The organism is Thiocystis violacea (assembly GCF_016583565.1).
GTDB classification, from domain to species: Bacteria; Pseudomonadota; Gammaproteobacteria; order Chromatiales; family Chromatiaceae; genus Thiorhodococcus; species Thiorhodococcus violaceus_A.
Genome location: NZ_NRRF01000004.1, coordinates 115,344 through 166,429, shown reverse-complemented (window position 1 = coordinate 166,429; position 51,086 = coordinate 115,344). Strand labels below are relative to the sequence as shown.

Genomic DNA, 51,086 nt, shown 5'->3' with positions numbered 1-51,086 from the left:
TTGTTTATTAAGGAATAATGTCCTCAAAAATGGTAAAATGTCATGTGCTTGAATCATGACAACCACTCAAGAGGCCACGATGAAGACGCCCACATCCCAGACGGCGCTGCCAAGTCTCACCAGCGGTTTCCTGAGCGAGACGCAGACCCTGGCGGATAACCTGTTCGCCGATCTGTGGCGCGACTTGGGGCTCTCGGCGCTGCTCACGAAGCTAGGCTTTCACAAACGCAGTGGCCTGGCGGCGGCGCAGATCGTCTATCTCCTGTTGATGTGGGTGTGGGTTGGGCGCGAGAGCATCGCCCTGTTCGCACGCCAGTCGCTGCGCCGTTTCACCGCGGCCAACAAGGACGCGCTCTATGATGTCCTGGCCCGCGAAGATCTCAATTGGCGCGCCTTTCATGGCGCGGTGGCGCTCAAGGTCTATCGCGCCGGTCGCTTCAAGGACAGCCGCCTGCGTGCCTACGTCTTGGACGACTCGGTGAAGACGCGCCGAGGTAAGCGCCTGGAAGGGGTCTCGCGGCACTTCGATCATCTCAGCGGACGCACCGTCAAAGGCCAGCAGATCCTCACGCTGGGCGTGGCCACGCAGGAGACGTTCCTGCCCCTGGATAGCGACATTTACATCAGCAGCAAAGGCGCACATCCGCTGAAGGCTGGCTTTCGTGATGGACGCAGCGTCGAGGCGCGTCGCTACGCCGACGCGCGGGATCGCACCAAGCCGCAGTTGGCCGCGGACATGCTGCGACGCGCGCAGCGCCAGGGATTGGATGCCGATGTGCTGTTGGCCGATGCCTGGTTCGGGACCAAGACCATGATCAAGACGGCGTTGGATCTCAACCTCACGGCGATCGTGCGGATGAAGAAAAACACGATGAAGTATCGCCTCACGACCTGGAAGGACGGGGCACAACACACCCAACTCTTGGACGCCCAAGGGCTGTACCGTCACAGCGTGCGCAAGCACTGGCAAACCCTCAAGGGCGTGCCCTATCAAGCCTATTGCCTGGATGTGGAGCTGAGCGTGGACAGCGACGGCGAGGTGGCGTGGATCCCGGTGCGTCTGCTCTTTGTCCGCGGCCTCAGCCAAGACGCTGACGGCCCCGCTGGGGCGAACCGTTGGGCACTGTTCCTGAGCACCGATCGCGCCCTCTCCCCGGCAACCATCTTGGAAACCTACGCCTTGCGCTGGAGCATTGAGGTCTACTTCAAGGAAGCCAAGCAGTATTTGGGCTTGCTCTGGGAGCAAACCGAGACCTTCGCCTCCCACGTGGCCTCGATTCACTTGACCGCCGTGCGCTATTGCCTGCTGGTGCTCGGACAACTGCAGGGCGCCGGGGGGCGCGTCTGCGAGGTCCGCGCCGCCATCGGCGAGCAGCTCACTCACCTGGATTTCGCCAAGCGACTGTGGGGGTTTTTTCGAGCATTGATCGCCGAGGCCGTCGACGGACTCCAGGAGACGCTCGGGGACGCCACCGCCGTGGTGATGAGCGCCATCGATGAGCAGGTGCAGCGCTTCTTTGTCCAGGCATTACAACTCGATGACTTCACCCTCCAGTTGGAGGGCGCAGAGCCTGATTCTATGGAGGCATGAGACCGTCACTATGGCGAATTTCAACTCCGAAACGTGAGATAGAGTTCTCAGCGGCCAAGCAGGTCCGAATGGAACATGGAAGACAGTGTTTTCCGAGGCTTCAGGCAAGCTCTCGAGGAAGCGCGACGGGCCAAGTCGATGTTTCGCCGCAGTCACGCGGATAACCGCTTCGAATTGGATCGGCGCGGTTCGTCCATCAGGTGTCGCCAACCTCGGCGATTCGCAAGGGGCCGGAGTGGCGTCTCTTATGGCATGCGCGCGGGGGTTGGTAGAGCCAATGGTGAGCACGGGGAGCGCCACCATGGCTCGCGGCTCGGGGTGCTGTCAGCACTCAGCAGGAATGAACGGGATCCTTCGAAGGCCATCAGCTCCACTCTCAATGAATGACCTAAGGAAGCGCCTCATGATCAATTGCAGGATCACCCGTTCGGTCGCGCTGCTGTTCGCAGCCGGCGTGGTCGGAATTCAGGCGCCCGTCCAGGCGGGCGGGTTCATGCTGCCGGAGACCTCGGTGGCGGGTATCGGCACCACCAATGCGATGGTCGCCAATCCCGAGGAGACCGGCGCCTTCAGCTATAACGCCGCGGCCATGGGCTTTCACGACAGCTCCAGCATCGCCTTGGGGGCGCTGCTGATCAGCCCCGACTTTTCGGTCGAGACGGCGAGCGGAACGCACGACAGCCAGGGCGCGGATTGGCTGGTCTTGCCCATGATCCAGGCCGCGCTCAAGGTCAACGAGCAATGGCGTCTCGGCTTTGGCATCAGCACGCCCTTCGGTCTGGAGACACGCTGGCGGGACGGCACCTTCCCCGCGGTGAGCGGGACCCGAACCCTGGCCGTGCCCGCGCCGCTGGACCCCCAGGTGCCGCTCGGGCACCCGACCACCAGCCAGCTCGAAGTGCTGGACTTCAGCCCGACGGCAACCTACCGGGTGAACGCGGACCTGAGCCTCTCGGCCGGCATGGACGTCTACTGGACCAAGACCGCGAAGCTCAATTCGACGGCGGGCTCGATGAGCGGCGACGGCACCGGGCTGGGCTTCAACCTCGGCGCCCTCTATCGCCATGGAGCCTGGAGCTTCGGTGCCTCTTACCGCTCCAGCTCGACCGTCGCGCTGAGCGGGGACTACGTCGCCTACAGCAGCACGCTCGTCTATCTGGGGCGCCAGGCGCCGAGCCAGAGGGCGGAGCTGGACTTCGATCTGCCTTGGCGGTTGCAGCTCGGGGCGCGCTATGCGGTGAACCCACGCATGGCGGTCGAGGTCGACGTGAACCGCACCGGCTGGAGCGCCTTCAATGATCTCAAGGCCACGGGGAACAACACCGGTGCGGTCATCTTCGCCGACCAGAACGATTGGGACGACGCCAATGCCTATCGGCTCGGCCTGACCTACCAGGTCCAGCCCCAGACCCAGCTGAGGTTCGGTTATACCTATGACGAGACCGGCCAGGGCGATGACCACTTCAGCGCCCGTGTGCCGGACAACGACCGGCACCTCTTCGGTCTTGGTCTCGCGCAATCGCTGGGTCAGGGCTACACCCTGGAGGCTGCCTACCTCTATGTGATGGCCGTGGATCGCGACTACCGCGGCAGCCGCGTCTATACCGGCTCAGACCTCAACGGCAGCACGGCGCTCAATGGCGACTACGCCATGGACGCCCACCTGATCGGCCTGCAGGTCACCAAGACCTTCTGAGGCGATGTGCGGGCAACAACAGCCCGCGCGATGCACCTTGTTCGCGGCGCCGAGGATCGGCGGGCGTGCCCATCGTCCCAGCGTCGAGCCTTGCGGGATGGGCACGTCCGCCCGGCGTCGAGGCCAAGGGCGAATCACCAGCGCTGACTCGGCCCATCCTGCCGAGCTGGCGGGTTTGCCTGGGTGTCAGGATGCGCCATCCGTCATGCCTGAGTCCCGCTGGTTCGACTCAGTCAGACATCTTCATCGAGGCCGGGTCGACTTCGCGCGGGTGCGGATCCTTCAGTGATGCCGATAGGCCGCGACCGGCGCCTGGAGGCGCATGTCTAAGCATGTCGAGGCTATCTGATCCCTGGCTTTGGGCGTAACCTGTCTTTGACCGAGCCCGTCATCGTTCCGATCGATGCCCTCCTGTTCAGGGGGTAGGGCCGGGCTGGGATGGTGAGCATGAAGGTGGTTCTGTTTCATGCCACGGCCTCGTGCCCCAGATGCGTGACTGCGATCACGACAGAGCCAGGGTGCCTTGGGCGAGCATGCTGCGATGCTGGTCTCGGCTCGCTTCCGTCTCTTTGACTCCTTCTCTCCATCATGACTGACATCTTTCTCGGCGTTCAGCCCATCTTCGATCGCGAGCGGCAGGTCGTGGCCTACGAGCTGCTCTTTCGCGACCAGCAAGGCGGTTTCGAAAGCAGCGGCGTCGACGGCGACTCGGCCAGCTCGCATGTCATTATCAACGCCTTCTCGGACATTGGCGCCGAGCGCCTGGGGCACGACAAGAAGCTGTTCCTGAATCTCACCGAAGGTCTGCTCGCCAGCGGTCTTGTCGAGACCCTCCCGCCCGATCGGGTCGTGTTGGAGATCCTGGAGAACGTGCGGATCACCCCGGAGCTGGTCGCCGTGGTCCAGAAGCTGGTGCACGCGGGATTCGAGATCGCGCTGGACGATTTCGTCTATCAGACCGAATGGGAGCCGCTGCTCAGGCTCAGTCACATCGTCAAGATCGACGTGCTGGGTGACGACGAAGATGCGATCCAGGCCAAGTTCGATTCCGTTGCCCAGCGCTTCCGGCCCAAGCTGCTGGCGGAGAAGGTCGAGAATCGCATCCAGTTCGTGCAGTGCCTCAACATGGGCTTCGATCTCTTTCAGGGGTATTACCTGGCCAGGCCGCACGTCATTTCCGGCAAGCGTCCTCAGGAGAACCGCTTGCAGATCCTGAAGATCCTGGCGCGTCTGCAGGATGACACCATTGGTCTGCAGGATGTCGAGCGCCTGATCAGTCAGGATGTGAGTCTCAGCTACCGGCTGCTGCGCTTCCTCGGCAGCGCGGGGATTTCGCAGGGGCGGCCCGTCCATACCCTGATGCAGGCCATCTCGCTCGTGGGACTGCGGACCATCCGCCAATGGGCGGCGCTCATCGCCCTCGGAAACCTGGGCTCGCACGGGCAGTACAGCTTCACGCGCGCCCTGACCTATGCACGCTTCTGCCAGATCGTGGGTGAGCACAATCTGCCCAAGGAGAAGGATGCCCTCTTTACCATTGGCCTCTTCGCCAATCTCGACGAGATCCTGGAAATCCCGCTGGCCTCGGCGTTGGAGCACCTGCCGCTCGACGCCGCGGTCAAGGGTGCCATTCTCAGGCATGAGGGGCCGCTCGGGCAGGTTCTGGCGAATGCCGTCCAATTCGAGTTGATCGATGAGCAGGGCACGCCGCCCCCGCCTGGGTTGGACCGGCAGCTTCTCTCCACCTATTTCCTCGAGGCCTTCGCTTGGGCGCAGGACGTCCAGTCTCAGATCTCCACGGCGACCCCCGCAAGCGCATGACGCTGGCTGCAGTCTGCCACGATAGCGGCAATGCCCCGTTGGTCACGGTGAGAACTGGTTCAAGTTTTGTCGTCATTCTGCCCGCTATAAAAACACCCTGAAATCGTTCGCGGCTCCGACCAGACTTACCGGTCTGGCGGTGGCTTGCGCATCAGACATTTGGTAGCTGAGCAGACGGCTTCCCTTTGAATGGGCGCCGATATTCGTCTTCGAGCAGAACCGTCGAGGAGCAGGCCGGAGCGGCTGGATGTGCTCTCGCGGCGGTGACCATGCGTTGCGAGGGATGATGCACATGGATCGGCTGGGACTGGGGCGATGCGCGGACGCTCGCCTGGAACACTCGATAACGGACTGGTGCGCGCCCATGGCAGGTGCGTCTCCACACCGCATCGCCGGCCTTGCCGGCGCAGACCCATGACCGGGTCCGGCGCTCCCGAGGGACCGGCCGACGCGCAGCCCGCGGCGCCCGTGACCGGCGGCCTGGATCTGCTCGGCGACCCCGTGCTCCTGCTCGATCAGATGCTCCAGCTCGCCCAGGTCGGCGGCTGGCGGCTCGACCTGGCCTCGGGCTCCGTCGAGCCGCGGGCCGCCTGGTGCCACCTTCACGACGTGTCGCCTGGGGATCTGACGCTGGAGTGCTGGCTGGGGCTCGTCCATGCGGAGGACCGCTCGGGTCTGCGGCGCGCCATCGATCAGACCCTTGCACAGGGCACGACGCTGTCGGCGCGTTATCGCCTGCCGCACCCCGAGGGCGGCGCGCCACGCAGTATCGAACTGATCGGCCGGGTCTGTCGCGATCAGGATGGGCGGACCGCGGCGCTGTTCGGCACGGCCTTGGACGTGACCGAGCGGGTGCGGATGGGGGAGGCGCTCAAGGACTCCAAGGAGCACCTGCGCCTGGCCCTGAGGCTCTCGCGGACCGGTGTCTGGGACTGGAATCCCGCGACCGGCCAGGTCCGCTGGTTCGAGGGGACGGAGGCGTTGTGGGGGCTGCCGCCCGGTGTCTTTCGCGGCACCCATGAGGACCTGGTCTCCATGATCCACCCCCAGGACCTGCTGGCCTGGAAGGCGGATGTCAGCGCCTGCGTGGAGCAAGGAACGGAGCACAATCTCGAATTCCGTATCATCTGGCCGGACGGCTCCGTCCGCTGGCTCGGATCCTATGGCAACGCGGTGCGTGACGCGGCGGGCAAGGCCGTCCGCGTCGCCGGCGTGGTGCGCGACATCACCCGGCTCAAGCAGGCCGAGGATGAGCAGTCCAGGTTTTTCAGCCTCTCGCTGCATCTCTTTCTCATCGCCGACGGGGCCGGCGCCATCCAGAGGATCAATCCGGCCTGGACCGAGATCCTGGGATACGGCAAGGACGCCCTGGTTGGGCGCTCTTTCTTCGATCTGCTTGCGCCGGCTGACGTCGAGGCGACCCGCGCCGAGTTCATGGCGGTGGCGGACGGGCGTGACAGCCGCTGCTTCGCGACCCGTATCCGGTGCGCGGATGGCCGCATTCGCACCCTCGTCTGGTCGGCGACCGGGCAGCCCGAGTCGGGCCTGGTCTATGCCACCGGGCAGGACATCACCGCGCGGCGCGAGAGCGAGACCCAGCTCCTGCATGCGGCGGTGCGCTACCGCGAGCTGATCGATCACATGAACGACGGCGTTTGGGTCTACCGCGCGCTCGATGGCGGTGAGGATTTCGCGCTGGTCTCGCTCAATCCGGCGGCGGCCGAGATCGCTGGCGTCCGCGCGGAGCAGGTGGAGGGCCACCGGGTGCGCGAGGTCTTTCCCGGCCTTGCCGGCAGCGGTGTCTTCGATGTGCTCAGGCGGGTCCATCGCACGGCGCGGGCGGAGGCGGTACCGATGGCCCGCTATGTGGACGCGCAGCGCGATCACTGGATCGAGGGCCACGTCTACAAGCTGCCGTGCGGCGATCTGGTCGGTGTCTTTGCCGATGTGACCCAGCGCAAGCTGGCCGAGCAGACGGTGCGGGATGCGCACGCGCGCCTGGAGTCCCTCGCCTACTACGACCAGCTCACCGGGCTGCCGAACCGTCGTCTGCTGCTCGATCGGCTCCAGCAGGCCATCGCGGTGGCCGAGCGCGAGCACTCCCACCTTGCGATCTGCTACCTGGATCTGGACGACTTCAAGCCCGTCAATGATCGCCTTGGTCACGAGGTCGGCGATGCCCTGCTGCGCGCGGTCGCCGAGCAGCTGGCCGCGAGCGTGCGGCCTGGCGACACCGTGGCGCGCTGGGGTGGTGACGAGTTCGCCCTGCTGCTCACCGATATCACCAATTTGGAGGTCTGCGCCCAGACGCTGGACCGGGTCCTGCGCAACCTCTCCGAGCGCAAGCTCATCGCGCCCCAGACAACGCCCATCTCCGCCAGCATCGGCGTCACGCTCTACCCGCGCGATCACTGCGATGCCGATACCCTGCTGCGTCATGCCGATCACGCCATGTATCTGGCCAAGCAGCGCGGCCGGAACAACTACCAGTTCTTCGACCCCGACGAAGACCGTCTGGTCGCCGCCAATCGGGCGCTGCTGCGCGGCATCGCCAAAGCGATCGACACCCATGAGCTGCGGCTCCTCTACCAGCCCATCGTCAACATGCGCACGGGTGCGGTCGAGGCCCTGGAGGCGTTGGTGCGGTGGCAGCATGCGCAGCGCGGCCTCCTCCCACCGACCGACTTCATCCCCTCCATCGAGGGGATCGAGCTGGCGCGCCGACTCGACCGTTGGGTGCTGCGGCAGGCCCTGGCCCAGCAGGCGCGTTGGATTGCCAGCGGATTGCGGCTGCGGCTCCTCATCAATCTCTCGGCGCACTCGCTCATGCGACCCGAACTCATGCAAGAGGTTTTGGCGCTGATCGGAGAGCATCCCGGGGTTCAGGCCAGGGACATCGCGTTCGAGATCACGGAGACGGCGGCCTTGGACGATCTGGAGGTCGTCAGCTCGGTCATTCGCCAGGCCGAGCTCCTCGGCATCGACTTCGCGCTGGACGACTTCGGCACTGGCTATTCGTCACTGACCTACTTTCGGCGTCTGCCTGCTCGGGTGCTCAAGATCGACCGCAGCTTCGTGCGCGACATGCTGAACAACCGGGAGGATCGGGATATCGTCGAGGGCGTCATCGGGCTCGCGCGGGCGTTCGGCCGGGAGGTCATCGCCGAGGGCGTGGAGAGTCTGGAGCACGGGCGTCTGCTCATGCAGCTGGGATGCGAGCGCGCCCAGGGCTATGGCATTGCGCACCCGATGCAGCCGAACGCGGTCCTCGATTGGGTGCGCGGCTATTCCCAGCCCGTCGCCTGGCGCTCGCCTGATCGGGATGAAGTGCCCGGTCCGGGAGACCAGCCGTGAATGCCGCCGGCCTGCCGTCGTCTTGGCTGTCGCTTGTGGCCTCGCGATCCCTTTCAGCTCGGATGGGGCAAGGTCCGTGCGCGTGGCTCAGCTCCAACCTCGGCACGGGGATGATGGGCGCGCCTGTCGATCCTCAGTGCCCCGAGCAGAGCGCATCGCACGGGCTCATCCCATCCCACGGGATCTTGATTGTCGGTCTGTTGTTGCCCGGAAATCGGCTCAGTTCGAGATGCTCAGACCCACCTTCGGACTGACGATGGCCTTCTGCATGCCGATACGCTTCTCGACGTTGATAAGGATGGGCGCTGAAATGTTCGCGTGCAGCCCAGGCTTGGCGTCGGGGTCCGGCGCGTCCTGCTTCCAGAGCATGAGCAACACCACCACCTCGTCCGACGTCTCGACCTCGATGAGTGCCTGCTCCTCGTCGGAGAGTTCCAGCTCGTAGGTCAAGGAATAGAACCTCGGATCCACCAGCGTAAAGCTGATTTCGGGAGCTTCGACCGACTCCATCCAGTAGACGCGTCCGGACTCGGTGTCCGAGTAGAGCACGCGGTAGCGGGTCAGATCCTCGAATCCGGGGAGACCGCGGGGAAAGGTCACCTCTTTCGAGGCGTCCGAGTCGGAGAGGATGTTGGTCTTCTCGGTCATGCTCCGGTCCTCTTTCGCTGCTGTTGGTGGGTCGAATCGGATGGTGAGTTGCATCGGATCGATGAGTCGAATCGGACGTGCGCGTCGAAAGGCTTGCTCGGGCCGAGCGCCTTGCCATCGCCGCACCTTGCGCCAGGGGGAGTATAGGAGGTGCGCCCCGCTTCGACCATGCCTGTCGTTCACGCCGCGTAACACGCCTTGGTCCTCTTGGGGCGCTTCGCGCATGGCATTGATTGGGCTCGTGAAATTTCTCCGCGGTCTTTTCTGCGCCGCCAGTCTGTGCATAATGGAGCGCGAACAGGGGGGATACGCGATGAATATGGAAACGCGCGGCGCTCAAGAGTCGCTTCCGAACGGTGTCATGTTGAACGCCTATCCGGACAGCATCGGCGGCAAGCTGTCCGATATCGTTGGTCTGCTCAAGCGCCCGGAACTGGAGAAGGCGTTCGCGCTCTTCTACATCCTGCCGACCTTCTTCAACAGCGATCTGGATCGCGGGTTCTCGGTCATCGACTACGACCACAATCCGGAGCTGGTGTCACCCGAGGATCTAGAGGAGCTGAACAGGCTCGAGATCCTGTTCAAGTTCGATCTCGTGCTCAATCACCTCTCCGTGCGCTCGCCGCAGTTTCAGGATCTCCTGCGTCACGGGGACGACTCCGAGTACCGCGACTTCTTCATCGACTGGAACGCCTTCTGGGCGGAGCATGGCGAGCCGACCGCGGACGGGCATCTCATGCCCAAGCCCGAGTATCTCGAGAAGCTCTTCATGCGCAAGCCGGGCGCGCCCATCCTCAAGGTGCGCTTCCCGGATGGCTCGGACCGCCCCTACTGGAATACCTTCTATCAAGAGGTTCGCTACCGCGAGGTCTCGCCCGAGGACTTCCTGAGGGTCGAGGGTCTGTCCGACGCGGATGCCGCCGTGCTTGCTGACATGGTCAATGCCGCCATCCGCGAGAAGGCTGACCTCAATGGACTGCAGCTCAATGGCTACGCGAGTCTCAAGGACTCTGTGATCGCGATCGTCGAGCAGAAGCGGGACTATCTCGGGCAGATGGACCTCAATGCCCGCTCCGAGAAGGTCTGGCGCTTCTATGACGAGACGCTGCGCAAGCTGAGCGAATATGGTGCCAAGATCATCCGGTTGGATGCCTTCGCCTACCTGCACAAAGAGCCGGGAGAAGCCAACTTCTTCAACCGCCCCGGCACCTGGGACTATCTCGACCGCCTGCGGGGCCTCGCCGAGAAGCATGGTCTCATCGTCTTTCCGGAGATCCATGCCGAGTACGGCTGCGGTCTGCACGAAGAGGTGGCCGAGAAGGGCTTTCCGATCTACGACTTCTTCTTCCCCGGTCTGGTCATCGACGCCATCGAGCGCGGCACCAACGCGCATCTGCTGCGCTGGATCCAAGAGATCCGCGAGAAGGGTCTCAAGACCATCAATATGCTTGGCTGTCACGATGGCATCCCCGTGCTTGACCTGAGTGGCAAGGAGATCGATGGGACGGCGAGGCCGGGTCTGCTGGACGAAGAGCAGATCGAGGCCGTGATGCGCCGCATCATCGCGCGTGGCGGCCGGGTCAAGAGCCTCTATGGCCCGGACGGCAAGAAGATCTCCTACTACCAGGTCAATGCGACCTTCTTCAGCGCCCTTGGCGAGGACGAGCGCAAGCTCCTGCTGGCGCGCGCCATCCAGCTCTTCATGCCGGGTATTCCTCAGGTCTGGTATCTGGACCTCTTCGCCGGCAAGAACGACTATGCCGCGGCGGACAATGGAGGGGCAGCTGGACACAAGGAAATCAATCGCACCAACCTGACGGTCGAACAGGCCGAGGCGAGCCTCCAAGCGTCGGTCGTCCGGCAGCAACTGACCTTGATCCGGCTTCGCAACACCTCACCAGCCTTCCAAGGCGTCTTGGAGATCGCTCAAACCGAGCCGCATCTGCTGGAGTTGCACTGGACCCGCGACGGTCATCGCGCGAGCCTGCGCGCGGACCTTTGCCAGCACAGCTTCAGTGTCGAGCACGCGAGCCCATCCGGTTTGGAACGTCGACATGCGTACCTCTGATCGAGGCCGATTCGATTCCGCCGCGCACCAGCCGTCTTCGATGATGGTCAGGTGCGCGCCATTGCCACTGGAGAATGAGCATGAAGATCCTCGCGACCGACCTGGACAGGACGTTACTGCCGAACGGCCACTGGGAGAGCGATCCAGGCGCGATCGATCGCTTCAACGATCTGACGCACACGCAGGGCGTCACCGTCGTCTACGTCACCGGCCGCAATCTGGCGCTCGTGGAGCGGGCCATCGCCGAGTTCGGCGTGCGGCGCCCGGATTACCTGATCGGTGACGTCGGAACCTCGATCCGCCGGCTGCAGCAAGGCGCCTGGGTGCTCGACGAGGGCTGGGTCGCGCATGTGCGCGGGACCAGTCCGCGCTGGGACGCCGAGGCGGTTCGCGCGGCCGTGGCGGACATCCCCGGCATGGTCGAGCAGGAAGCCGAGCATCTGAATCCCTTCAAGCAGAGCTACTATGTCGATCACGCGCGCAAGGACGAGATCCTGAATCTGGTGCATGCGCGCGTCGAAGGCCGCTTCGACGAGGTCGTCGTCTATAGCTTCGATTCGCAGAACGGCAAGGGGTTGCTGGACTTTCTGCCACGCAGCGCGACCAAGCAGACGGCGCTCGAATACGTCGCCGAGGCGCTTGGCGTCGCCAAGGAGTTGGTCGTCTTTTGCGGTGACAGCGGCAATGACATCTTTCCGCTGACAGCCGGGTTCTCGGGTGTCTTGGTCCGGAATGCGGACGATCAACTCGTCGAGCAGGTGCGGGAGGCCATGGCCAGGAATCCGGCCCTCAAGGTCTATTTCGCCAAGGGCGACTTCATGGGCTTGAGCGGTTACTACACCAGCGGCGTCATCGAAGGTGCCTATCACTACGGACTCTTCGTCTAGACGCGCCCCGGTGCTTTGCACCGAGCGGTTTGAGTTCAGGGCTCAAGGTGTTGGATTGTCCCTGCAGTCCCTGCAGTCAGTGGCGTAATACGCGCCTGCATCACCCGCGAGCCTTGGCAGCGCGGCAAGGCGCCGCATCTTGACTGAACACACCCAAGAACCGGAGTCGCCCCATGAAGATCCGCCACATCCTCGCCCTTGTCCTCGGACTGCTCATCGCCTCGACCGCTTCGACCGCCTCAGCCGTCGACGGCGTGCTGACCGTCAAGAGCCCCTACAGCGCCAAAGCGACCATGGACCGCCTGGAGCAGATCGTCACCGAGCGCGGCCTCAAGGTCTTCGCCCGCATCGATCATGCCGCCGGCGCGGCCGCAGTCGGCAAGTCCCTGCGACCGACCGAACTCATCATCTTCGGCAATCCCAAGGGGGGAACCCCCTTCATGGCCTGCGCCCAGACCGTCGGCATCGATCTCCCGCTCAAGGCGCTGGTCTGGGAAGACGCGCAGGGTCAGGTCTGGCTCGGCTACGAGGATCCCGTCTACATCGCCCAGCGGCATGGCGTGCCGGACTGCCCGGTCGTCGAGACGCTGGGTCAGGCGCTGTCCGGTGTGGCGCAAGCCGTGGTCGCGGACTGATCCGAGCCCGCTGACGCGGCATCCGACGACAGGACGTCCGGCGCCTTGCCCCGTCAGCGGCAATACTTTCGCAGCAGCGCATTGATCTCATCGAGATCGAGCGCGTTCGGGTCGAAGGCGCCGCCCACCCATTCCAGGTAGTCCGCGTGCTCCTCGTGCTGCGGATCGGCGATGGCCTCCAGGAATCCGTAGTAGCCCCAGAGCCCGCCGACGTCTTCCGGCGGGCAGGCACCCTTGCCCTTGATGCACTGCGGCAGGGTGGTTTCGGGTCCGACGAACAGGGCCTTTTCCAGCGTGATCTTGTGGCGCCAGCCATCGCCGAAGTCGTACTCGTAGGTGATCCAGTCCTTCTCGTGCTCGAGCAGGTGGCTGAGCTTGTAGCGCGTCTCGTCCAGGATTTCCTCGAAGCCGAAGTCAGGATCCGGCACCCCGTAGAACGCGTTGTCCGCAACGAACTGATGGAGGTGCGCGCCGGTCCAGCCCATCGCGATCTGGATGGCGCGATGCACCTCTGGCAGAGGCGTGGCGCTGGCGATCAGTAAACGCCGCCAAATCGGCGGCTTGGCCCCGACAAGGCCGATCTTGAGCTGATAGGCTTTGGTTCGCGTTGCGGTCACGCTACGTTCCCCCTTTCGATTTGATGCCAGTGGTCTGGCGGTGTGTTATCTGCGTCATGATCGAACGGATCAGGATTCGGAGCCCTGCTCCAGGATGGCGGCCCGGAATCGGGGCCAGTCGAAGGCAGGGCCGGGGTCGGTCTTGCGGCCGGGTGCGATGTCGCTGTGCCCGGTGATTCGCTCGGGCGTGACTGCTGGATAACGGCCCTGGATGTGTCGCGTGCAGTCGATCAACGCCTGGTACTGGAGGTGCGTGTAGGGGATGTGGTCGGCCCCCTCCAGCTCGATCCCGATGGAGAAGTCGTTGCAGCGCTCGCGATCCTGAAAACAGGAGACGCCGGCGTGCCAGGCGCGCTCCTCGAAGGGCACGTATTGGATCAGCCGCCCGTCGCGGCGAATCAGCAGGTGCGCGGAGACGCGAATCTGCGCGATGGGGGCGAAGTAGGGGTGGGCGCTCGGGTCGAGGCGGTTGAGGAAGAGGTCGTCGATCCAATCGCCCGCGAACTCGCCGGGGGGCAGGCTGATGTTGTGGATGACCAGGAGGTCGATCTCGGTCTGCGCCGGACGGCTGTCGAGGTTTGGCGATGGGCGTCGCTCGGCAGTGGCGAGCCAGCCCGCCGGGTCGATCGGGTTCGTGTGCATTTCAACAAGGCAAGGCCGCTGGGCCTGATGCCTCTCCTTTGGCGGATGGGTGGCCCGACTGTCATGATCAGGGCGGCGCAGGCTCGGCAGGCGATCGCCTTGCCGTCCAGTCTGTCCTGACCCCTCTGTCGTTGTGTCCGCGGGCGGGGGCCAGCGGTCCGCGGGGCTTGGCGCATGCCCCTCGTCGGTCCGCGCAGCCACCCCGGTGGCTATGCTAGCGCAGTTCGCGCCCAACCGCGCAGGTCCGTGGGATCCAGGTCCGCTCCAGTGCGGCGCCTGTCCTCGACGTCGTGATGCCCTGGATCCTCGGGCGCGCCTCGTGACACACCGCCCGTCCGCGGAGCGTCGATAAAACCTAGCTGCGTACTCTGATGTTTATCAATGCGCCCCGCGCCCTCGTCGGCATAGACTGCGCCGTAATCCAAACCCTATCCGTCAGGCTTTCACGGCTGTTCTGCGTCTAGTCCGCCGACAGCGGGATCGCCGTTTCGGTGTTACCGGAGCTCAAATGACAACACCAACGCAAGCGACGGCGCGCGTCGCCTTCTTCCCCATCTCCTTCTTCGCCATGGTGATGGGGCTTTCCGGGTTGACCATCGGCTGGGAAAAGGCTCAGTCGATCCTGAAGCTCGATCTGGGCATCAGCCCTTGGCTGGTTGGCGCAACGGCAACGCTCTTCCTGGTGCTCGCCGCGCTCTACGGCACCAAGCTCGTCTTCTATCGGGAATTCGTGATCAAGGAGCTGAGACACCCGGTCAAGCTCAACTTCTTTCCGACCATCTCCATCAGCCTGCTGCTGCTCGCCATCGCCTTCTTGGGGCTGATGCCTCAGGTCAGCCGGGTGCTGTGGATGCTGGGAACGAGCCTGCACCTGCTCTTCACGCTCTACGTGGTGAGCGTCTGGATCCATCACGAGCACTTCCAGATCCATCACATGAACCCGGCCTGGTTCATTCCCGCGGTGGGCAATGTGCTGGTGCCGGTCGCCGGGGTGCCCCTGGGGTTTCCGGAGATCTCCTGGTTCTTCTTCAGCGTCGGCATGCTGTTCTGGCTCATCCTGATGACCATCATCTTCAATCGGGTGCTCTTTCATCACCCCATCGAGGATCGTCTCATGCCGACCCTCTTCATCCTGATCGCGCCGCCGGCGGTGGGCTTCATCGCCTACATGCGGCTCGTCGGCGAACTGGATACCCTGGCGCGCGTGCTCTATTTCAGCGCCTTTTTCCTGACCCTGCTGCTCTTCACCCAGGCCGGGAGGTTCCTCAAGCTGAAGTTTTTCCTCTCCTGGTGGGCCTATTCCTTCCCCCTGGCGGCATTCAGTATCGCCAGCATGGTGATGTTCGAGCGCACCGGTACGGCCGTCTATCTCTATCTGGGGGTAGGCATGCTCACCATGCTGACCGGCATCGTGCTGATCCTGCTGACGGCGACGGGCATGGCGGTCCGCAAGCACAACATCTGCCTTCCCGACCATTGAAGCGCCAGGAGCCGAAGACATGTCAGAGAAAACAGAAAACCTCATGAGCGATACCGCGCCGGCGCCGCGGTCCTGGGCGCCCCTTGTGGTCGTCTATCTCCTGTCCATGTTCGCCGCCGGGCTTGGTCTGGTGTACGTCGTCGGCGTCGAGCGGCCGGCTGCGGCGGGTGAACAGGCCGCTGCGACTGAGGGCGAGCCTCCGGCGTCCGCCGGCACGCCCGCGACGTCTGCGCAGGTGGTTTCCGTGAGCGCTGAACAAGTCGCCGCGCTGGACGAAAGGACCCAGTTCTTGGGGGCCGAGCTGACGGCGGCCCGGGGTCGCATCCAGACGTTGGAGCGGGAGCTGGTCTCGTTGAAGGAGCAGCAAGTGGGTCTGCTCGAGACCGAGCGGGCGCGCATCGCGAAAGAGCTCAAGACCCTGGCCGCCGAGCGGACGACCACTGTGACGGACTCGCGCCAGGCGGTCGATGCCACGCTCGCGGCCGCGCTGGCCAAGCTCGGCGCTGAGTCCACCGCCGAGGGTGTGCGGATCACGCTGGCCGAGTCCGAGCTGCGTTTCCAGCCCGGCAAGGCCACGCTCGGCTCCGGCGAGCCGGCGGCCTTGGGCGAGGTCGCCCGAGTGCTCCAGCAGCGTCCCAATCTGAGGGTGGTGCTGCGCGGTCATACGGACAGCTCGGGTGATGCCGAGGCCAACCTCGCGCTCTCCGAGCGGCGGGCGCTTGCGGTGCGTGACGCCCTCGTCGGCCTGGGTGTCGGGGAGGTGCGCATCCGGGCTCAAGGGGTCGGCGAGGCGAGCCCGATCGCCGCGAATACGAGCGCTGAAGGCCGCGGCCGCAACCGTCGCGTCGAGGTCTTCTTGACGCAACCCTGAGCGACGCGGGAGGGAAGCGGCGCAAGGATGTGCCGCCGACGCCGTGGCGCGCCTCGGGTATGGCGCGCACCCGCGCGCCTCGGACCGCTTATGAATCAGGTCGCTGCTGTGGTTTAATGCGGGTTTAGGGCAGCAGACGACACTTCGATGGCTCTCGAACACTCCCGCCGACGGGTCGAGGTCGAGCGCAATACGCTCGAAACCCAGATCCGCATCGCGCTCGACCTGGACGGTACCGGCCGTTCCAATTTCCAGACCGGTGTCCCCTTCCTGGAGCATATGCTCGACCAGGTCGCCCGTCATGGCTTGGTCGATCTCGACATCCAGGCGCAGGGCGACCTGCACATCGATGCCCACCATACGGTCGAGGACGTCGGCATCACCCTGGGTCAGGCACTGAGCAAGGCGCTTGGCGACAAGCGCGGCATTCGCCGCTACGGGCATGCCTATGTCCCGCTCGACGAGGCCCTGTCGCGTGTCGTCATCGATCTATCCGGACGTCCCGGTCTGACCTACGGGGTCGCCTATACCCGCGGGGTCATCGGCACCTTCGATGTGGACCTCTTCCAGGAATTCTTCCAGGGTCTGGTCAACCACGCGGGCATGACGCTGCACATCGACAACCTGCGCGGCACCAACGCGCATCATCAGGCGGAGACCATCTTCAAGGCCTTCGGCCGAGCGCTGCGCATGGCGGTCGAGCCGGATCCGCGCATGTCGGGCATCACGCCCTCGACCAAGGGCGCGCTCTGAGTCCGCGTCGCGTCTTGCCCCTTCACCGAAGAGCTTAGGAGAGTACTCACAGGTGCTGTTGATTCCCGCGATCGATTTGAAAGACGGCCGCTGCGTGCGGTTGCGCCAGGGCCGCATGGACGACGAGACCGTCTTCTCGGACGACCCCATCGACATGGCCGGGCGCTGGGTGCGCGCCGGGGCGCGTCGTCTCCATCTGGTCGACCTCAATGGCGCCTTCGCCGGCGAGCCGGTCAACGGGGAGGCCATTCGCGGGATCGCTGCCGCCTATCCCGATCTGCCGATCCAGGTCGGCGGCGGCATTCGCGACGAGGCGACCATCGAGGCCTATCTCGCTGCCGGCGTGACCTTCTGCATCATCGGCACCCAGGCGGTGAAGGAGCCGGAGTTGGTCGGGCGCGCCTGCAAGGCCTTTCCCGGACACATCATGGTCGGTCTCGACGCCAAGGACGGGCAGGTGGCCATCAAGGGCTGGGCGGAGATCACGCCCTATCGCGTCGAGGAGCTGGCCAGGCGCTTCGAGGGCGACGGTGTCTCCGCCATCGTCTATACGGACATCGGCCGCGACGGCATGTTGAGCGGACCCAATGTCGAGGCGACCCGGGCGCTGGCCTTGGGCATCGAGACGCCGGTGATCGCCTCCGGTGGTATCACGAGCATCGAGGACGTGCGCGTCCTGGCCGAGGCCGCGGCGTGCGGCATCACGGGCGCCATCACCGGACGGGCCATCTACGAGGGCACCCTGGACTTCGCCGCGGGGCAGCAGCTCGCGGATCGTCTCAGCGCCGGTGCCTGATCCCTTCACGACAGAGTCGAGACGAGACCCCCTATGAGCGACGATTGGCTCGATGCCATCAAGTGGGACGCGCACGGCCTGGTGCCGGCGATCGCCCAGGAGACAGCCACCGGGACCATCCTCATGATGGCCTGGATGAATCGCGAGTCGCTGCGCCTCACGCGCGAGACCGGCCACGCCGTCTACTGGTCCAGGTCGCGCGGGCGCCTTTGGCACAAGGGCGAGGAGTCCGGGCATCAGCAGGTCGTGCATGCGCTGCGCATCGACTGCGACGCCGACGTCGTCCTCATGGAGGTCGAGCAGAAGGGCGGCATCGCCTGTCATACGGGGCGGCACAACTGCTTCTATCGCGAGCTGGACGCCGAGGGGCGCTGGGTCGAGATCGCGCCGGTCCTGAAGGATCCGAATGCCATCTACAAGAAGACTTGAGCGGGGAGCGATGACATGAGCGATATCCTCGCGCGCGTTGCTGCCATCCTGGAGGAGCGCAAGGCGGCCGATCCTGGCAGCTCCTATGTCGCCAAGCTCTACGCTAAAGGCCTCGACGCCATCCTCAAGAAGATCGGGGAAGAGGCGACCGAGACCGTCATGGCCGCGAAGGACGGTGAGCCCGACAAGATTGTCTACGAGGTCGCGGACCTCTGGTTCCACACCCTGGTTCTCCTGGCGCACCAAGGGCTGGGGCCGGATCAGGTGCTCGCGGAGCTGGAGCGGCGTTTCGGCCTCTCCGGCCTGGCGGAGAAGGCTGGTCGCGGCGAGGGCGCCCGCTAGGTCTCGCCGCGCGAATCCGTGATCGGCCCGAACCTGCGCGACGACCGCGCCGCCAAGGTGTTTCAACGGGCGGCCGAGTCCGTCCAGCTTCGGGTGCGTCGATTTGTCGGGTTTTGCTGCCGAATCCGGTGTAAATAGGGTATTATTACCTATTGGCATCTCGGATGCGCGGATCCCCGAGTTTGCTTTTAGGGTACCTGTCCCGCTTGCCCAGCATTGGCATGGCCGCCGATCTCCTGTTTCTATCCCACGGATTGTCTTGGTCGGTTTCTCTCTGAGCGTCGTGGCGACGTTTCGAACGGCGACCGCTTGGCCGAGCCGATCCCTCAAACCAATATAAATCAACGAGAGCGTCAGCCATGTCCCCTGCGATGCAGCCTGATGATCCGGGTGCCGAGCAGCCGTTTATCTCGCACCTGGTCGAGCTACGCGATCGTCTGATCCGCATGCTGATTGCGGTCGGTGTCGTCGTCCTGGTGCTCTTCCCCTTCGCCAACGACCTCTACGCCTACGTTGCCGCTCCGCTCCTCGCGCAGCTGCCGGAAGGCAATACCATGATCGCGACCCAGGTCGCATCGCCCTTCCTCACGCCCTTCAAGCTGGCGTTGGTGGCGGCGGTCTTCCTGTCCATGCCCTATTTGCTGTACCAGCTCTGGGCCTTCGTGGCGCCTGGCCTCTACCAGCACGAGAAGCGCATGGCGACGCCCCTGCTGGTGTCGAGCATCCTGCTCTTCTATCTCGGGATGGCCTTTGCCTACTATGTCGTTTTCCCCCTGGTCTTCGCCTTCCTGAGTGGGACGACACCGGAAGGCGTCCAGATGATGACCGACATCTCGGCCTATCTGGATTTCGTGCTGACCCTCTTCTTCGCCTTCGGTGTCGCCTTTCAGATCCCCATTGCGACCATCCTTCTGGTCTTGATCGGCGTGGTCACCCCGGAGGATCTGTCCAGGAAACGGCCCTATGTGATCGTCGGTGTCTTCGTCGTCGGTATGTTTCTCACGCCGCCCGACGTCATCTCGCAGACCCTGCTGGCGGTGCCGATGTGGATGCTGTTCGAGCTTGGCGTGCTCTTCTCCAAGCTGCTCCTGCGGCGCCGAGCCGCGCGGGCGGATGATGGGCTCGCCGCGGTGTCTCCGGGCAGCGGCGGCGGTCCAGCGCCGTCCGCCGGATCCCTTGCCGATACGAGGCCGGCCAGCGCCGCGGTCGAGGTTGGGAAGGCGCCCGCGTCCGAGCCCGAGGATCAGGATGCCTGGCATCCTCTCAGCGACGCGGACATGGAGGCCGAGCTGGATCTGATCGATGAGGAGGAGGCGCGCGAGCTCAAGGCGTCCGCGCAGGCAACCAAGGAGGAGACCGATCCCGTCGAGGATAAGATTCGGCGCGCGAATCAGTTACGCGATCTGGACAACGAGCTCGCGGCGCGTCAATTGCTGTATCAAGTCCTCGAAGAGGGCGATGCCGATCAACGGCGTGTCGCGCGCGACATCCTTCGGCAGATGGACGTCCACTGAATGCGAACTGAGTAGCAAAATCGATCGTCATCCAGTCCATGTGTCAGTTCGGCTGTCGGATATTGCTTTTTTCAATGGCATTCATGGTCTACTATCAAATACATTCATGGTGCCAGCGATAGGACTGAACGTGGGCTCAGGTTCCCAAATTCACTACAAGCAAAATCGACTCAAGCAGCTGCGTGCCTTCTGTCATGCCGCGAGAACCGGCAGCGTCAGCGCTGCCGCGGAGAAGATCTTTCTCAGCCAGCCGACCGTATCGCTGCAGATCCAGGCTCTGGAGCGGGAGTTCGGGACCGTCCTGTTCGAGCGCCGCGGCCCCAAGATCAAGCTGACGCCCGAGGGTGATCTGCTCTTCCAGATGGCTGAGCCGCTGGTGGAAGGCATGGATAAGCTCCACGAGGCCTTTGCGACCCAGTGTGGCCGAGTCGATCAGGGTGTCCTCAATATCGCGGCGGGAGAGTCCACGATCCTCTATATCCTGCCGGGTCCGGTGAGCGCCTTCGTCGATCAGTATCCGGGGATCGAGCTCAAGCTGCACAACGTGACTGGCCGGGATGGACTCGCCATGCTCAGGGCCGACGAGGTCGATCTGGCCGTCGGCTCCATGCTCGAGGTGCCGGACGACATCACCTATCGGCCCTTCGTGACCTATCAGCCGACGCTGATCACGCCCAAGGACCATCCGCTCGCCAACAAGACATCCGTCACGCTGGAAGAGATCGCCCCCTATGGTCTGATCCTGCCGCCGCGGCATCTGAGCACCTGGCGACTGGTCGACCTGGTCTTCAAGCAGCACAACCTCGGCTATCGAGTCACCATGGAAGCGGGTGGCTGGGAAGTCATCAAGAAATATGTCGAGCTCGGGCTCGGCATTTCGATCGTGACCGACGTCTGCCTCACCGGGGAAGAGAACCTCGGGGTCACGCCGATCGGGCAGTATTTCCCCAAGCGCAGCTATGGCATCGTCCAGCGTCGCGGGAAGTTCCTGTCGCCGCAAACCAAGTGTTTCATCAAGACACTGGACAAGGCCTTTGCTGATCGCGTGGTCGAGCCGCAGCCGCAGACCGTCGGCGACGCCGAATGGGAAGACGCCTACCTCGGCTGACTAGCCGCGGGGCATCCGCAGCCAGACCCCGCCGACGCCTTGGGCGTCTGCGCCGGATGGCAAGGCGATACTGACGCTGAGGCGCCAGGGATGCGTGCCAGGTCCCGCTCCTGCGGGCAGGTGTCGGTGTCGTCCATTACACATCGTGCATGATTAACGAACAGGCTTTTTAACCTCAACACCACTATGGATCTCACAAAACGCATCGGTCAGCGCTTGCGCGCGGCCAGGCAAGAGCAAAAGCTCAGCCTCTCGGACCTTTCGAGTCGAACCAATTCGCTTTCAAAGTCCCGCATCAGCAACTACGAGCAAGGAATCCGTAGGATGGGACTCGAAGAGGCGCAAGAGTTGGCGCTCGCCTTGGGAACCGTTACACCCACCTACTTGCTGTGTCTGGACGATAAGGACCCGCTGTCGTCAGAGGAGCGGGAACTCGTCGACTTCTTCCGTCAGACGGATGATCGCGGTCGGGAGACCATCTTGAGGCTTGCGGCTCGCGAGACGGATTTCGGGACTGCCAGCGAGGCGGTTGAGTCGCTGGATGACTCGGCGGAATAAGGCTTAGGATCCCTTGGATCCAGTCTTCAAGAAGGGAGATAGACCAGAAAACACCGCATCAGGCGGTGTTTTCTGGTTTTGGAGGGGCGATTTTCCCGCGGGCTACTTGTAGGCGCCGACGCCGCAGAAGAAGCCTTCGTTGTTGGTCAGCACGTAGCTCGTCTTTTCGCGGATCTCGTCGCTGCCCGGGTAGGGCCATTTGTAGTCGACCCAGCCTTCGCCGGATGCCTTGGCGACAGCGATCATGTTCTTGAAGAGCTCATCGCCGTACTTGTTGAAGTCCAGCAGGTTCTTGCCGACCAGCTCGGGCTTCATGGCGTGAGAGAGCATGACGCCATCCATGTCCATGCAGAAGACGTAGAGATCCTTCTCCTTGAATCCGCCATCATCGGCGGCGAAGGCGACGAAGGCCTTCTCGCTGCCCATCTCGTTCACCGCGGCCTGTGCCTTCTGCGACATGGCCTTGGCTTCGTCCGGAGTGGCCATGTCCGAGGCCATCGCAACTGTCATGCTGGCGCCCAGCAGTGCCGTTGCCAGCGCGGAGATGAAGCGTTTCTTCGTCATGCAGGTGTCCTCATGGTGTCGTTGTTTATCGTCGTGCGCGGCTGACGATAGTACAAAAGGGGTCGGCAGATCCACTCATGGATGCGATCGCGAACTCCCGCGCCCTGACTCAGCAGATCCTTGGGAGCTGCTCGCCCGCGAGCCAATCCAGGATGCGGCTGCCGCCGAAGGCCGTTTCCATCTGCACGAACCGCGATGCATCCTCGACGACCTCGCCGATGATGGCGGCATCCTCGCCCTTGGGATGCGCGCGCATCGCGGCCAAGAGCGTGTCGGCCCGCGCACGCGGACAGATGGCGACCAGCTTGCCCTCGTTCGCGACATAGAAGGGGTCCAGGCCGAGTAGCTCGCAGGCGGCGGCGACTGCCGGCCGCACGGGCACGGCGGCCTCGCGGATCTGCATCCCCACGCCCGACTGATGGGCGATCTCGTTCAGGGTGGTGGCGAGTCCGCCGCGGGTCGGATCGCGCAGGCAATGGATGTCCGGCACGGCCGCGACCATGGCGGCGACCAGGTCATGCAGGGCGGCGGAGTCGGATTGGATCTCGGTGCCGAAGCCGAGGTTCTCGCGTTTGGAGAGGATGGCGACGCCGTGGTCGCCGATCGGTCCGCTGAGCAGGATGGCATCACCGGGCCGGGCGAGGTCGCCCGAGATGCAGACGCCATCCGGGACCACGCCCACGCCCGTGGTGGTGATGAAGACCCCGTCGCCCTTGCCGCGCTCGACCACCTTGGTGTCGCCGGTGACCACCGGCACGCCGGCCTGGCGCGCGGCGCCCGCCATGCTCTCGACGATGCGCGCGAGGTCGGACAAGGGGAAGCCTTCCTCCAGGATGAAGGCGGCGGCCAGGTAGAGTGGGCGTGCGCCCGCCATGGCGACGTCGTTCAAGGTGCCGTGGACGGACAGCGAGCCGATGTCGCCACCCGGGAAGAAGAGCGGCGAGATGACGTGCCCGTCCGTGCTCATGACCAGACGGCCCGGCGGCGGCAGGAACTGCGCCTGGTCGTTGCCCTGGGCGAGCAACGCATTGTCGAGAAAGCGGCGGAAGAGTTCATCGATGAGCTGCGCCATGGCGCGCCCGCCCGAGCCATGGGTCATGTCGATCTTGCCGTGCTCCAGGTCGAGACGGACGGGGAAACGTCGGTCGTGCGTCATATCGGTATCCAGGTCCAGTCGGTATCCAGGTCCAGGGGATCGGTCCGCGCCCAACCGCCGTGGCTAGGCCATTGCCGGTTGCGGGGATGGTGCGCGGTGTCGGCCGTAGCTCCAATAGGCGGCGCAGGCACCCTCGGAGGAGACCATGCAGGAGCCCATGGGGTTCTCCGGTGTGCAGATGGTCCCGAACAGCTTGCAGTCCGTCGGCTGCTTGACGCCGCGCAGGATGGCCGGGCACTCGCACCCCTTGATCTCCTTCGTCGCGGCGAGGCTGACGGGGAAGCGTCGCTCGGCGTCCAGGTCGGCATAGGCATCGGCGAGCGCGAGCGCGCTGTCCGGGAGGAAGCCCAGTCCGCGCCATTCGAACTGGTCGCGTGGCTTGAACACCTCGGCCATGAGCGCCTGGGCCTTGAGGTTGCCTTCCTCCGTCACCGCGCGGCTGTATTGATTCTCGACCTCGCAGCGGCCTTGGTTGAGCTGGCGGACCAGCATGAGTGTCGCCTGCATCACGTCCAGCGGCTCGAAGCCGGCAATGACGACCGGCACGCCGAACGCCTCGGGCACGAAGGCGTAGGGGCGGCTCCCGATCAGGGTGCTGACATGGGAGGGACCCAAAATGCCGTCGAGCTGAACGCCATCCGGTCCGGCGGTTGCCAGGATGGTCCGCAGTGCCGAGGGCGTGAGCACATGATTGCAGAAGAAGGAGAGGTTGGTCAGCGTCTCCGCGCGAGCGGTCTTGATGGCGACCGCGGTCGGGGGCGTGGTGGTCTCGAAGCCGATGGCGAAGAAGACCACCTGCCTGTCCGGCTCCTCGCGGGCGATGCGCAGCACGTCCTGGGTCGAATAGATCATGCGGATGTCCGCGCCCTCCGCCTTGACCTTGAGCAGGCTCTTGCGTCCGCTGGCCGGGACGCGCATGAGGTCGGCATAGGTGCAGAGCGTGACGCCATGCTCGGTCGCCATGGCGATGGCCTGGTCGATGCGGGCCATGGGCAGGACGCAGACCGGACAGCCGGGTCCGTGGATGAAGCGCAGATTGGGCGGCATCAGGTGCTGCACGCCATAGCGGAAGATGGCGTGGGTGTGGCCGCCGCAGAACTCCATGAGGCGGTATTCCCGGCCCGGATCAGCCTCGGCGGCGATCGCCGCGGCCAGCTTTCGGGCAAGCGCCTGATCGCGGAACTCGTCGATGTATTTCATCCGGCGCCCCCGGTTTGCGGGGCATCCGCGTCGGCGTCCTCGAGCAGGCCCATCTCACGAATGAGCTCCAGCGTGCGCTCGGCCTCTTCCTCGCTGAGCTTGTTCAGCGCGTAGCCGACGTGGAGGAGGACGTAATCACCCACGGCGACGTCGTCGACCAGGGCGAGCGACACCTCCTTGCTGACGCCGCCGAGGGACACCTGGGCGCTCTCTCCGGTCGGGTCGATCTGCGTGATTCTGGCGGGTATGGCGAGACACATGGCGAAACCTCTGCGAGATCATCTGTTCGGTCGGGTGCGCACGGGGTCGCGCGCCAAGTCTACTCTTGGGCCGGCGTGGCCTGCGATCCAGCGCATGGGGGCGATGTCCTGAAATCGCCTGCTGTCCAGCATGTCGATGGGAAATCCCTCTCCTTTCCGGTTCAAGATGGCGTCTTCCCACGCGGCGCCGTGACGGGGTCAAGGTCCGGCGCCCGCGTCGGCCGCGACGTTCGCGAGGCTGAGGTCATAGGCGACGCAGGGATCCGTCGCCATGATCAACAGCTCCGCCAGGTGTCGCACGTGCCTGTCGTCCGTAACCGGGAGGGCGGCCAGACCTTTAGCAAGGGATCCCCGTGGATGGAAGTTCCACTCCGTTGGCGCCAGGATCCGGTAGTCGAGGACGCGCGCGCCATCCAGCCGAACCAGATGGACGAGTCTTCCGCGCGCCGCCTCGACGCGGCCCAAGCCGATGCTGGGCGGGAGCACTGTGCTCGCGGTCGGAGGCTCCGCGTCCCGCGGCTGTCCCTGGCGAATCTCCGCCGTGAGGCGCGCGACGTCCAGGAGTTGAGCGGTCAGGCGCGGCAGGAGTCCGTTGCCGAGCGCCCCGCTGAGTGCCTGCAGCAACTCGGTGTGCCGATTGCGCGTGAAGGGGCTGGTCTCGCGGGGGGCCTCGTCCCAACTCGGTTGGGCCAGGAAGTCTTCGTAGTCCGGGGTCAACAGCCGCTCGATCAGACGACCTTGGTCCATCTCGGGGAGGGCTGCGACGTCCGACTGGCCAACAGCCGCGGTGTCCGAGCGCTGCACGGCCCGCAGGAGCCGGGCAGGGCGCGTGACCGCGCCCTCTGCCCAGGCCGCCAGGGAGGATCGATCCGCGGTGCGGTGGATCCAGGCATCGGCCGGACAGCCGAAGACCAGTTCGGAGACGAGTACCTCGAGCTCCGCAATGGCGAGCGACAGAGCGCGCTCGTCGCACGTCGCCTCCCGAGTGCCAGGGCGAAAGAGGCAGCCTTGTGGATCGATGAGTGCGAAGAGCTGACTGACCCGTTGCAGGATGGCCGACATGCCGTCTTGCTCCGGCGTCGCGTCGGCCATCCGGGGCCAGTCGAGCAGCATGCGCCAGAGGTGCTCGCGAATGGTTTCGAGCTTTACCGTCAGGTGGCGCATTCGCCATACTGACGCCGGCGCGTGCATCCCGGTGGCGGACTCCAGCGCCCCGACGCAGGCGAACGCCTGGGCCTTGGCGCAGATCGAGTACAGCATGGGCAGCATCGCGGCCGTCTGGCTGGCCGAACGCCCCGCAAAGGTGGCGGCGGCCTTCACGGGGCGCGTCGACTGGATGTCGCAGAGGAGTCCCTCGCGGCCTCGTCGCAACTGGATCTTGAGCCTACCGGCCGGATCGGACATGCTGATTGCGCTCTCCTGGCTGCGGTCTCGTTGGTCTCGATTGCAGCGTCCCAGTGTACCCGCATCCCACGCGCGTCAAACCCCGAAGGTCTCAGGCGCATTCCAACGGATGCGCTCCGATCCATTGCTCAAGCCGATTACATCGAGTCTCAACCATGCTCACACCGCAACAGCTCTCCCACCTGCGTCGCGATATTCAGTTTTCCGCGGAGCTTGGTGGTCGCACACTGATGCTGCAGAGCACCTGGGGGCTCTTCTCGCCACGCGAGATCGATGAGGGAACGCGGCTCCTCCTGAGCCATGTGGACGTGGCCGCCGGCGACGACTGCCTGGATCTCGGCTGCGGTTATGGCCCGATCGGTCTGGCCCTTGCGGCCATGGCCCCGCGGGGGCGCACGCTCCTCGTGGACAAGGATTTCGTCGCGGTCGACTACGCCAACCGCAATGCCCGCCTGAACGCGCTGACGAATGCCGAGGCGACACTCAGCAACGGCTTCGATCAGGTGGAGAAGGGGAGGCTGTTCGATGTGATCGCGAGCAACGTGCCGGCCAAGGTCGGCAAGGAGCTGCTCGCCATCCTGCTCCATGACGCCCACGCGCACCTCAGGCCGGGCGGGCGGCTCTATCTGGTCACCATCAATGGATTGCGCCAATACATGAAGCGCAATCTTGGCGAGGTCTTCGGCAACTACGACAAGCTGAAGCAGGGTGCGCACTATACGGTGGCGTTGGCGAAGCGCTAGGTGCCTCCGTCGGAGCGTACCCTGGGCGCGTCGGTCACCCGATCAACGCGGCCTCGTCCATCGCGCGCCGCCGGCCGTCCCATTCCGGGCGGCTGACGGTCGAGTCCTTCAGCCTTCCTCGAGCAGTCCCAGGAGCCGCTGGGCCTCCTTGCCGATGTCGCTCTCCGGATCCAGGTCGCGTGCCCGTTCCAAGGCCGCTTTGGCCTCGGCCACCTTGCCGGCCTGAAAGCTCAGAAAGCCCAGCGTCAGCCAGGGTCGCTGTAGCTCCGGGGCCTGCGTCACCGCCATCTGGAGCTGCTCGAAGGCGCCCGCGGTGTCGCCGGTGTAGTGCAGGGCGAGGCCGAGATCGTTGTGCGCCTCGGCGTCCGCCGGATTGAGCTCGAGGATGCGCTGGTAGACAGCGGCAGCTTCCGCAAAGCGGCGCTCGACGAAGAGGTTGTCCGCCTGCTGGTGCAGCAGGACGGGATTGCTCTCCGTGATGGACGCAGGAATGGCGCTGGTGTTCGGCTTGGGCGCGACCGGCTGGGACGCCGTTGCCGCGGGGCGGGTCGCCTCGGTCGCGGCGAGGGGGCCTGCGGGATGGCGCAGATAGTAGTCCCGCGTCAGCGCGAAGACGGTGAATCCGTAGAAGAGGAGAAAGAGGATCAAGGCGATCCAATGCAGGGGCGAGAGTCTAGGCATGAGGGGTCGGGGTTGGTGGCACGAAGTCCGGCGATGCTAGGAAGCGCGCCGCGCGCTGTCAAACCGTATGCCAGGCGCACAAAAAATGGCCGCGACGACAGGGTGTGTGGCTGCCGTGGCGACCCAGTTGGCTTGCTGCTCGGAAAACTGACTTGTTCGGAAAGCTGATTGGCTCGGAAAGCTGACAGGACGCTACGGCCGCAGATCGACGGACTTGCTATCCTCCGGGCCGGTTTTGGCCTTGGCGCGCGGTCTCTTGGACTCATTGCGATTGACGAGGGCGATCAAGAAACCGCCACAGAGGACACTGGAGGAAATCCCCAGGATGGTGAGTGCGTCGAAGCTCATGCGGGTGTCTCCGTCTTCCAGGGGTGAATGATTGCTCCTTGACCCTTCAGGCAGAGGCGCCTATCGAGAGAGGTGCAGGCAAGGGCCGCGACCCCGCTTTGCGAGTCTGTCTCCATCATGCACCAAAGGCATTAACGGAGTATTTCGCTATCTGCTAATGTTGTAACAAGTTGTATCTGAGATGCAGCCAGCCGAACGGGGTCTGGATGAAGATGTCTGATGGCGAACATGTCTGACGATGCGATGCGAATCCTGGTCGTGGATGACGATGCCGCGCTGCGCGCGCTCTTGGGCGACTACCTGGCGCGCGAGGGCTTCGCCGTGGCGGGCGCCGAGGATGGCCGGGCCATGGATGCCTGGATGGAGGCGAACGAGACCGATTTGGTGATTCTCGACCTCATGTTGCCCGGAGACGACGGTCTCACCCTGGCGCGGCGGCTGCGCGCCCGGACCGACATCCCCATCATCATGCTGTCTGCCCGCGGCGACGAGGTGGATCGTATCGTCGGGCTGGAGGTCGGCGCGGACGACTATCTGCCCAAACCCTTCAATCCGCGCGAACTCCTGGCGCGAATTCGCGCCGTGATGCGGCGACACCAACCGGCGCGGGAGGAGGAGGGGCGCGACCAGGACATCATCCGCTTCGGCCCCTACCGGCTCGATCTGGCCCAGCACGAGCTGCGTCGCGGCGATCAGCCGGTCGCGCTGACCGGCGGCGAGCTCGACCTGCTGCGCGTATTGGTCGAGCATCCCGATCGGGTCCTGGATCGCGATCGTCTGCTCGATCTGCTCAAGGGCTACGAGCGCTCGCCCTTCGACCGCAGCATCGACGTGCAGATCGCCCGTCTGAGGGCGAAGATCGAGCCCGAGACCAAGCATCCCAGGTTCATCCGCACCATTTGGGGTAAGGGCTATATGTTCACGCCCGCGGGCGATTCATGAGGTTCATGCGTCGGCTGGTGCCGGCGACCCTCTTCGGGCGCGCGCTCCTGACCCTGATCTTCACCTTCGGCGTCTTCGCCCTGGTGACCTCGGCCGCCCTGGTGTTCTATGCCCTGATCCCCCTGGCGCAACGCTCGGCATCGGACCTCGCGAGCATCATGGTGCTGTCGGCGCGTACCCTGCGGCAGCTGCCACCCCAGCTGCGCGATGAATACAGGCAGCGGCTGGTGACCGAATACCAGATCCGGCTTGCCGATGAGCGTCCGCTGGCGGACGCGCGCCGCTATTTCTTCCCCTATCTCCAGCGCGTCGAAGACGCCCTGTCGCGGCGTCTCGGGCGCAGGGTCGAGATGATCGCCAGCGTGGCCAATGGCGAGCGTTGGTTCTGGGCCGCGATCGAGGTCGGCGGCGAGACGCTCTGGACCGGGTTCCCGCGCAGCCGCGTCGGGACGCGCCCCCTGGAGGGCCTGGCGGTGATCCTGACCGTCGCCGTCGTTCTCATCATCTTCACCACGGTTATCCTCGCCGGGCGGGTCTCTTCGCCACTGCGGCGGCTCGCCAGCGCGGTCGAGCAGGTCGCCCTCGGCTTTTCCCCCAATCAGCTGCCGGAGACCGGGCCGCGGGAGCTTGCCAACCTGGCGCGCCAGTTCAACGAGACCAGCCGCCAGATCCGTGAGCTGTTGGCCAACCGCACCCTGCTCCTGGCCGGCATCTCCCACGACCTGCGCACGCCGCTGACGCGCCTGCGCCTGGCCGTTGCCATGCTGCCCGAGGAGACCTCGCCCGCCCTGGTCGCCCGCTTGGAGCGCGACATCGAAGAGATGAATGCGCTCATCACCCAGGCGGTCGAGCTTGGCAAGAACCTGGGCGCCGGACCTCGGGAGGAGGTGGATCTGCGCGCCCTGGTCGACGAGCTGATCGCCGGGCGGCCCCGGATCCTCGCGGACGGCGGCCCCTCTTGCCGCTACCGGGTGGACGCCCTGGCGCTGCGGCGGATCGTCGGCAACCTGGTCGAGAACGCGCTCAGATACAGCGCGGACCAGGTCGAGGTTTATCTCGACTGCCAGCCGTTGCGCCCGGTGATCTTCGTGCTGGACCGCGGTCCCGGCATTCCAGAGGCCGAGCTGGAGGCGGTGCTCCGCCCTTACTACCGCCTCGAGGGGTCGCGCAACCGCGAAACCGGTGGGGCGGGGCTCGGATTGGCCATCGCGCATCAGCTGGCCCTCGCCAACCATATCGAGTTGCGGCTCGGCCGCCGCCGCGGCGGCGGCACCATTGCCAGCGTGCGCCTGCCGCGCCTCGAGACGCAGGAAGAACGCCTTGCGCCGTTCGCCATGGTTGACGGTGACGCCTGGCATCCCTAAATTCGGTGCTCCACGATTAGCGACCACCGGAGCACTCCGCAATGCTGCAAAACGGCGATCGAGCCCCCGTCTTCTCTCTGCCAAACGCCGACATGGAACGGGTCGATCTCGAAGAGCGTATTGGTCGCCGAAACGCCGTGATCTATTTCTATCCCAAGGACGACACCCCTGGCTGTACCATGGAGGCACTGGAATTCACCGATCTGCAGGGTGAGTTCGACGCCGCCGAGACCGAGGTCATCGGTATCAGCCGCGACAGCTGCGGCAGCCACGGTGCCTTCCGCGACAAGTTCGGGATCACCGTCCATCTCCTCTCCGATACCGACGGGGAGGTCTGTGAGGCCTATGACGTCTGGCGCGAGAAAGAGGCCCACGGCGAGAAGCGCATGGGGATCGTTCGCTCGACCTTCGTGATCGACAAGGCAGGCGTGATTCGGCAGGCGATCTACGACGTCAAGCCCAAAGGCCACGCCGCGCAGATCCTCGAGATGGTGCGAGCGCTCTGAGGCGCGCGCCGGTCCGACGGCTTGCGGCGTGAAGCTGCGCGCTTACATCCTGCTGTTCCTGCTGGTTTTCGGCCTGACGCCGCTGATCCTGGCGGCCATCATCAATCTTCCGCTGGTGCTGGATCGTACCTCGCTCTTCTATCAGCGCGCCTACCTGCAGAACCTGCGCGCCGATTTTCGCGACCTGGATCAGCACCTGGCCAGCCGCCACGAGATGATCCGGCTGCTCTCGAAGCTGCCGGAGCCTGGGTTGATCCTCGGCCAGCAGGGCGACGCGGATCAGATCGATCTCGCCCGCGCACGCTACACCTCCTGGATCAATCAGATCCTCGCCGACCAGCGCGACGTCATCCAGATCCTCTTCGTCGGCGCGGACGGGCAGGAGCGCTTCTGGCTGGCGCGCGATCCCCGCACCCAGGAGTGGCGGCCCACGGAGCAACCACCCCAGGTCCCGAACCGGCAATTTCTCGCGGCCGGGCTGGAGAGTCAGTCACCCACCGTCATGGTCAGCCGTATCCGCGTGGACCTGGCCGCCGGGAACGGCGATCCGCGCCAGCTCATGACGCTCAATCTGGTCAGCCAGATCGGCGGGGACAAGGCCGAGGACGCCAAGGGCGTGGTGGTGCTGACCATCGACGTCGGCGGCCTGGCGGAGTTCTACCGCAACACCCTCTGGGTCAATCACGACGGCAGCTACCTGCGTCCCGGGCAGCCGGCTAGTGGCAAGCCGGAGGCCTTCGAGGCCTTTCCTGGCCTGGCGGAGATCTTCGCCGAGGACAAGCTGGCGTTGTGGAAGGGTAGCCAGGGCAGGCAGATGCTCTGGGTCCCCATGTTTCTCACCGAGGACGGCTTTCCGCTCTGGGTCGGTCGTCCGGTCGATCCCTCGCCCATCGATGCCTTCCGGGACGCGCTCATCGTGCGGGTGCTCTCCATCATCTTCCTGCTGGTGCTCTTCGTCATGGTGCTCGCGCGGTGGATCGCCGCGCGGCTGGAGCATTTCGGGCAAGAGCTGACGGGCGGCATCGGTCTGATCCTCAGGGAGGGGCGTCCGCTGCGCTTCCGTTGGCGGGGACCGCGCGAGATCCGCGAGTTGGGCCGGCAACTCACGGCCCTGGCCGAAACCCACGCCGAGCATCTGCGCGCGGCCCAGGCGCACACCCGTGAGCTGGAGAAATCCAACCGTTACAAGTCGCAGTTTCTGGCCAACGTCAGCCATGAGCTGCGCACCCCGCTGAATTCCATCCTGCTCCTGTCCAAGATGCTCGGGGCCGACGGCAGCGGACTGAACCCGGGGCAGCGTCGCCAGGCGCAAGTCATCCATGAGGCTGGTCGCGACCTCAGAACCATGATCGACAACATCCTCGACATCTCGCGGATCGAGGCGGGGCATGTCAGCCTGTCCCTGGAGTGGGTGGAACTCAAGCCGATGCTGGAGGAGCTGATGGAACTCTTCGTGCCCATGCTGGCGGAAAAACCGGTGGAACTCAGCCTGAGTGTCGACCCAGGCGCGCGGCAGCGGCTCTTCAGCGACCGCGACAAGCTGCGCCAGATCCTCAAGAATTTCCTCGCCAATGCGGTCAAGTTCACCGAGCAGGGGCATGTGCGTATCAGTGTCGAGGCGCGCGACGATCGCGAGCTGCCGGTCGCGTTGAGCGTGAGCGACACCGGCATCGGCATTCCGCTGGACAAGCAGGAGATCATCTTCGACGCCTTTCAGCAGGCGGACGGCTCGACGCGGCGCCGCTATGGCGGTACCGGCCTGGGCCTCTCGATCAGCCGGGAGCTGGCGACCCTGCTCGGCGCCGCCATCGTGGTGGAGAGCGCTCCGGGCGCGGGCGCGTGCTTCTCGCTGCTGCTGCCCTTGTCCGCCGATATGACGCGGACGGCGCGCCAGCCAGAGCCGGCGGTCGCGGCGACTCGCGTGGTCGACACGGCGCTGGAGGAGGACTGCGCGCAGACGCTTGCGGGGAATCCGCGGGACGCCGACCTCGCCGCGGAGCAGACCTGGGTCCTCATCATCGAGCGGGACGTCAAGACCCTGGTCCGGCTCACCTCCGATCTCACCCATCGCGGGCTGCATGTGCAGACCGCGGCCGACCTGGACGAGGCGCTGGAGACGCTGGCCGAAGAAGGGGAGGGCTGCGGGCTGGTGTTGCTGGCGGCCCGGGTGCCAGCGGAAAAGACCTGTGATACGATCCGGTCTTTATTGGCGCAAAGTGCTGTCCATCCCGCCGTCGCGGTCATGGGGCCGCCCGGTATGGAGGAGTCGATCCATGCCTGCCTTGACGGCGCCTCCGTGGGGTTCCTGTCCACGCCCGTCGATCCCTGTCAACTCACGGTGTTGCTGTCCGAGGTGCTGAGCCACAGGCTGCTCCTTGAGCCGCTTCAGGTGACGCTGGTCCGCGCGGGCGAGAGCCAAGAGGGTGAGGCTGGCCCCACCAGCCAGCGCCACCAGGAGGAGACGACATGACTCGCTATGCCGGGTTCAAGCTCCTGATCGTCGACGATCACGCGCACAATCTCTTCACCTTGCGCACCCTGGTCGAGACGCACATGGACGTCAGGGTGTTGGAGGCCAACTCGGGCCAGGAGGCGATCGACTGCACCCACAGGGATCCGGATATCGATCTGATCATTCTGGACGTGCAGATGCCGGAGATGGATGGTTTTCAAACGGCGTCCTTGCTCAAGATGCGCAAGCGCACGCGCGATATCCCCATCATCTTCCTGACGGCGGCCTTCAAGTCGGAGGAGTTCCAGCAGCAGGGCTTCGCGGTCGGGGCGGCCGACTATCTGCTCAAGCCGATCGAGGACAATCAGCTGATCAACAAGATCAGCACCTACTTTCGCCTGATCGAGAAAGAGCGCGAACTCAACCGGACGCTGGAGCGCAAGGTCGCCGAGCGCACCCTGGAACTGGCCGAGGCGCGTCAATATCTTGAGAATATCCTCACCTACATGGGCGAGGCGCTCTTGGTGCTGGAGCCGGATGGGACCATCAAGCTGACCAACCCGGCCGCGCGCCAGATGCTCGGATACAATGCGGAGGATCTGATCGGCATGTCCATCGGCGATGTCTTCGAAGAAGAGGGCGACGAGCAGGCCGGCGCCTTCATGGGCACCTGGCTGGAGGCGCTGATCCGCACCGGGGCGCTGAGCAAGATCGAGGCGCGCTTCATCGCCAGCGACGGGCGCCGCGTGCCGATCCTCTTCTCCAGGACGGCGGTGAAGAACGCCGCGGGCCAGATCAGCGATATCATCTGCATCGCGAAGGATATGACAGGCTACGTACGGGTCGAAAAAGAGGCGGAGCCGGCTATGCATCGGGCCGCGCGTGACGTGTATTAGGAGGATGGATGATGATCGAGCCACTATCACCGGAATCGTCGGAGGACGAGGACACCGCACTGACCGCCAACGCCCTCAAGGCGATGGCGCATCCGCTGCGCTGGAAGATCCTCTGCTCACTGGGTAAGAGCGAACTCTCCGTTGGCGAGATCGTCGACCGGACCGGGACCTCGCAGAGCAATATCTCGCAGCATCTCGAGCAGCTCAGGAACAAAAATATCGTTGTCGCCCGCAAGGAGGCGAACCGTATCTACTACCGGATCCGCAACACCCAGCTGCTCGACTTGATCGGCATCATGCGCGAGGTGCTCTGCCCGGCGAATCTCGACGACCGCGCGCCCAAGTAGCCGTCCGCGCCGAGTCCGGAGGTCACCGGCGATGCCGGTCGCGCCTTCTCCCTCAAGATCCGTGCAAAGCTCCATGAGGAGCAGACGCCCTATCAGCTGATCCAGATCCATGCCACCGAGCGACGTCTATGCCGACTGCTGGTGTGCCCTCGCCGTCGGCGGCATCCTGGTCCAGCAGAGCGAGTCGCCCCTCTTTCACATGCAGATCCTGCGGGGCTTGCATGGGGCAATGCGCCAAGCGGGCTGTTCAGCCTCGCACCTTGGCCCAATCGACACCGCGCATCGGTCTTTTTCTGGTCACGAAGCTCCAGCTTCGTGACCTCAGCGATGAAGCTTTGCTTCACGACGTCGGCGGCTTCCGGCCCTTGATTGGATCGATCCAGACGCTGATCCTCGAGTTCGCGACGCGGAGCTTCGTCACCAGCCTCAACGCGGGCGTCCATCGCGCCGCGCTCGCCCAGCCGGAATTCTTCCGGCGGCAACTCGCCGAGCGCTGAGCTGAGTCGCCTCGGCGCACACAAAAAATGGGGCCCGAGGGCCCCAAGTCGATTCACAGGGTGCAAAGCATGAATCGGTCGAGCAAGTGGTGAGCCGTCAGCATGCATTGGCGCTCGCCGGCGCCTCGGTCCTTCGCATGCTTCACCGCCTGAGGCGGGCGGCTCCTCAAGCCGCGCCGCGCGAGCCGACGAACTCGGGGTAGGCCTCGAGCCCGCATTCGCCAATATCGACGCCTTCGTATTCCTCTTCCTCGCTCACGCGGATGCCCAGGGTCAGCTTGAGCAGGAACCAGACGGCGAGGGAGGTGAAGAAGACCCAGCCCAGAATGGCGCCCAGACCGATCGCCTGGGCCGCAAGGCTGGCGCCGTCGTTGGTCATGGGAACCGCCATGAGACCCCACATGCCGACCACGCCATGTACGGAAATGGCGCCGACTGGGTCGTCGATGCGCAGCTTGTCGAACGTCACGATGGCGAAGACCACCAGGACGCCACCGACGCCGCCGATCAGTGTGGCCATGATCGGCGAGGGTGTCAGCGGCTCGGCGGTGATGGCGACCAATCCCGCCAAGGCCCCATTGAGCACCATGGTGAGATCGGCCTTGCCGAAGAGCAGACGTGCCGTGATGAGGCCGAGCAGTGTCCCGCCCGCGGCGGCCATGTTGGTGTTGACGAAGATGGCGGCCACCGCATTGGTGTTGTCCAGGCCGGTCAGCGCCAGTTGCGAGCCACCGTTGAATCCGAACCAGCCAAGCCAGAGCACGAAGGTTCCGAGCGTGGCGAGCGGCAGATTGGCGCCTGGAATGGCGTTGATGGAGCCGTCCTTGCCGTACTTGCCCTTGCGCGCCCCGAGCAGCAGGACGCCGGCCAGGGCGGCGGACGCGCCGCAGAGGTGGACGACGCCGGAGCCGGCGAAGTCGTTGAAGCCCAGCGATTGGAGCCAGCCGCCGCCCCATTTCCAATAGCCTTGCACGGGATAGATGAAGGCCGTGAGGACCACGGCGAAGAGCAGGAAGGACCAGAGCTTCATGCGCTCGGCCACGGCGCCGGAGACGATGGACATGGCGGTCGCGACGAAGACGACCTGGAAGAAGAAGTCCGACATCCGGGCGTGGTTGATGCCCTCTGCCGCGACCTTCGCCGCGCTGTGATCGCCGCCGAACATGAAGTCGAAGGCGACCTTGGGCAGGACGCCGTTGCCCTCGGCGGGGTACATGATGCCGTAGCCGACGATCATGTACATGATCGAGGCCACGCCAAAGAGGGTGATGTTCTTGGTGAGGATTTCCGCGGTGTTCTTGGCGCGGACCAGGCCGGCCTCAAGCATGGCGAAACCCGCCGCCATCCACATGACGAGTGCGCCAGTGACTAGGAAATAGAAGGTGTCGAGCGCATAGGTGAGCTGCGTGGTCGCGTCCACGGGTGTCGCCTCCTGAAGGGGGGGGGCCGCGGGAGCGGCCCGGGATAGGGTGGATGGCGGCCGGGGATGCCGGCCGCCCAGCGGGCTTCAGAGGATGTAGCCGCGCTCGTCGTGCTGGGAGATGTCGAGACCTTCGGTCTCCTGCTCTTCCGTCACGCGCAGACCGATGGTCCATTTGATGAGGAGGAGGAGGATCAGGCTCACGCCGCCGCTGTAGATCAGGGTGGCCATGACGGAGATGAGCTGGACCCAGACCTGAGAGCCGATGGTCATGCCGTCCGCCAGACCGGCGCCGCCGAGGCTGGCGTCCGCGAAGACACCGGTCAGGATGGCGCCGACGATACCGGCCACCCCATGCACGCCCCAGACATCGAGCGAGTCGTCATAGCCGAGCCAATGCTTGACCTTGGTGGCGGCGATGAAGGCGAAGAGCGCGCCGGCGAAGCCGATCGCGATACCACCCATGGGGCCCGCGGTGCCGGAGGCCGGGGTGATGGCGACCAGGCCGGCGACGGCGCCGGTGGCGATACCCAGCACGGACGGCTTGCCGTGGTTGACCCACTCCGCGAACATCCAGGTCAGGGCCGCGGCGGCGGTGGCGAGTTGGGTGACCGTCATGGCCATGCCGGCGGTGCCGTCCGCGGCGAGCTCGGAGCCCGCGTTGAAACCGAACCAGCCGACCCACAGCATGGAGGCGCCGATGACCGTCAGGCCCAGGTTGTGCGGCGGCATGGCCGTGCCCGGATAGCCTTTGCGCTTGCCGAGCACCAGCGCCGCCATGAGGGCCGCGATACCCGCGTTGATGTGCACCACGGTACCGCCCGCGAAGTCCAGCGCGCCCTTCTCGGCGATCCAGCCGCCACCCCAGACCCAGTGCCAGATCGGGACATAGACCAGCGTCAGCCAGAGGACCATGAAAATCAGCATGGCGGAGAACTTCATGCGTTCCGCGAAGGCGCCCACGATGAGGGCGGGGGTGATGATCGCGAAGGTCATCTGGAAGGTCATGAAGAGCGATTCTGGAATGGTCCCGTTGAGGGAGTCGACCGTCACGCCGGACAGGAAGAGCTTGTCGAGGCCACCGATGAAGGCGTTCATGGGGCCTTCCGTCGCCGCGAGGCTATAGCCATAGACGGCCCAGAGGATGCTCATGACGCCGGTGATGGCGAAGCATTGCATCAGCACGGAGAGCACGTTCTTGGAGCGCACCAGGCCGGCGTAGAAGAGCGACAGGCCCGGGATGGTCATGAAGAGCACCAGCGCGGTTGCGGTCAGCATCCAGGCGGTGTCGCCGGCGCTGAGCGTAGGCTCCTCCTGCGCCGAGGCCAGCATTGGTAGCAACAGCAGCGAGGCCGCGAGCAGCGGCTTCATGAAGTCTAGCGTGCGGATCGATTTCACCATTACATCTCCCGGTCTAATCAGAGCGCGTCCGCGCCGGTCTCGCCGGTGCGGATACGGATGACCTGGTTGAGTTCGAAGACGAAGATCTTGCCATCGCCGATCTTGCCGGTTCTCGCGGCCGCGCTGATGGCCTCGATCACCTTTTCGACCATGTCGTCGTCGACCGCGATCTCGACCTTGATCTTCGGCAGGAAGTCCACGACGTACTCGGCGCCGCGATAGAGCTCGGTGTGGCCCTTCTGGCGACCGAAGCCCTTGACCTCGATGACGGTGATGCCGGAGACGCCGATGTCTCCGAGGGCTTCACGCACGTCGTCGAGCTTGAAAGGTTTGATGACGGCTGCAACCAATTTCATTGCGTTCTAGCTCCTGTGAGGGCCAGGGCGAGGCGGCCCTGGTCGATGGGTCTCAGTTCACGAATGCCTGCTTGGTCTGAACCCGCTTGCTCAGAACTCTTTGTTCCAGCCCACCCAGATCTTGGGGTCTTCGTCGTAGGTGTTGCGAAGGACTTGGTCGTAGTTGAAGCTGAAGGTGCCGAACTCGCCTGCCTTGCGGCTGATCGAGGCGCCCACGTGACCGTAGTCGTTGCCGCCGTCGTTGTAGCGGAAGTCGTAGTAGCCGCCGTGGATGTTCAGACCGAGGTCGTAGGGCAGCTCAAATTCGAGGGCGGCGTTGTAGTAAAGGTCGCCCTGGATGAACATGGCCTGGCCGTTGGCGACGCCGGGGGCGTCGTCGGCTTGGCCGTAGACGGTGTAGGCGACGCCGGCCGTCAGCCACTTGTAGGTCGCGCTGGCGCCGATCTCGGAGAAGTCTAAGTCGCGGCCATCCGGGTAGGCGTAGTAGATGGCGTTCAGGTTATAGCTGAAGTCGTCATTGATGGCACCGCCGAAGCCGGCGTAGAGATCCCACTCGTAGTTGGTGCCGTCGCCGAAGTCGACGTTGGAGGCCCAGGTGCCGGCGGAGAAGCCGCTCGAATGGGCGTAGTCGACACCGCCTTGCACGGCCGGCTTGTTGTCGGTTTGGGTCTGGCCGCGCCAGATGTAGTTACTGACGACGCCGAGGTTGGCGCTGACGGAATTCGGATCCTCCGCGGCCGCCGTCTGCAGCGCGCCCGCGCCCAGGGTGGCAGCGCCGAGGACCAGAGCTGCGCTGATAGGTTGCATTTTCATAGGGACTTCCTCATGACTTTCCGGACGACGATGTGAGTTCTCGGTGGGCCAGCTCGGAGCCCGGAACAAACCGGCGGGCCGCGATTACCTGTTGTCGTCAACTGCACGTAATATGCCAGGGTGGATGCGACGCACGGATTACGACGTTTTTCGGCACCATGTGCCAAAGTCGCCACATCCGCGTGCGCCAAAAAAGGGCGCTCTTTGGGCTTGCGTGATTTCTTTGCACGATTTTGGTGCGTGCTCCGGCGCAGACGGCGTACTGCTTCACGCCTATAATGGCCGGCCTAGACTCACGGGCGAGCCGGATCGCGCCGGGGTGCGGCACCCCGCTGGCGTGCCCCGAGACGGATCCGCGAGACCATGTTCATGGGTCGATTCAGACCCGATTGCGGAGGTATCCCCATGCTGGACCCCAAACAACTCGACGACCTCATGCAGCGGCTCTCCTCGGCCGTGCCCAAGGGCTTTCAGGTGTTGCAGGAAGACATCAATCGAAACCTGCGCGCCTCGCTCGAAGCCGGCCTGTCCCGGCTCGACCTGGTGACGCGAGAGGAGTTCGATGTGCAGGCGGCCGTGCTCTCGCGCACGCGCCAGAAGCTCGCGGCCCTCGAGGCGCAGGTCGCCGCTCTTGAGGGGGCGCTTGCCGCGAGTCGCGCCGCATCTGATTGACGACGCGGCCTGGAATTGGCCCTCTGTGTCCTCCATAGCCGCGCCCGCGTAGGCATTCATGCCCCATTGGTGACGGTCGAAGTCCATCTGTCCGGTGGGCTGCCCGCGCTATCCATCGTCGGGCTCCCCGAGATGGCCGTGAAGGAAAGCAAGGATCGCGTGCGCGGTGCCCTGCTCAACGGCCGTTTCCGCTTCCCGGATGGTCGCGTCACCATCAATCTCGCCCCGGCCGATCTGCCCAAGGATGGCGGGCGCTACGACTTGCCCATCGCGCTGGGGATCCTGGGCGCCTCGGGTCAGGTGCCATCGGCCGGGCTCGACGGGATCGAGCTCGTCGGCGAGTTGGCGCTCTCCGGCCGGCTGCGGCCCGTGAATGCCGTGCTGCCCATCGCCGTTGCCGCGCGCGATGCGGGCAGGGAGCTCGTCCTCCCGCGGGAGAACGCCGCCGAGGCCGCCCTGGTGAGCGGTCTGACGGTGCGCCCGGCGGGTCATCTCCTGGAGGTCTGCGAGCATCTCAGCGGCACCCATCCGCTGCCGATCCAACCCCGCGAGGATCTCTGTCAGGGCGCGCCGGATTACCCGGACCTGGCGGACGTCCGCGGTCAGGACCACGCCAAGCGCGCCCTTGAGGTCGCCGCGGCGGGTGCGCACAGCCTGCTGCTCATCGGCCCCCCGGGCACCGGCAAGTCCATGCTCGCCAATCGGCTGCCGGGTCTGTTGCCGCCCTTGACCGAGGAGGAGGCGATGGAGACGGCGGCGATCCGCTCGGTCTGCGGTCACGAGTCCTTCGATCCGGCGCTGTGGCGGCTGCGCCCCTTCAGGGCACCTCACCATACGGCGTCTGGTGTCGCCCTGGTGGGCGGCGGTAGCAATCCCAAGCCAGGCGAGATCTCCATGGCCCATCAGGGTGTCTTGTTCCTCGATGAGCTGCCCGAGTTCGACCGTAAGGTGCTGGAGGTCTTGCGCGAGCCACTGGAGTCGGGCGAGATCCACATCTCCCGAGCGGCCCGCCAGGCGCGCTTTCCGGCGCGCTTTCAACTGGTGGCGGCCATGAATCCCTGTCCTTGCGGCTACCTCGGCGACAGCGCCGGGCGCTGTCGCTGCACGCTTGAGCAGATCGCGCGTTACCGCGGTCGTATCTCCGGCCCCTTGCTCGACCGGATCGATATGCATGTCGAGGTGCCGCGTCTCGATAGCATCCACTTCGGACCCGCGTCTCAGGGTGCGCGAGAGGGCTCCGCCCCCGTGCGCCAGCGCGTGGCCGTGGCACGGGCCCGCCAGCAGGAGCGCGCCGGCAAGGCCAACAGCGCCCTCGGCTCGCGCGAGATCGACCGCGACTGTGCTCTGGACGATGCCGGCCGTCGGCTGATGGAGCAGGCGCTCTCGCGTCTTGCGCTGTCGGCCAGGGCCTACCACCGCATCCTCAAGGTGGCCCGGACCATTGCCGATCTGCAGGGCGTGGCGGCGATCGACAGGGTTCATCTCAGCGAGGCCATCGGCTATCGTCGCCTCGACCGCGGCGCTGCCACGTCGTGATGCCTGATCGCGCCGCGAGCGCCGCTCAATCCGGCTGGCCTCGTGCCTACCTTCATCGCTTCGACCGACCGCTATGTTGCAATTTCGAGACCTGAGCTTTCGCCGCGGCCCCAACCTCCTGCTGGAGGGGGCCACGCTCACGATCTACCCGGGCCAAAAGGTCGGGCTGGTGGGGGCCAATGGCTGCGGGAAGTCCAGCCTCTTCGCCCTGCTGCTCGGCGATCTGCATGCCGACACCGGTGAGGTGCTGATTCCGCCGGGTTGGGAGGTCGCGCACGTCGCCCAGCACACGCCGGACACCAACCGCCCGGCCATCGACTTCGTGCTCGACGGGGACCGCGAACTGCGCCTGATCGAGGCGGAGCTGGCCGAGGCCGATGCCGCCGGCGACGGCCTACGGCACGGCGAACTCCTGGGGCGTCTGGAGCATATCGACGGCTACGGCGCCGAGAGCCGCGCCGCCCGTTTGCTCCACGGACTGGGTTTCAAGCCGGGCGACGAGCGTCGGCCGGTCAACAGCTACTCGGGCGGTTGGCGGATGCGCCTCGCGCTGGCGCGAACGCTCATGTGCCGCTCCGACCTCCTGCTGCTCGACGAGCCCACCAATCACCTGGATCTGGATGCCGTCATCTGGCTGGAGAGCTGGCTCAAGGCCTATCCCGGAACCCTCATCCTCATCTCGCACGACCGGGACTTCCTGGATGCCGTCGGCGGACACATCCTGCACCTGGAGCGTCAGCGTCTGACGCTCTACTTGGGCAACTACTCCGCCTTCGAGCGTCAGCGCGCCGAGCGGCTCGCCCAGCAGCAGGCCGCCTATGTGCGCCAGCAGCGCGAGATCGCCCACATGCACAGCTTCGTCGAGCGCTTTCGCGCCAAGGCGACCAAGGCGCGTCAGGCGCAGAGCCGTATCAAGGCGCTGGAGCGCATGGAGCTGATCGCGCCGGCGCATATCGATTCGCCCTTCCATTTCAGCTTCGAGGGCGCCGAGCAGCTGCCGCGGCCGCTGTTGCGACTGGACGAAGCCAGCGCGGGTTATGGTGAGGTCGCCATTCTCAAGGGGGTCGGTCTCAGCCTGGAACCGGGCGATCGCATCGGACTGCTTGGCCGCAACGGCGCCGGCAAGTCCACGCTCATCAAGATCCTCGCCGGTGAGCTGGCCCCGCAGTCGGGCCGCTGCGAGCGCGCTCAAGACCTCCGGGTTGGCTACTTCGCCCAGCACCAGGTGGATCAGCTGCGTCTCGACGATACCCCGCTCGGCCATCTGAGGCGCCTGGATCCGCAGGCCACCGAGCAACGCCTGCGCAACTACCTGGGCGGTTTCGGCTTCGCGGGCGACCGCGCCCTGGATCCGGTCGCACCCTTCTCGGGCGGCGAGAAGGCGCGTCTGGTCCTGGCGCTCATCATCCGTCAGCGCCCGAATCTGCTCCTGCTCGACGAGCCCACCAATCACCTGGACCTGGAGATGCGTCACGCACTCAGCGAGGCGTTGATGGGGTTCGACGGCGCCCTGGTGCTGGTTTCGCACGACCGCCACCTGCTGCGGGTGACGAGCGACAGTCTCTTGCTGGTCGATGGCGGCAAGGTCGAGCCCTTCGACGGCGACCTGGACGACTATCCGGCCTGGCTGGCGCGGACGGACCCCGACGCAGGGGGCGCCGCGCAGAGCGCGCCCGTGCGCGATGGCGTCGATCGCAAGGAGCAGCGCCGGCTCGCCGCCGATGCGCGCAAGGCGCTGCAGCCGCTGCGCAAGCGCGAGAAGGCCTTGGACCAGCGGCTCGCCATCTTGAGCGAGCGGCGCGCGACCCTGGAGCAGGCGCTCGCGGCGGCCGATCTCTACGAGCCGGACGCCAAGGGGCGTCTCCTCGCCCTGCTCGCCGAGCAGCGCCAGGTCAGTGCCGAGCTGGAGCAGGTGGAGGCAGAGTGGCTCGAGGTCAGCGAGGCCATCGAGCAGGCCCAGGCGGTCGAGTCGTGAGCGCTGGCGTCGCATGAGACTGTTCAGGTTCAGGGTTCGCGATCACGAGATGGCGCTGGTGGGCCGCGCCTGGCGGCGGACGCGCACCCCGGTGCTTCGCGCGAGCGTGGTGTTGCTTGTCACCCTCCTGCTCTATGGTGTCTGGCCCTATGCCACCCTCTGGCAGCTGCATCTGGCCGTGATGCATGAGGATCAGGCGGCGCTTGCGGTCCTGGTGGATCTCGACGCGGTGCGTGAGGAGATCGCGCGCCGCCTCAACAAGGAGCGCGAGAGCCTGATCGGGGAGCTCTCCGACCCCTTCATCGAGTGGCTGGAGACTGGTCTGCGTCAATCCGGCCCCGGCGTCCTTCAGTCTCAGGTGACGCTGGACTGGGTTCGCGACCAGTTGATTGCGGCAACGGCCCCTGGCTTCGGCTTCCTGTCCGCGCTGTCCTATTGTTTCTTCGATAGTGTGCGGGGGTTTGTCGTGAGGATGGATCGGGGCGACGGTACGCCTGTCACCCTGAGGCTGCATCTCGACGGCCGGGGCTGGCGGGTCAGTGCCGTCTATTACTGACGATGACTGACGCCAAGCTCAAGGCATCGGCCCGGGCACGCGCCGTCATCGCCCCCTTGCTGGCGTCGAGTCAGACGCCGTTCAAGGACTATCTGAAGGCGACTGACTACTGCACAGCCATCATGCATTACACCAGTCTGCAGGACGACCGCGAGTTCATGGCCCAATGGCGTGCCGCCTTCGCTGCCCTCATGGTCGCCAACGATAGCGAACGTGTCAGACTCCTGCATCGGCTGCGCGCTGACTTCAAGAACGGCCGATCCCCGCTGCCGAGCCTGATGCCGGATCGGCACTAAGGCGCCGCTGAGGTGGGGCCTTAGTCCGGCACGATCGGGATGGCGTCGCGCCTGGTGGTGGAGCGGTTCGGGGGCGCCTGTTCGAGCCTTGACCCGCTCCAATGTCAGGCGAAAATTCAGTCGCGACCGCTCGAAGATACCCGTCGAACTCGCGCCGAAAGGCGTTCCCCGAGCACGGAACCGAGTATGATTCTGTCGTCTATTTTGAAACTACGTAAGGAATTCAAGGCGTATGTCCTCTCTGACCAATCCTATTAAGAATCATCCGAACGACCACGTCTTCGATCTGCCGCCGCTGCCGATGGACGCCGAGGGGTTGGCGCGCGACTTCAAGCGCTACTACGCCCACACCTTCGGGCGCGACCGGGACTGTCAGTCGGCCTACTACCCCTATAAGGCGCTTGCCATCACCTTGCGCGACCGCCTGATGGAGCGCTGGAAACGCACGCGCCAGGCCTATGACGACGCCGGCGGCAAGCGCGCCTACTATCTGTCCCTAGAGTTTCTGATGGGGCGGACCCTGTCCAACGCCATGCTCAATCTCGACATCGACAACGCGGTCGAGACGGGGCTCTACGACCTCGGGCTCCTGCTCGAGGAGATCGCCTCCAGCGAGCCGGATCCGGGTCTGGGCAACGGCGGTCTCGGTCGTCTCGCGGCCTGCTTCCTGGATTCCTGCGCCACGCTGCAGCTGCCGGTTCGCGGCTATGGGTTGCGCTACGAGTACGGCATGTTCCGGCAGCTGATCGAAGGCGGCGAGCAGGTCGAAGAGCCGGACCACTGGCTGCGCGACGGCAACCCCTGGGAGCTGGAACGTCCGGAATTCACCCAGCGCATCCAGTTCGGCGGGCGCACCGAGAGCTACAGGGATCATGCGGGCCGGATGGCGGTTCGCTGGGTGGACACGCACGACGTGCTCGCCGTCCCCTACGATATCCCTGTCCCCGGCTACCGCAATGAGACGGTCAACACCTTGCGCCTCTGGAAGGCGGCGGCGACCGATGAGTTCGATCTCGACGAGTTCAACGCCGGCAGCTACCCGGAGTCCGTCGCCCAGAAGAACGCGGCCGAGCACATCACCATGGTGCTCTACCCCAATGACGCCAGCGAGAACGGCAAGGAACTGCGCCTGCGCCAGCAGTTCTTCCTGGCCAGCGCCAGTATCAAGGACGTGCTGCGCGATTGGATCCGACTCCATGGCCCGGACTTCACGCGCTTCGCTGAGCTGAACTGCTTCCAGCTCAACGACACCCACCCGGCCGTCTCGGTCGCGGAGCTGATGCGCCAGCTGATGGACGAGCACCATCTGGAGTGGGAGGCCGCCTGGAACATCGCGCGCCAGACCATGGCCTACACCAATCACACCCTCTTGCCGGAAGCGCTGGAGCGTTGGCCGGTGCGCCTCTTCCGTCAGCTCCTGCCGCGGATCCTGGAGATCATCTTCGAGATCAACGCGCGTTTCCTCGCCGAGGTTGCGCTGCGCTGGCCGGGCGACACCGACCGTCAGCGTCGCATGTCGCTCATCGAGGAGGGGTACGAACCACAGGTTCGCATGGCCTATCTCGCCATCGTCGGCAGCTACTCCGTCAACGGCGTGGCGGCTCTGCACTCGGAGCTGCTGATCGAGGGGCTCTTCCGCGACTTCCACGAGCTCTGGCCGGAGAAGTTCAACAACAAGACCAACGGGGTCACGCCGCGCCGCTGGTTGTCGATGTGCAACCCGGAACTGCATGGTCTGCTCAACGAGACCATTGGGTCGGGTTGGGTGCGCAATCTGGAGGAACTCGCCAAGCTGGTGCCCTTCGCGGAGGATGCCGCCTTTCGCGAGCGCTGGCATGGCATCAAGCAGGCGAACAAGGCGCGTCTGGCCGAGGTCGTCGCGCAGCTCTGCCGGGTCGAGTTTCCGGTGGATGCCCTCTTCGACGTTCAGGTGAAGCGGATCCACGAATACAAGCGTCAGCTGCTCAACATCCTGCACGTGATCCATCTCTACAACCGCATCAAACGCGGCGACACGGAGAGCTGGACGCCCAGGTGCGTGCTCATCGGCGGCAAGGCGGCGCCCGGCTATGTGATGGCCAAGCAGATCATCCAGCTGATCAACCGGGTCGCCTGTGTCGTCAACAAGGATCCCGCAACCGCCGGTCTTCTACGCGTCGCCTTCGTGCCGGACTATCGCGTCTCGCTCATGGAGGTGATCGCGCCCGGCACCGACCTGTCCGAGCAGATCTCCACGGCCGGCAAGGAGGCGTCGGGGACCGGCAACATGAAGTTCATGATGAATGGCGCGGTGACCATCGGAACCCTGGATGGCGCCAATATCGAGATCCGCGACCAGGTCGGCGCGGATAACTTCTTCCTCTTCGGGCTCACGGCGGCCGGTGTCGAGTCGCGTCGTCACCACTATGACCCCAACGGCATCATCGCCAACGATCCGGAACTGATGGACGTCATGAATCTGCTCGAGTCCGGGCACTTCAACCAATTCGAGGGCGGTCTCTTCGACGCCGTCATCATGTCGATCCGCAACCCCCATGATCCCTGGATGACCGCGGCGGATTTCCACGGCTATATCGAGGCCCAGGAGTGCGCGGCGGCGGCCTATCGGGATCGCGAGCGCTGGTTGCGTATGAGCGTGTTCAACACCGCCCACAGTGGCTATTTCTCGTCCGACCGCACCATCGGTGAGTACAACGAGACCATCTGGCACCTCACGCCGACTCCGCCCGCATCCCTCTAGACCGGGAGCCGGGCGCGCTGGGCTCGCTCAGAGCCCGGAGCGCGTCGGCGTTCTTCCCCGAGTCAACACGGCCGGCGGCGTCCCTGGACTCGGGGCACGCCAGCCGCTCGACACCGCAAGCGCCCGACGGGTGGACGGGGGCACTTGCGGCCCACCGCGTTTCAACGAGACCGATAAAGTTCCGGCAGCCGGCGCTCCAGCTCGGTCAGTTTCGGCTGGTCGTTGATGAGGATGTAGGGCTGGGTCGGATGCCTGGGCAGGTAGTCCTGGTGGTAATCCTCGGCCGTGTAGAAGCCTGCGAGCGGGGTGATCTGAGTGACGATCGGGTCGGGGTAAACGCCCGCCGCATCGATCTGCCGGATGTACGCCTCCGCAATGCGCTTCTGCTCCTCATTGGCGTAGAAGATGGCCGAGCGGTATTGGGTTCCGCGGTCCGGGCCTTGGCGGTTCAGCTCGGTGGGATCGTGCGCGACCTCGAAGAAGACCTTGAGCAACTGGCCGTAGGTCACCTGTGAAGGGTCGTAGGTGATGCGTACGGACTCCGCGTGACCGGTGCGCCCGGAGCTGACCTCCCGGTAGGTCGCGCTATCCGCATCCCCGCCTGCATAGCCGGATATCACGTCGCTCACGCCGCGGACATGCTCGAAGACGGCCTCCACGCCCCAGAAACAGCCACCGCCGAGCACGGCGGTCTCACTGCCTGGTGTCGGTGTCTCGTCGACCTTGGGGTCAGGCAGGGCGTTCGCCCCGGACGCTGAGGTTAGCACCATCAGGGTTGCCGCGGCGGCCAGTGCGGAGAGGGCCATACCCACTCGATTCGGTCTCATCAGATGATTCCTCGATCCTGTTGCATTGCTCGATGGGGCGGCGACGCTGGTGGTGCTCGGGCGAGCCGCCGCTGCCCCGGCTCTCGACTACTTGGTCATGGCGTCCTTCGCCATGTCGCCCTTGCTCATCGCGCCTTTGCTCATTGTGTCCTTGCTCATGGCGTCTTTTGCCATGCTGCCCTTGCTCATGGCGTCCTTCGTCATTGAATCCGTGCGCATCGCATCCTTCGCCATGTCACCCTTCGACATGGCGTCGTGCGACACCTGGTCCTTGGCCATGCCTTCCATCGACATGGCGTCCTTGCCCATGTGGCTGTCGGCGGAGGCGGCGCTGGCGCCGACGAGGAACAGGAGGGAAAGCAGTGCGGTGCTGGTGCCTTTGATCATGATGATCTCCCGAAGGTTGCGTGAGTTGGGTGGCCCGAGGGCCGGTGCGTCAGGGCGCCGAGCTGGGCTCAGCTGCCGCCGAACCAGTTGTACCCCTGGTCTTCCCAGTAGCCGCCGGGGTAGCTGTTGGTGACGAAGATCGCCTGGACGTGCTTGGGGTTCTTGTAGCCGAGCTTGGTCGGGATGCGGATCTTCATCGGGAAGCCATAGCGCGCGGGCAGGGTCTCGCTGTCGTAGGTCAGGGTGAGCTGGGTCTGCGGGTGCAGCGCGGTCGGCATGTCGATACTGGTGTGGTAGCCGTCCGCGCACTTGAAGCCGACATACTGGGCGGTGAGGTCGGCGCCGATGCGCTTGAGGAAGACATGGAAGGGCACGCCGCCCCACTTGCCGATGGCGCTCCAGCCTTCCACACAAATGTGCCGCGTCACCTGATCGGTCTGCGGCAGGGCGCGCAGTTCCGCCAGCGTCCAAGCGTGGCGATCGGCGACCAGGCCGCTGACCTCCAGTCGAAAGCTGTCCGCATCTACCCGCGGTACCCGGTCCAACCCGTAGAAGGCGTTGAAGGGGAATGGCCGGGTCATCATGGATTCCGCATAGGTCGGCGCGAGCCGCTTGGGGTCGAACAGCCAGGCCTGGGCCTTGTCATTGAAGCGCGAGATGCGCTCCAGCGCGGTCTCGACACCCTGCGAGTTCGTCAGGTCGCAGCCGGTGAGCAGGGTCAGGCCGCCCAGCGTGAGTGAGCCGGTCAGGAAGCGGCGGCGCGCCGGGGACGCGATCTGCCCGATGGCCTCCTTGAGAATGATGTCCTGGTCGGGATGGTGAAGGCGCTTGCGCATGGGGATCTCCTTAGCGGCCGCGGATCATGGTCAGGAGGGTGCGTGGCACCAGGGCGACCATCGCCAGGTGCACCACCACGAAGCCGACCAGGCCGGTCATGGCGAAGAAGTGGATGTAGCGGGCGGTGTCGTAGCCACCCAGCAGTTCACGCAGCAGCGGGAACTGGACGGACTTCCAGATCACCAGGCCCGAGAGCACCAGCAGCAGGCTGTCGAGCATGACGAAGAGATAAGCTGCGCGCTGCACGGCGTTGTAGCGGTGCGGATCCGCGTGGGAGAGCCGGCCGCGTAGCGCCGCCTTGATGTCGGCCAGAAAGGCCCGCGGCGAGACCGGAAGGAAGCGGCGCCAGAGCCGTCCGCTGACGACATTGAGCCCCAGATAAATCAGCCCGTTGGCGGCCAGCAGCCACATGGCCGCGAAGTGCCATTGGATGGCGCCCCCCAGCCAGCCGCCCAAGGTGATGTCATTGGCGAAGCGGAAGTCGAACAGCGGCGAGGCGTTATAGATGCGCCAGCCGCTCATCACCAGGATCACCACGGCCAGGGCGTTGAGCCAATGCGTCAGGCGCAGCCAGAGCGGATGGACGAGCGCACGCGCCGGGTCTGTCATGAGTCAGCCTCTTGGGTCGCCAGGCAATGGTCCGCGCCGAGCGCCTGTAGGACGCGGCCCGTGCGCGGGTCTTGCACGAAGGCGCTCACCTCCAGTCGGTCCAGAGCCCAGCCCGGCGAGCGTTCGATGCTCCGCTCTAGGTCGAGGCGGCCATCGCGGAGCGCAAGCGGTCCGCGCCAGCCCAGGTCGTCCCAGTAGCCGACGTGCAAGGCGATGAGGGGGTGGGCGTCATGCATGGGGTGTCACCTCGGGTTCCTGGCTTGGCTGTGGCGAGCAGGGTTTCGTCGCTCTGTTCTCGCCGTCTCTGCAAGCCAGTTCGCGCCGAGGTGGTGATCGGTTACAGCCGCGGGCAGAATTTCTTTTCGGCCGGTTCTGACTCTCGATGTTCAACCAAGGCTGTAACTAAAGGCGGCGATGGAACGAATGAATGACGAAGGCCGGGCAGACCGCCTCGAGACCGAGCTGCGGGAATCCTTCCTGCGCGGGCGCGAGGGCGACGCAGCGGCCTATCACTGGCTCTTGAAGGTGCTCGCCACGCATCTGCGCGGCTACTTCAGGAGGCGTCTGAGCGGGCTGCCGGACGAGGTGGAGGATTTGGTGCAGGAGGCCCTGCTCGCCATCCACAATCAGCGTCACACCTATGACGCCGGCCAGCCGCTCACGGCCTGGGTGCACGCCATCGCCAAGTACAAACTGATCGATCGGCTGCGCCGGCGCGCCACCAGGGAGCGGCTCACGGATTCGCTCGACCTGGTCTCGGAGCACGCGGCCGAGCTCTTTTCGACGGCCGACGCTGAAGCCGCCGAGGCCAGCCGTGACCTGCACAAGCTGCTGGATCAGCTGCCCGAGCGCCAGCGGCTCCCCATCGTCCGCACCAAACTGGAGGGCTTGTCCGTTGCCGAGGCCGCACAGGTCACCGGGATGTCCGAGTCGGCCATCAAGGTGGGGGTGCACCGTGGGCTCAAGGCCCTGGCCGCGCTGATACGAGGTGAGACATGAAGACCGAGGATCTGATCACACTGCTCGCGACCGGCGTCGAGCCCGTCGAGCGACATGCCGTCGCACGCCGCTATGCCGTGGCCTTGGGGTTTGGCGTGATCGGCGCGGCGGCGCTCATGGTCAAGCTGCTCGGCGTGCGTCCCGACCTCGCGGAAGCGGCGCGCCTGCCGATGTTCTGGGTCAAGCTCGTCTTCGTCGCCAGTCTCGCCTGGGCCAGTCTGGCCGTGACCGCGCGACTTGCCCGGCCCGGCGTGCGTCTTGCCTGGGTGCCTGCCGCGCTGCTGGCCCCCGTGCTGGCAATCTGGGGGCTCGGTGGTCTGGCCTTGGCCGATGCCGATCCGCTCGAACGGTCGGGCCTCATCTACGGTGCAACCTGGGCGTCTTGCCCCTGGCTGATCGCCATGCTTTCCGCCCCCATTCTCATCGCCGCCTTCTGGGCGATGCGCGGGCTTGCGCCGACCCGGCCGGGGCTGGCCGGGAGCGCGTCGGGTC

52 protein-coding genes (1 of these 52 only partly in view) are annotated in these 51,086 nt (G+C 65.1%); 33 read left to right on the top strand and 19 right to left on the bottom strand.

Going from position 1 to position 51,086, the window contains the following annotated elements:
- Positions 1–79: 79 nt before the first annotated feature.
- The 4 genes from CKO23_RS03145 (at position 80) to CKO23_RS03130 (ending at position 8,462) form a co-directional block, all read left to right on the top strand.
- Positions 80–1,591 (top strand): IS4 family transposase, encoded by a 1,512-nt coding sequence (locus tag CKO23_RS03145; RefSeq protein WP_242482175.1) that lies wholly within the window; start codon positions 80–82, stop codon positions 1,589–1,591.
- A 403-nt stretch (positions 1,592–1,994) separates the two neighbouring features.
- The gene (locus CKO23_RS03140; RefSeq protein ID WP_200328290.1) at positions 1,995–3,287 is read left to right on the top strand and encodes an OmpP1/FadL family transporter; all 1,293 of its coding nucleotides are present in this window, start codon (positions 1,995–1,997) and stop codon (positions 3,285–3,287) included.
- A gap of 588 nt (positions 3,288–3,875) precedes the next feature.
- Positions 3,876–5,108 carry an EAL and HDOD domain-containing protein gene (locus tag CKO23_RS03135; RefSeq protein WP_200328289.1) on the top strand — a complete coding sequence of 411 codons (1,233 nt, stop codon included), beginning with the start codon at positions 3,876–3,878 and terminating at the stop codon, positions 5,106–5,108.
- A gap of 414 nt (positions 5,109–5,522) precedes the next feature.
- Positions 5,523–8,462, top strand: a complete 2,940-nt coding sequence (locus tag CKO23_RS03130) for a sensor domain-containing protein (RefSeq protein ID WP_200328288.1) — start codon at positions 5,523–5,525, stop codon at positions 8,460–8,462.
- A 219-nt stretch (positions 8,463–8,681) separates the two neighbouring features.
- On the opposite strand, the gene fliW is transcribed toward CKO23_RS03130, so the two are convergent.
- Positions 8,682–9,110, bottom strand: a complete 429-nt coding sequence (fliW, locus tag CKO23_RS03125) for a flagellar assembly protein FliW (protein ID WP_200328287.1) — start codon at positions 9,108–9,110, stop codon at positions 8,682–8,684.
- Positions 9,111–9,423: 313 nt separating this feature from the next.
- Between fliW and CKO23_RS03120 the strand changes: the two genes are divergently transcribed.
- The 3 genes from CKO23_RS03120 to CKO23_RS03110 all read left to right on the top strand — a co-directional run bounded on the left by CKO23_RS03120 (position 9,424) and on the right by CKO23_RS03110 (position 12,700).
- Positions 9,424–11,178, top strand: coding sequence for a glycosidase (locus CKO23_RS03120; RefSeq protein WP_200328286.1), 1,755 nt, complete (start codon positions 9,424–9,426; stop codon positions 11,176–11,178).
- An 80-nt stretch (positions 11,179–11,258) separates the two neighbouring features.
- Positions 11,259–12,065: an HAD-IIB family hydrolase gene (locus CKO23_RS03115; RefSeq protein WP_200328285.1), complete on the top strand. Its 807-nt coding sequence runs from the start codon at positions 11,259–11,261 to the stop codon at positions 12,063–12,065.
- Between the two features lie 173 nt (positions 12,066–12,238).
- Positions 12,239–12,700: a DUF302 domain-containing protein gene (locus CKO23_RS03110; protein ID WP_200328284.1), complete on the top strand. Its 462-nt coding sequence runs from the start codon at positions 12,239–12,241 to the stop codon at positions 12,698–12,700.
- Positions 12,701–12,753: 53 nt separating this feature from the next.
- Here CKO23_RS03110 and CKO23_RS03105 read toward each other — a convergent pair whose 3' ends face one another.
- Positions 12,754–13,317 carry an IS1096 element passenger TnpR family protein gene (locus tag CKO23_RS03105; RefSeq protein ID WP_200328283.1) on the bottom strand — a complete coding sequence of 188 codons (564 nt, stop codon included), beginning with the start codon at positions 13,315–13,317 and terminating at the stop codon, positions 12,754–12,756.
- Between the two features lie 69 nt (positions 13,318–13,386).
- Positions 13,387–13,959, bottom strand: coding sequence for a 1,6-anhydro-N-acetylmuramyl-L-alanine amidase AmpD (gene ampD, locus CKO23_RS03100; RefSeq protein WP_200328282.1), 573 nt, complete (start codon positions 13,957–13,959; stop codon positions 13,387–13,389).
- A 508-nt stretch (positions 13,960–14,467) separates the two neighbouring features.
- Between ampD and CKO23_RS03095 the strand changes: the two genes are divergently transcribed.
- The 9 genes from CKO23_RS03095 to CKO23_RS03055 all read left to right on the top strand — a co-directional run bounded on the left by CKO23_RS03095 (position 14,468) and on the right by CKO23_RS03055 (position 21,810).
- Positions 14,468–15,439 carry an SLAC1 anion channel family protein gene (locus CKO23_RS03095; protein WP_200328281.1) on the top strand — a complete coding sequence of 324 codons (972 nt, stop codon included), beginning with the start codon at positions 14,468–14,470 and terminating at the stop codon, positions 15,437–15,439.
- 19 nt (positions 15,440–15,458) lie between these two features.
- Positions 15,459–16,310, top strand: coding sequence for an OmpA family protein (locus tag CKO23_RS03090; RefSeq protein WP_200328280.1), 852 nt, complete (start codon positions 15,459–15,461; stop codon positions 16,308–16,310).
- A gap of 147 nt (positions 16,311–16,457) precedes the next feature.
- A complete protein-coding gene (gene hisB / locus CKO23_RS03085; RefSeq protein WP_200328279.1) occupies positions 16,458–17,063 on the top strand; it encodes an imidazoleglycerol-phosphate dehydratase HisB in 606 nt (201 codons plus the stop codon).
- 52 nt (positions 17,064–17,115) lie between these two features.
- Positions 17,116–17,859: a 1-(5-phosphoribosyl)-5-[(5-phosphoribosylamino)methylideneamino]imidazole-4-carboxamide isomerase gene (gene hisA, locus CKO23_RS03080; protein ID WP_200328278.1), complete on the top strand. Its 744-nt coding sequence runs from the start codon at positions 17,116–17,118 to the stop codon at positions 17,857–17,859.
- A 33-nt stretch (positions 17,860–17,892) separates the two neighbouring features.
- The gene (hisI, locus tag CKO23_RS03075) at positions 17,893–18,288 is read left to right on the top strand and encodes a phosphoribosyl-AMP cyclohydrolase (RefSeq protein WP_200328277.1); all 396 of its coding nucleotides are present in this window, start codon (positions 17,893–17,895) and stop codon (positions 18,286–18,288) included.
- A gap of 15 nt (positions 18,289–18,303) precedes the next feature.
- Positions 18,304–18,630, top strand: coding sequence for a phosphoribosyl-ATP diphosphatase (locus tag CKO23_RS03070; RefSeq protein WP_200328276.1), 327 nt, complete (start codon positions 18,304–18,306; stop codon positions 18,628–18,630).
- Between the two features lie 359 nt (positions 18,631–18,989).
- The gene (gene tatC / locus CKO23_RS03065) at positions 18,990–20,144 is read left to right on the top strand and encodes a twin-arginine translocase subunit TatC (RefSeq protein WP_200328275.1); all 1,155 of its coding nucleotides are present in this window, start codon (positions 18,990–18,992) and stop codon (positions 20,142–20,144) included.
- A 130-nt stretch (positions 20,145–20,274) separates the two neighbouring features.
- Positions 20,275–21,252, top strand: a complete 978-nt coding sequence (locus tag CKO23_RS03060; protein WP_200328274.1) for a LysR substrate-binding domain-containing protein — start codon at positions 20,275–20,277, stop codon at positions 21,250–21,252.
- A gap of 186 nt (positions 21,253–21,438) precedes the next feature.
- On the top strand, positions 21,439–21,810 hold the full coding sequence (locus CKO23_RS03055) for a helix-turn-helix domain-containing protein (RefSeq protein ID WP_200328273.1): 372 nt from the start codon (positions 21,439–21,441) through the stop codon (positions 21,808–21,810).
- A 102-nt stretch (positions 21,811–21,912) separates the two neighbouring features.
- Here CKO23_RS03055 and CKO23_RS03050 read toward each other — a convergent pair whose 3' ends face one another.
- The 5 genes from CKO23_RS03050 to CKO23_RS03030 all read right to left on the bottom strand — a co-directional run bounded on the left by CKO23_RS03050 (position 21,913) and on the right by CKO23_RS03030 (position 26,394).
- Positions 21,913–22,320, bottom strand: coding sequence for a cache domain-containing protein (locus CKO23_RS03050; RefSeq protein WP_440870556.1), 408 nt, complete (start codon positions 22,318–22,320; stop codon positions 21,913–21,915).
- Positions 22,321–22,483: 163 nt separating this feature from the next.
- On the bottom strand, positions 22,484–23,530 hold the full coding sequence (hypE, locus tag CKO23_RS03045; RefSeq protein WP_200328271.1) for a hydrogenase expression/formation protein HypE: 1,047 nt from the start codon (positions 23,528–23,530) through the stop codon (positions 22,484–22,486).
- A gap of 63 nt (positions 23,531–23,593) precedes the next feature.
- Positions 23,594–24,730 carry a hydrogenase formation protein HypD gene (gene hypD, locus CKO23_RS03040; RefSeq protein WP_200328270.1) on the bottom strand — a complete coding sequence of 379 codons (1,137 nt, stop codon included), beginning with the start codon at positions 24,728–24,730 and terminating at the stop codon, positions 23,594–23,596.
- Complete coding sequence (locus CKO23_RS03035; protein ID WP_200328269.1) at positions 24,727–24,990, bottom strand: HypC/HybG/HupF family hydrogenase formation chaperone; 264 nt, start codon at positions 24,988–24,990, stop codon at positions 24,727–24,729. The genes hypD and CKO23_RS03035 overlap by 4 nt, the downstream gene beginning before the upstream one ends.
- Before the next feature lie 198 nt (positions 24,991–25,188).
- Complete coding sequence (locus tag CKO23_RS03030) at positions 25,189–26,394, bottom strand: nickel-dependent hydrogenase large subunit (RefSeq protein WP_200328268.1); 1,206 nt, start codon at positions 26,392–26,394, stop codon at positions 25,189–25,191.
- A gap of 155 nt (positions 26,395–26,549) precedes the next feature.
- Here CKO23_RS03030 and CKO23_RS03025 point away from each other — a divergent pair, with 155 nt between their 5' ends.
- Positions 26,550–27,137, top strand: a complete 588-nt coding sequence (locus tag CKO23_RS03025; RefSeq protein ID WP_200328267.1) for a class I SAM-dependent methyltransferase — start codon at positions 26,550–26,552, stop codon at positions 27,135–27,137.
- A 108-nt stretch (positions 27,138–27,245) separates the two neighbouring features.
- Here the strand turns inward: CKO23_RS03025 and CKO23_RS03020 are convergent, their stop codons facing one another.
- The gene (locus CKO23_RS03020) at positions 27,246–27,818 is read right to left on the bottom strand and encodes a tetratricopeptide repeat protein (RefSeq protein WP_200328266.1); all 573 of its coding nucleotides are present in this window, start codon (positions 27,816–27,818) and stop codon (positions 27,246–27,248) included.
- A gap of 192 nt (positions 27,819–28,010) precedes the next feature.
- Complete coding sequence (locus tag CKO23_RS03015; protein WP_200328265.1) at positions 28,011–28,166, bottom strand: hypothetical protein; 156 nt, start codon at positions 28,164–28,166, stop codon at positions 28,011–28,013.
- A 228-nt stretch (positions 28,167–28,394) separates the two neighbouring features.
- Here CKO23_RS03015 and CKO23_RS03010 point away from each other — a divergent pair, with 228 nt between their 5' ends.
- The 8 genes from CKO23_RS03010 to CKO23_RS02975 are packed head-to-tail and all read left to right on the top strand — an operon-like array spanning position 28,395 to position 35,170.
- Positions 28,395–29,108 (top strand): response regulator, encoded by a 714-nt coding sequence (locus CKO23_RS03010; protein WP_274600186.1) that lies wholly within the window; start codon positions 28,395–28,397, stop codon positions 29,106–29,108.
- Complete coding sequence (locus CKO23_RS03005) at positions 29,105–30,472, top strand: ATP-binding protein (RefSeq protein ID WP_200328263.1); 1,368 nt, start codon at positions 29,105–29,107, stop codon at positions 30,470–30,472. Before CKO23_RS03010 ends, CKO23_RS03005 begins: the two co-directional genes overlap by 4 nt.
- Before the next feature lie 41 nt (positions 30,473–30,513).
- Positions 30,514–30,978 (top strand): peroxiredoxin, encoded by a 465-nt coding sequence (locus tag CKO23_RS03000; protein ID WP_200328262.1) that lies wholly within the window; start codon positions 30,514–30,516, stop codon positions 30,976–30,978.
- Between the two features lie 28 nt (positions 30,979–31,006).
- Positions 31,007–33,448 (top strand): ATP-binding protein, encoded by a 2,442-nt coding sequence (locus tag CKO23_RS02995; RefSeq protein ID WP_200328261.1) that lies wholly within the window; start codon positions 31,007–31,009, stop codon positions 33,446–33,448.
- Positions 33,445–34,326 (top strand): ATP-binding response regulator, encoded by an 882-nt coding sequence (locus tag CKO23_RS02990; RefSeq protein ID WP_200328260.1) that lies wholly within the window; start codon positions 33,445–33,447, stop codon positions 34,324–34,326. The genes CKO23_RS02995 and CKO23_RS02990 overlap by 4 nt, the downstream gene beginning before the upstream one ends.
- An 11-nt stretch (positions 34,327–34,337) precedes the next feature.
- On the top strand, positions 34,338–34,673 hold the full coding sequence (locus CKO23_RS02985) for an ArsR/SmtB family transcription factor (RefSeq protein WP_200328259.1): 336 nt from the start codon (positions 34,338–34,340) through the stop codon (positions 34,671–34,673).
- Positions 34,674–34,730: 57 nt separating this feature from the next.
- Positions 34,731–35,042 (top strand): hypothetical protein, encoded by a 312-nt coding sequence (locus CKO23_RS26680; RefSeq protein ID WP_369407998.1) that lies wholly within the window; start codon positions 34,731–34,733, stop codon positions 35,040–35,042.
- Positions 34,934–35,170 carry a hypothetical protein gene (locus CKO23_RS02975; RefSeq protein ID WP_200328258.1) on the top strand — a complete coding sequence of 79 codons (237 nt, stop codon included), beginning with the start codon at positions 34,934–34,936 and terminating at the stop codon, positions 35,168–35,170. Before CKO23_RS26680 ends, CKO23_RS02975 begins: the two co-directional genes overlap by 109 nt.
- A 166-nt stretch (positions 35,171–35,336) precedes the next feature.
- On the opposite strand, the gene CKO23_RS02970 is transcribed toward CKO23_RS02975, so the two are convergent.
- From CKO23_RS02970 to CKO23_RS02955, 4 genes are all read right to left on the bottom strand, one after another.
- Positions 35,337–36,590, bottom strand: a complete 1,254-nt coding sequence (locus CKO23_RS02970) for an ammonium transporter (protein ID WP_200328257.1) — start codon at positions 36,588–36,590, stop codon at positions 35,337–35,339.
- Positions 36,591–36,677: 87 nt separating this feature from the next.
- The gene (locus tag CKO23_RS02965) at positions 36,678–37,991 is read right to left on the bottom strand and encodes an ammonium transporter (RefSeq protein WP_274600185.1); all 1,314 of its coding nucleotides are present in this window, start codon (positions 37,989–37,991) and stop codon (positions 36,678–36,680) included.
- 17 nt (positions 37,992–38,008) lie between these two features.
- Positions 38,009–38,347: a P-II family nitrogen regulator gene (glnK, locus tag CKO23_RS02960; protein WP_200328256.1), complete on the bottom strand. Its 339-nt coding sequence runs from the start codon at positions 38,345–38,347 to the stop codon at positions 38,009–38,011.
- 90 nt (positions 38,348–38,437) lie between these two features.
- The gene (locus tag CKO23_RS02955; protein WP_200328255.1) at positions 38,438–39,160 is read right to left on the bottom strand and encodes a TorF family putative porin; all 723 of its coding nucleotides are present in this window, start codon (positions 39,158–39,160) and stop codon (positions 38,438–38,440) included.
- A gap of 405 nt (positions 39,161–39,565) precedes the next feature.
- On the opposite strand from CKO23_RS02955, the gene ubiK reads away from it, so the two are divergent.
- The 6 genes from ubiK (at position 39,566) to CKO23_RS02925 (ending at position 46,935) form a co-directional block, all read left to right on the top strand.
- Positions 39,566–39,832, top strand: coding sequence for a ubiquinone biosynthesis accessory factor UbiK (ubiK, locus tag CKO23_RS02950; protein WP_200328254.1), 267 nt, complete (start codon positions 39,566–39,568; stop codon positions 39,830–39,832).
- A 15-nt stretch (positions 39,833–39,847) separates the two neighbouring features.
- Positions 39,848–41,368: a YifB family Mg chelatase-like AAA ATPase gene (locus CKO23_RS02945; RefSeq protein ID WP_200328253.1), complete on the top strand. Its 1,521-nt coding sequence runs from the start codon at positions 39,848–39,850 to the stop codon at positions 41,366–41,368.
- 73 nt (positions 41,369–41,441) lie between these two features.
- Entirely contained in the window at positions 41,442–43,343 is a 1,902-nt protein-coding gene (locus tag CKO23_RS02940) for an ATP-binding cassette domain-containing protein (RefSeq protein WP_200328252.1), read from the top strand.
- Between the two features lie 13 nt (positions 43,344–43,356).
- Complete coding sequence (locus CKO23_RS02935) at positions 43,357–43,899, top strand: DUF2939 domain-containing protein (protein ID WP_200328251.1); 543 nt, start codon at positions 43,357–43,359, stop codon at positions 43,897–43,899.
- 2 nt (positions 43,900–43,901) lie between these two features.
- Positions 43,902–44,195 carry a hypothetical protein gene (locus CKO23_RS02930; protein WP_200328250.1) on the top strand — a complete coding sequence of 98 codons (294 nt, stop codon included), beginning with the start codon at positions 43,902–43,904 and terminating at the stop codon, positions 44,193–44,195.
- A 232-nt stretch (positions 44,196–44,427) separates the two neighbouring features.
- Positions 44,428–46,935 (top strand): glycogen/starch/alpha-glucan phosphorylase, encoded by a 2,508-nt coding sequence (locus CKO23_RS02925; RefSeq protein WP_200328249.1) that lies wholly within the window; start codon positions 44,428–44,430, stop codon positions 46,933–46,935.
- 161 nt (positions 46,936–47,096) lie between these two features.
- Here CKO23_RS02925 and msrA read toward each other — a convergent pair whose 3' ends face one another.
- The 5 genes from msrA to CKO23_RS02900 form a co-directional block, all read right to left on the bottom strand.
- Positions 47,097–47,762 (bottom strand): peptide-methionine (S)-S-oxide reductase MsrA, encoded by a 666-nt coding sequence (gene msrA / locus CKO23_RS02920; protein ID WP_242482174.1) that lies wholly within the window; start codon positions 47,760–47,762, stop codon positions 47,097–47,099.
- 87 nt (positions 47,763–47,849) lie between these two features.
- Complete coding sequence (locus CKO23_RS02915) at positions 47,850–48,149, bottom strand: pentapeptide MXKDX repeat protein (protein ID WP_200328248.1); 300 nt, start codon at positions 48,147–48,149, stop codon at positions 47,850–47,852.
- 68 nt (positions 48,150–48,217) lie between these two features.
- Positions 48,218–48,985, bottom strand: a complete 768-nt coding sequence (locus tag CKO23_RS02910; protein WP_200328247.1) for a molybdopterin-dependent oxidoreductase — start codon at positions 48,983–48,985, stop codon at positions 48,218–48,220.
- 10 nt (positions 48,986–48,995) lie between these two features.
- Positions 48,996–49,595, bottom strand: a complete 600-nt coding sequence (locus CKO23_RS02905; protein WP_200328246.1) for a cytochrome b/b6 domain-containing protein — start codon at positions 49,593–49,595, stop codon at positions 48,996–48,998.
- The gene (locus CKO23_RS02900; protein WP_200328245.1) at positions 49,592–49,831 is read right to left on the bottom strand and encodes a hypothetical protein; all 240 of its coding nucleotides are present in this window, start codon (positions 49,829–49,831) and stop codon (positions 49,592–49,594) included. Before CKO23_RS02900 ends, CKO23_RS02905 begins: the two co-directional genes overlap by 4 nt.
- 187 nt (positions 49,832–50,018) lie before the next feature.
- On the opposite strand from CKO23_RS02900, the gene CKO23_RS02895 reads away from it, so the two are divergent.
- Both CKO23_RS02895 and CKO23_RS02890 read left to right on the top strand, forming a co-directional pair.
- Entirely contained in the window at positions 50,019–50,594 is a 576-nt protein-coding gene (locus CKO23_RS02895; protein WP_200328244.1) for a sigma-70 family RNA polymerase sigma factor, read from the top strand.
- On the top strand, positions 50,591–51,086 hold the 5' portion of the coding sequence (locus CKO23_RS02890; protein ID WP_200328243.1) for a DUF1109 domain-containing protein. It continues 146 nt past the right edge of the window; only the first 496 of its 642 coding nucleotides appear in the window; its start codon is at positions 50,591–50,593; its stop codon lies off the right edge, out of view. The genes CKO23_RS02895 and CKO23_RS02890 overlap by 4 nt, the downstream gene beginning before the upstream one ends.

What these genes read in the sequence shown, in the direction of transcription:
- CKO23_RS03145 (WP_242482175.1), top strand. Translation starts at nt 80, where the DNA reads ATGAAGACGCCCACATCCCAGACGGCGCTGCCAAGTCTCACCAGCGGT.
- CKO23_RS03140 (WP_200328290.1), top strand. Translation starts at nt 1,995, where the DNA reads ATGATCAATTGCAGGATCACCCGTTCGGTCGCGCTGCTGTTCGCAGCC.
- CKO23_RS03135 (WP_200328289.1), top strand. Translation starts at nt 3,876, where the DNA reads ATGACTGACATCTTTCTCGGCGTTCAGCCCATCTTCGATCGCGAGCGG.
- CKO23_RS03130 (WP_200328288.1), top strand. Translation starts at nt 5,523, where the DNA reads ATGACCGGGTCCGGCGCTCCCGAGGGACCGGCCGACGCGCAGCCCGCG.
- fliW (WP_200328287.1), bottom strand. Translation starts at nt 9,110, where the DNA reads ATGACCGAGAAGACCAACATCCTCTCCGACTCGGACGCCTCGAAAGAG.
- CKO23_RS03120 (WP_200328286.1), top strand. Translation starts at nt 9,424, where the DNA reads ATGAATATGGAAACGCGCGGCGCTCAAGAGTCGCTTCCGAACGGTGTC.
- CKO23_RS03115 (WP_200328285.1), top strand. Translation starts at nt 11,259, where the DNA reads ATGAAGATCCTCGCGACCGACCTGGACAGGACGTTACTGCCGAACGGC.
- CKO23_RS03110 (WP_200328284.1), top strand. Translation starts at nt 12,239, where the DNA reads ATGAAGATCCGCCACATCCTCGCCCTTGTCCTCGGACTGCTCATCGCC.
- ampD (WP_200328282.1), bottom strand. Translation starts at nt 13,959, where the DNA reads ATGCACACGAACCCGATCGACCCGGCGGGCTGGCTCGCCACTGCCGAG.
- CKO23_RS03095 (WP_200328281.1), top strand. Translation starts at nt 14,468, where the DNA reads ATGACAACACCAACGCAAGCGACGGCGCGCGTCGCCTTCTTCCCCATC.
- CKO23_RS03090 (WP_200328280.1), top strand. Translation starts at nt 15,459, where the DNA reads ATGTCAGAGAAAACAGAAAACCTCATGAGCGATACCGCGCCGGCGCCG.
- hisB (WP_200328279.1), top strand. Translation starts at nt 16,458, where the DNA reads ATGGCTCTCGAACACTCCCGCCGACGGGTCGAGGTCGAGCGCAATACG.
- hisI (WP_200328277.1), top strand. Translation starts at nt 17,893, where the DNA reads ATGAGCGACGATTGGCTCGATGCCATCAAGTGGGACGCGCACGGCCTG.
- CKO23_RS03070 (WP_200328276.1), top strand. Translation starts at nt 18,304, where the DNA reads ATGAGCGATATCCTCGCGCGCGTTGCTGCCATCCTGGAGGAGCGCAAG.
- tatC (WP_200328275.1), top strand. Translation starts at nt 18,990, where the DNA reads ATGTCCCCTGCGATGCAGCCTGATGATCCGGGTGCCGAGCAGCCGTTT.
- CKO23_RS03055 (WP_200328273.1), top strand. Translation starts at nt 21,439, where the DNA reads ATGGATCTCACAAAACGCATCGGTCAGCGCTTGCGCGCGGCCAGGCAA.
- CKO23_RS03050 (WP_440870556.1), bottom strand. Translation starts at nt 22,320, where the DNA reads ATGACAGTTGCGATGGCCTCGGACATGGCCACTCCGGACGAAGCCAAG.
- hypE (WP_200328271.1), bottom strand. Translation starts at nt 23,530, where the DNA reads ATGACGCACGACCGACGTTTCCCCGTCCGTCTCGACCTGGAGCACGGC.
- hypD (WP_200328270.1), bottom strand. Translation starts at nt 24,730, where the DNA reads ATGAAATACATCGACGAGTTCCGCGATCAGGCGCTTGCCCGAAAGCTG.
- CKO23_RS03035 (WP_200328269.1), bottom strand. Translation starts at nt 24,990, where the DNA reads ATGTGTCTCGCCATACCCGCCAGAATCACGCAGATCGACCCGACCGGA.
- CKO23_RS03030 (WP_200328268.1), bottom strand. Translation starts at nt 26,394, where the DNA reads ATGTCCGATCCGGCCGGTAGGCTCAAGATCCAGTTGCGACGAGGCCGC.
- CKO23_RS03025 (WP_200328267.1), top strand. Translation starts at nt 26,550, where the DNA reads ATGCTCACACCGCAACAGCTCTCCCACCTGCGTCGCGATATTCAGTTT.
- CKO23_RS03020 (WP_200328266.1), bottom strand. Translation starts at nt 27,818, where the DNA reads ATGCCTAGACTCTCGCCCCTGCATTGGATCGCCTTGATCCTCTTTCTC.
- CKO23_RS03015 (WP_200328265.1), bottom strand. Translation starts at nt 28,166, where the DNA reads ATGAGCTTCGACGCACTCACCATCCTGGGGATTTCCTCCAGTGTCCTC.
- CKO23_RS03010 (WP_274600186.1), top strand. Translation starts at nt 28,395, where the DNA reads ATGTCTGACGATGCGATGCGAATCCTGGTCGTGGATGACGATGCCGCG.
- CKO23_RS03005 (WP_200328263.1), top strand. Translation starts at nt 29,105, where the DNA reads ATGAGGTTCATGCGTCGGCTGGTGCCGGCGACCCTCTTCGGGCGCGCG.
- CKO23_RS03000 (WP_200328262.1), top strand. Translation starts at nt 30,514, where the DNA reads ATGCTGCAAAACGGCGATCGAGCCCCCGTCTTCTCTCTGCCAAACGCC.
- CKO23_RS02990 (WP_200328260.1), top strand. Translation starts at nt 33,445, where the DNA reads ATGACTCGCTATGCCGGGTTCAAGCTCCTGATCGTCGACGATCACGCG.
- CKO23_RS02985 (WP_200328259.1), top strand. Translation starts at nt 34,338, where the DNA reads ATGATCGAGCCACTATCACCGGAATCGTCGGAGGACGAGGACACCGCA.
- CKO23_RS02965 (WP_274600185.1), bottom strand. Translation starts at nt 37,991, where the DNA reads ATGGTGAAATCGATCCGCACGCTAGACTTCATGAAGCCGCTGCTCGCG.
- glnK (WP_200328256.1), bottom strand. Translation starts at nt 38,347, where the DNA reads ATGAAATTGGTTGCAGCCGTCATCAAACCTTTCAAGCTCGACGACGTG.
- CKO23_RS02955 (WP_200328255.1), bottom strand. Translation starts at nt 39,160, where the DNA reads ATGAAAATGCAACCTATCAGCGCAGCTCTGGTCCTCGGCGCTGCCACC.
- ubiK (WP_200328254.1), top strand. Translation starts at nt 39,566, where the DNA reads ATGCTGGACCCCAAACAACTCGACGACCTCATGCAGCGGCTCTCCTCG.
- CKO23_RS02940 (WP_200328252.1), top strand. Translation starts at nt 41,442, where the DNA reads ATGTTGCAATTTCGAGACCTGAGCTTTCGCCGCGGCCCCAACCTCCTG.
- CKO23_RS02935 (WP_200328251.1), top strand. Translation starts at nt 43,357, where the DNA reads ATGAGACTGTTCAGGTTCAGGGTTCGCGATCACGAGATGGCGCTGGTG.
- CKO23_RS02930 (WP_200328250.1), top strand. Translation starts at nt 43,902, where the DNA reads ATGACTGACGCCAAGCTCAAGGCATCGGCCCGGGCACGCGCCGTCATC.
- CKO23_RS02925 (WP_200328249.1), top strand. Translation starts at nt 44,428, where the DNA reads ATGTCCTCTCTGACCAATCCTATTAAGAATCATCCGAACGACCACGTC.
- msrA (WP_242482174.1), bottom strand. Translation starts at nt 47,762, where the DNA reads ATGAGACCGAATCGAGTGGGTATGGCCCTCTCCGCACTGGCCGCCGCG.
- CKO23_RS02915 (WP_200328248.1), bottom strand. Translation starts at nt 48,149, where the DNA reads ATGATCAAAGGCACCAGCACCGCACTGCTTTCCCTCCTGTTCCTCGTC.
- CKO23_RS02910 (WP_200328247.1), bottom strand. Translation starts at nt 48,985, where the DNA reads ATGCGCAAGCGCCTTCACCATCCCGACCAGGACATCATTCTCAAGGAG.
- CKO23_RS02905 (WP_200328246.1), bottom strand. Translation starts at nt 49,595, where the DNA reads ATGACAGACCCGGCGCGTGCGCTCGTCCATCCGCTCTGGCTGCGCCTG.
- CKO23_RS02900 (WP_200328245.1), bottom strand. Translation starts at nt 49,831, where the DNA reads ATGCATGACGCCCACCCCCTCATCGCCTTGCACGTCGGCTACTGGGAC.
- CKO23_RS02895 (WP_200328244.1), top strand. Translation starts at nt 50,019, where the DNA reads ATGAATGACGAAGGCCGGGCAGACCGCCTCGAGACCGAGCTGCGGGAA.